The 57671-nt window shown below is 72.7% G+C and carries 51 protein-coding genes (1 of these 51 running past the window's edge); 23 read left to right on the top strand and 28 right to left on the bottom strand.

All coding sequences use genetic code 11. The annotated features are described in order from the left end of the window. The 4 genes from PD653B2_RS16630 to serS form a co-directional block, all read right to left on the bottom strand. A protein-coding gene (locus tag PD653B2_RS16630) for a hypothetical protein (RefSeq protein WP_133058926.1) crosses the window boundary here: on the bottom strand, nt 1-428 show its 5' portion. 163 nt of this gene lie to the left of the window's left edge; only the first 428 of its 591 coding nucleotides appear in the window; its start codon is at nt 426-428; the stop codon falls past the left edge of the window. An 18-nt stretch (nt 429-446) separates the two neighbouring features. Continuing rightward, a complete protein-coding gene (locus PD653B2_RS25715) occupies nt 447-1754 on the bottom strand; it encodes an HAD-IIB family hydrolase (protein ID WP_242665318.1) in 1308 nt (435 codons plus the stop codon). Next, a complete protein-coding gene (locus PD653B2_RS16620) occupies nt 1751-2575 on the bottom strand; it encodes an HAD family hydrolase (RefSeq protein WP_242665317.1) in 825 nt (274 codons plus the stop codon). Before PD653B2_RS16620 ends, PD653B2_RS25715 begins: the two co-directional genes overlap by 4 nt. A 68-nt stretch (nt 2576-2643) precedes the next feature. Continuing rightward, on the bottom strand, nt 2644-3909 hold the full coding sequence (serS, locus tag PD653B2_RS16615) for a serine--tRNA ligase (RefSeq protein ID WP_085873510.1): 1266 nt from the start codon (nt 3907-3909) through the stop codon (nt 2644-2646). A gap of 132 nt (nt 3910-4041) precedes the next feature. Here serS and PD653B2_RS16610 point away from each other — a divergent pair, with 132 nt between their 5' ends. The 6 genes from PD653B2_RS16610 to PD653B2_RS16585 all read left to right on the top strand — a co-directional run bounded on the left by PD653B2_RS16610 (nt 4042) and on the right by PD653B2_RS16585 (nt 13359). Beyond that, nucleotides 4042-5598, top strand: coding sequence for a diacylglycerol kinase family protein (locus PD653B2_RS16610; RefSeq protein ID WP_242665316.1), 1557 nt, complete (start codon nt 4042-4044; stop codon nt 5596-5598). A 185-nt stretch (nt 5599-5783) separates the two neighbouring features. Further along, nucleotides 5784-7448, top strand: a complete 1665-nt coding sequence (gene kdpA / locus PD653B2_RS16605) for a potassium-transporting ATPase subunit KdpA (RefSeq protein ID WP_085873509.1) — start codon at nt 5784-5786, stop codon at nt 7446-7448. Beyond that, a complete protein-coding gene (gene kdpB, locus PD653B2_RS16600) occupies nt 7445-9532 on the top strand; it encodes a potassium-transporting ATPase subunit KdpB (protein ID WP_085873508.1) in 2088 nt (695 codons plus the stop codon). Before kdpA ends, kdpB begins: the two co-directional genes overlap by 4 nt. 16 nt (nt 9533-9548) lie before the next feature. Then, a complete protein-coding gene (gene kdpC, locus PD653B2_RS16595) occupies nt 9549-10172 on the top strand; it encodes a potassium-transporting ATPase subunit KdpC (RefSeq protein ID WP_085873507.1) in 624 nt (207 codons plus the stop codon). Nucleotides 10173-10174: 2 nt separating this feature from the next. Next, nucleotides 10175-12682 carry a DUF4118 domain-containing protein gene (locus tag PD653B2_RS16590; protein WP_085873506.1) on the top strand — a complete coding sequence of 836 codons (2508 nt, stop codon included), beginning with the start codon at nt 10175-10177 and terminating at the stop codon, nt 12680-12682. Further along, nucleotides 12679-13359, top strand: coding sequence for a response regulator (locus PD653B2_RS16585; protein WP_085873505.1), 681 nt, complete (start codon nt 12679-12681; stop codon nt 13357-13359). The genes PD653B2_RS16590 and PD653B2_RS16585 overlap by 4 nt, the downstream gene beginning before the upstream one ends. On the opposite strand, the gene PD653B2_RS16580 is transcribed toward PD653B2_RS16585, so the two are convergent. The 4 genes from PD653B2_RS16580 to PD653B2_RS16565 form a co-directional block, all read right to left on the bottom strand. Beyond that, the gene (locus tag PD653B2_RS16580; protein ID WP_085873530.1) at nt 13341-13823 is read right to left on the bottom strand and encodes a nitroreductase family deazaflavin-dependent oxidoreductase; all 483 of its coding nucleotides are present in this window, start codon (nt 13821-13823) and stop codon (nt 13341-13343) included. The two genes, PD653B2_RS16585 and PD653B2_RS16580, sit on opposite strands and share 19 nt — an antisense overlap. Before the next feature lie 80 nt (nt 13824-13903). Continuing rightward, nucleotides 13904-15382, bottom strand: a complete 1479-nt coding sequence (locus tag PD653B2_RS16575; protein ID WP_085873504.1) for a DUF6297 family protein — start codon at nt 15380-15382, stop codon at nt 13904-13906. Then, complete coding sequence (locus tag PD653B2_RS16570) at nt 15379-16005, bottom strand: ABC transporter ATP-binding protein (protein WP_085873529.1); 627 nt, start codon at nt 16003-16005, stop codon at nt 15379-15381. The genes PD653B2_RS16575 and PD653B2_RS16570 overlap by 4 nt, the downstream gene beginning before the upstream one ends. A 50-nt stretch (nt 16006-16055) precedes the next feature. Further along, nucleotides 16056-16454, bottom strand: a complete 399-nt coding sequence (locus PD653B2_RS16565; protein ID WP_242665315.1) for a DUF4446 family protein — start codon at nt 16452-16454, stop codon at nt 16056-16058. Nucleotides 16455-16607: 153 nt separating this feature from the next. On the opposite strand from PD653B2_RS16565, the gene PD653B2_RS16560 reads away from it, so the two are divergent. From PD653B2_RS16560 to PD653B2_RS16530, 7 genes are all read left to right on the top strand, one after another. Next, complete coding sequence (locus PD653B2_RS16560) at nt 16608-17447, top strand: prephenate dehydratase (protein WP_085873503.1); 840 nt, start codon at nt 16608-16610, stop codon at nt 17445-17447. Nucleotides 17448-17468: 21 nt separating this feature from the next. After that, on the top strand, nt 17469-18158 hold the full coding sequence (larB, locus tag PD653B2_RS16555; RefSeq protein ID WP_085873502.1) for a nickel pincer cofactor biosynthesis protein LarB: 690 nt from the start codon (nt 17469-17471) through the stop codon (nt 18156-18158). Beyond that, nucleotides 18151-19329 (top strand): nickel pincer cofactor biosynthesis protein LarC, encoded by a 1179-nt coding sequence (larC, locus tag PD653B2_RS16550; protein WP_085873501.1) that lies wholly within the window; start codon nt 18151-18153, stop codon nt 19327-19329. Before larB ends, larC begins: the two co-directional genes overlap by 8 nt. Nucleotides 19330-19348: 19 nt before the next feature. After that, a complete protein-coding gene (locus PD653B2_RS16545; RefSeq protein ID WP_085873500.1) occupies nt 19349-19939 on the top strand; it encodes a TMEM165/GDT1 family protein in 591 nt (196 codons plus the stop codon). 9 nt (nt 19940-19948) lie between these two features. Continuing rightward, a complete protein-coding gene (locus PD653B2_RS16540) occupies nt 19949-21172 on the top strand; it encodes an arginine deiminase (protein WP_085873499.1) in 1224 nt (407 codons plus the stop codon). 80 nt (nt 21173-21252) lie between these two features. Continuing rightward, nucleotides 21253-21627: a Crp/Fnr family transcriptional regulator gene (locus PD653B2_RS16535; protein ID WP_085873498.1), complete on the top strand. Its 375-nt coding sequence runs from the start codon at nt 21253-21255 to the stop codon at nt 21625-21627. A gap of 134 nt (nt 21628-21761) precedes the next feature. Beyond that, nucleotides 21762-22670 (top strand): adenylate/guanylate cyclase domain-containing protein, encoded by a 909-nt coding sequence (locus PD653B2_RS16530; RefSeq protein ID WP_242665314.1) that lies wholly within the window; start codon nt 21762-21764, stop codon nt 22668-22670. A 134-nt stretch (nt 22671-22804) separates the two neighbouring features. Here the strand turns inward: PD653B2_RS16530 and PD653B2_RS16525 are convergent, their stop codons facing one another. From PD653B2_RS16525 to PD653B2_RS16505, 5 genes are all read right to left on the bottom strand, one after another. Further along, nucleotides 22805-23752 (bottom strand): DUF5926 family protein, encoded by a 948-nt coding sequence (locus PD653B2_RS16525; RefSeq protein WP_085873496.1) that lies wholly within the window; start codon nt 23750-23752, stop codon nt 22805-22807. Between the two features lie 71 nt (nt 23753-23823). After that, complete coding sequence (locus PD653B2_RS16520) at nt 23824-24618, bottom strand: glycerophosphodiester phosphodiesterase (RefSeq protein WP_089503998.1); 795 nt, start codon at nt 24616-24618, stop codon at nt 23824-23826. 57 nt (nt 24619-24675) lie between these two features. Continuing rightward, nucleotides 24676-26313, bottom strand: coding sequence for an ABC-F family ATP-binding cassette domain-containing protein (locus PD653B2_RS16515; protein WP_085873494.1), 1638 nt, complete (start codon nt 26311-26313; stop codon nt 24676-24678). Nucleotides 26314-26367: 54 nt separating this feature from the next. Next, entirely contained in the window at nt 26368-27573 is a 1206-nt protein-coding gene (locus tag PD653B2_RS16510; RefSeq protein WP_085873493.1) for an ATP-binding protein, read from the bottom strand. 90 nt (nt 27574-27663) lie between these two features. Continuing rightward, the gene (locus PD653B2_RS16505) at nt 27664-27918 is read right to left on the bottom strand and encodes a hypothetical protein (protein ID WP_085873492.1); all 255 of its coding nucleotides are present in this window, start codon (nt 27916-27918) and stop codon (nt 27664-27666) included. A gap of 59 nt (nt 27919-27977) precedes the next feature. Between PD653B2_RS16505 and PD653B2_RS16500 the strand changes: the two genes are divergently transcribed. Continuing rightward, entirely contained in the window at nt 27978-28844 is an 867-nt protein-coding gene (locus PD653B2_RS16500; RefSeq protein WP_085873491.1) for an Fpg/Nei family DNA glycosylase, read from the top strand. Nucleotides 28845-28851: 7 nt separating this feature from the next. Next, entirely contained in the window at nt 28852-29187 is a 336-nt protein-coding gene (locus PD653B2_RS16495; protein ID WP_085873490.1) for a rhodanese-like domain-containing protein, read from the top strand. On the opposite strand, the gene PD653B2_RS25090 is transcribed toward PD653B2_RS16495, so the two are convergent. From PD653B2_RS25090 to aat, 3 genes are all read right to left on the bottom strand, one after another. Next, entirely contained in the window at nt 29188-30018 is an 831-nt protein-coding gene (locus PD653B2_RS25090) for a BclA C-terminal domain-containing protein (protein ID WP_085873489.1), read from the bottom strand. It abuts the gene before it with no gap. 102 nt (nt 30019-30120) lie between these two features. Further along, complete coding sequence (locus tag PD653B2_RS25085; RefSeq protein ID WP_165763508.1) at nt 30121-30681, bottom strand: hypothetical protein; 561 nt, start codon at nt 30679-30681, stop codon at nt 30121-30123. A 66-nt stretch (nt 30682-30747) separates the two neighbouring features. Continuing rightward, the gene (gene aat, locus PD653B2_RS16480; RefSeq protein WP_242665313.1) at nt 30748-31431 is read right to left on the bottom strand and encodes a leucyl/phenylalanyl-tRNA--protein transferase; all 684 of its coding nucleotides are present in this window, start codon (nt 31429-31431) and stop codon (nt 30748-30750) included. Between the two features lie 28 nt (nt 31432-31459). Between aat and PD653B2_RS16475 the strand changes: the two genes are divergently transcribed. After that, the gene (locus tag PD653B2_RS16475) at nt 31460-32152 is read left to right on the top strand and encodes an EcsC family protein (protein WP_085873486.1); all 693 of its coding nucleotides are present in this window, start codon (nt 31460-31462) and stop codon (nt 32150-32152) included. Here PD653B2_RS16475 and PD653B2_RS16470 read toward each other — a convergent pair. The 6 genes from PD653B2_RS16470 to PD653B2_RS16445 are packed head-to-tail and all read right to left on the bottom strand — an operon-like array spanning nt 32113 to nt 39882. Continuing rightward, the gene (locus PD653B2_RS16470; protein ID WP_085873485.1) at nt 32113-33327 is read right to left on the bottom strand and encodes a hypothetical protein; all 1215 of its coding nucleotides are present in this window, start codon (nt 33325-33327) and stop codon (nt 32113-32115) included. The genes PD653B2_RS16475 and PD653B2_RS16470 overlap by 40 nt on opposite strands. After that, entirely contained in the window at nt 33324-34430 is a 1107-nt protein-coding gene (locus tag PD653B2_RS25915) for a hypothetical protein (RefSeq protein ID WP_085873484.1), read from the bottom strand. Before PD653B2_RS25915 ends, PD653B2_RS16470 begins: the two co-directional genes overlap by 4 nt. A gap of 7 nt (nt 34431-34437) precedes the next feature. Next, a complete protein-coding gene (locus PD653B2_RS16460) occupies nt 34438-35535 on the bottom strand; it encodes a hypothetical protein (RefSeq protein ID WP_085873483.1) in 1098 nt (365 codons plus the stop codon). Beyond that, a complete protein-coding gene (locus PD653B2_RS16455) occupies nt 35532-36476 on the bottom strand; it encodes a hydroxymethylglutaryl-CoA lyase (RefSeq protein ID WP_085873482.1) in 945 nt (314 codons plus the stop codon). Before PD653B2_RS16455 ends, PD653B2_RS16460 begins: the two co-directional genes overlap by 4 nt. Beyond that, nucleotides 36476-38371 carry an acetyl/propionyl/methylcrotonyl-CoA carboxylase subunit alpha gene (locus PD653B2_RS16450; RefSeq protein WP_085873481.1) on the bottom strand — a complete coding sequence of 632 codons (1896 nt, stop codon included), beginning with the start codon at nt 38369-38371 and terminating at the stop codon, nt 36476-36478. The genes PD653B2_RS16455 and PD653B2_RS16450 overlap by 1 nt, the downstream gene beginning before the upstream one ends. Further along, nucleotides 38371-39882, bottom strand: coding sequence for a carboxyl transferase domain-containing protein (locus tag PD653B2_RS16445; protein ID WP_089503995.1), 1512 nt, complete (start codon nt 39880-39882; stop codon nt 38371-38373). Before PD653B2_RS16445 ends, PD653B2_RS16450 begins: the two co-directional genes overlap by 1 nt. 92 nt (nt 39883-39974) lie before the next feature. On the opposite strand from PD653B2_RS16445, the gene trxA reads away from it, so the two are divergent. After that, complete coding sequence (gene trxA, locus PD653B2_RS16440; protein WP_085873479.1) at nt 39975-40337, top strand: thioredoxin; 363 nt, start codon at nt 39975-39977, stop codon at nt 40335-40337. A gap of 5 nt (nt 40338-40342) precedes the next feature. On the opposite strand, the gene PD653B2_RS16435 is transcribed toward trxA, so the two are convergent. Next, nucleotides 40343-41749, bottom strand: coding sequence for a PQQ-binding-like beta-propeller repeat protein (locus tag PD653B2_RS16435; protein WP_085873478.1), 1407 nt, complete (start codon nt 41747-41749; stop codon nt 40343-40345). Between the two features lie 65 nt (nt 41750-41814). On the opposite strand from PD653B2_RS16435, the gene PD653B2_RS16430 reads away from it, so the two are divergent. After that, nucleotides 41815-42357, top strand: coding sequence for a TetR/AcrR family transcriptional regulator (locus PD653B2_RS16430; RefSeq protein ID WP_085873477.1), 543 nt, complete (start codon nt 41815-41817; stop codon nt 42355-42357). Between the two features lie 232 nt (nt 42358-42589). On the opposite strand, the gene PD653B2_RS16425 is transcribed toward PD653B2_RS16430, so the two are convergent. Next, the gene (locus PD653B2_RS16425; RefSeq protein ID WP_085873476.1) at nt 42590-43246 is read right to left on the bottom strand and encodes an SWIM zinc finger family protein; all 657 of its coding nucleotides are present in this window, start codon (nt 43244-43246) and stop codon (nt 42590-42592) included. After that, the gene (locus PD653B2_RS16420; protein WP_085873475.1) at nt 43246-45903 is read right to left on the bottom strand and encodes a DEAD/DEAH box helicase; all 2658 of its coding nucleotides are present in this window, start codon (nt 45901-45903) and stop codon (nt 43246-43248) included. The genes PD653B2_RS16425 and PD653B2_RS16420 overlap by 1 nt, the downstream gene beginning before the upstream one ends. A gap of 131 nt (nt 45904-46034) precedes the next feature. Between PD653B2_RS16420 and PD653B2_RS16415 the strand changes: the two genes are divergently transcribed. The 4 genes from PD653B2_RS16415 to PD653B2_RS16400 all read left to right on the top strand — a co-directional run bounded on the left by PD653B2_RS16415 (nt 46035) and on the right by PD653B2_RS16400 (nt 51681). Further along, the gene (locus tag PD653B2_RS16415; protein ID WP_085873474.1) at nt 46035-46523 is read left to right on the top strand and encodes a glutathione peroxidase; all 489 of its coding nucleotides are present in this window, start codon (nt 46035-46037) and stop codon (nt 46521-46523) included. A gap of 87 nt (nt 46524-46610) precedes the next feature. Continuing rightward, nucleotides 46611-48092, top strand: a complete 1482-nt coding sequence (locus PD653B2_RS16410) for a DHA2 family efflux MFS transporter permease subunit (protein ID WP_345775752.1) — start codon at nt 46611-46613, stop codon at nt 48090-48092. 401 nt (nt 48093-48493) lie between these two features. After that, complete coding sequence (locus PD653B2_RS16405; protein ID WP_085873473.1) at nt 48494-50428, top strand: glycosyltransferase; 1935 nt, start codon at nt 48494-48496, stop codon at nt 50426-50428. Beyond that, nucleotides 50425-51681, top strand: coding sequence for an acyltransferase family protein (locus PD653B2_RS16400; protein WP_085873472.1), 1257 nt, complete (start codon nt 50425-50427; stop codon nt 51679-51681). Before PD653B2_RS16405 ends, PD653B2_RS16400 begins: the two co-directional genes overlap by 4 nt. Before the next feature lie 6 nt (nt 51682-51687). On the opposite strand, the gene PD653B2_RS16395 is transcribed toward PD653B2_RS16400, so the two are convergent. Together PD653B2_RS16395 and PD653B2_RS16390 are read right to left on the bottom strand one after the other, a co-directional pair. Beyond that, nucleotides 51688-52776, bottom strand: coding sequence for a hypothetical protein (locus PD653B2_RS16395; protein ID WP_085873471.1), 1089 nt, complete (start codon nt 52774-52776; stop codon nt 51688-51690). A 47-nt stretch (nt 52777-52823) separates the two neighbouring features. Then, nucleotides 52824-54956 (bottom strand): RecQ family ATP-dependent DNA helicase, encoded by a 2133-nt coding sequence (locus PD653B2_RS16390; protein WP_085873470.1) that lies wholly within the window; start codon nt 54954-54956, stop codon nt 52824-52826. Nucleotides 54957-55045: 89 nt separating this feature from the next. Here PD653B2_RS16390 and PD653B2_RS16385 point away from each other — a divergent pair, with 89 nt between their 5' ends. Continuing rightward, nucleotides 55046-55510 carry a hypothetical protein gene (locus PD653B2_RS16385; protein WP_085873469.1) on the top strand — a complete coding sequence of 155 codons (465 nt, stop codon included), beginning with the start codon at nt 55046-55048 and terminating at the stop codon, nt 55508-55510. 27 nt (nt 55511-55537) lie between these two features. Here PD653B2_RS16385 and PD653B2_RS16380 read toward each other — a convergent pair whose 3' ends face one another. Beyond that, nucleotides 55538-57481, bottom strand: a complete 1944-nt coding sequence (locus PD653B2_RS16380; protein ID WP_085873468.1) for a M13 family metallopeptidase — start codon at nt 57479-57481, stop codon at nt 55538-55540. Nucleotides 57482-57671 lie beyond the last annotated feature (190 nt).

Below are 57671 nucleotides of genomic sequence, written 5' to 3'. Positions count from 1 at the left end.
TCACCGAGGAGTCGCACGAGCCGGGCCACCCGGGCCTCGGTGGCCTCGGCGGTGCCGCTGGCGGCCGCCGTGGAGAGGTCCTCGCCGCTCGTGAAGAAGACGTACGGCGAGCCCGTCGCCAGGTCCGGGAGGCCGCACGCCCGGGCCGCACGGTCGGTGGTGACCGAGACCTCCGGGATGTCGACGTCGCCCTTGTAGACCCGGTCGACGGCGACGGTGTAGACGACCTGGTCGCCCTCCCGCGCACGGTCGGTCACCGAGCCGGTGAAGACGTCGTCGGCGTCCATGGTGTGGGTCTGGATCGACGCGCCGTCGTCGGGACAGCGCGGCGCCGCGGCCGTGGCTGCGGGAGTGCCGAGGGCGACGGCACCCGACCCGGCGAGCAGCAGGGCGGCCGTCAGGAGTCGGAGGTGGCGGGTCACGGACACGACACCCATCTCAACAGATCACAGGTTGAAGACACCAGCCAGCACCTGCGCGACGCCGTCCTCGTCGTGCCCGGGCGCGACGTGGTCGGCGGCCTCGACGACGGTGGGGTGGGCGTCGGCCATGGCGTACGACGTGCCGGCCCAGGTGAGCATCGGCAGGTCGTTGGGCATGTCACCGAACGCGATCACGTCGGCCGCGTCGACGCCGACGTCGGCGCACAGCAGCTCGAGGGTCGAGGCCTTGGTGACGCCCGGCGCGCTGATCTCGAGCAGCGAGGTCGCCGACGACCAGGTGATGACCAGGCGTCCGTCGACGGCCGCCTCGGCGAGGTCCCAGAACTCCTGGGGGCCGAGCTCCTCGTGGCGGGCGAGCAGCTTGACCGCCGGCTGGTCGAAGAGCTCCTCCACCGGGCCGCGCCGGGCCCCATCGGGGACCGGGTGCCGCTCGAGGAACTCCGGCTCGAGGCCGATGCCGTCGAGGGTCTCGACCGCGAACGTCGTGCCGGGGACCGCCTCGCGCAGCAGGGCGCAGACGTCCAGGCCGAGCTCGGGCTCGATCGGGCGGAGCAGGTGCACGTCGTGGCGGGCGACGTCCCAGACGAGCGCGCCGTTGGAGACGACGGCGAGGCCGTGCTCGCCGACGTACTCGAAGACCTCCTCGGCCCAGCGCAGCGGCCGGCCCGTGACGAAGACGACGGGGACGCCGAGCCGCTCGACCGCCAGCAGCACGTCGTGGGTGTAGCCCGACACGGTGCCGTCCGAGCGGACCAGGGTGCCGTCGAGGTCGGTGGCGACCAGCCGCGGGCGCGAGGCCCGCCGCGGTCGGGCCTCGATGAACGTGGTGCCCGGCAGGGGGCGGGCCATCACCAGCTCTCCGTCGTCGTTGGCGCCGCGCAGCTCGGTGAAGCCGCACTTCGCGAGCACCCGGATGCTGGCCCTGTTGGTCGGCACGACGCTGGCGCGGACGCGTACGCCGGCCGCGTCGGCCTCGGCGAGCAGCGCCGTGAGCGCCTCGGTCGCGAAGCCCCAGCCGCGGGCCTCCTCGACCAGGCCGTAGCCGACCTCGGCCTCCGGCACGCCGTCGGGCGCCGGCTCGGGCGGGCCGAAGAACCCGATCGAGCCCAGGGCCGTGGCGCCGCGCACGATGTGCCGCGGCGCCCAGGGGTCACCCGGGTGGTAGACCGTCGCGGCGTCGCGGTCGTCCGGGCGCGGGTAGTCGCGGTGCCAGCCCGCGCGGCTGCGGCCGGCCCGGATGTCGGCCGCCTCGTCGGGCGTCCAGAGTGGCAGGGTCAGCCGCTCGGTGGTGACCACCGCGGGGAGGGTCATCCGAAGAACTTGTCGAGCTCGGTCGCCAGGCCGTCCTCGTAGACGCTGCCGGTCACGTCGTCCGCGGCGGCGATGACCTCCTCGATCGCCTGGCCCATGGCCACCCCGCGGTGCGCCCACGCGAACATCTCGAGGTCGTTGCGGCCGTCGCCGACCGCCAGGGCGTCGTCGGCGGTCAGGCCGAGCTGGTCGGCGACGTGCTGGAGGCCGGACGCCTTCGAGACGCCGACCGGGGCCAGGTCGAGCCAGGCGGTCCAGCCGACGACGTAGCTGGTGCCGTGCAGGCCGAGCTCCGCGGCCAGCTTCACGAAGTCGTCGGCGGTCGACGCCGGGTCGCGGATGATCACCCGGCTCACCTCGTTGGCCAGCAGGTCGCCCATCTCGGTCAGGATCATGTCGCCCGACAGCTCACCCTCGGGGAAGTGCGAGTTCACCCGGTAGCCGACCCCGCGCTCCTCGATCGCCACCAGGGCGGTCGGGTGCCGGTCGAGGATCGCCTCGACCGCCGGGCGGGCGTCGAACTTCTCCTCGTGCACGACGTCGAGCGGCGGGTAGCGGAACACGACGGCGCCGTTGGACGCCACGATCCAGAGCCGGTCCCGGCCGGGACCGTGGAGCTCGAGCAGGTCGGCGACCTCGGTCATGCCGTGCGGCGAGCGGCCGCTGGCGAGGACCACGTGGGCGCCGGCGTCGAGCGCCCGGCCCACGGCGGCCTTCACCGCCGGTGAGATCTCCTCACGGGTGGTGCCGCCGCCGTCGATCCACTTGAGGATGGTGCCGTCGATGTCGAGCGCGACCAGTCGTGGTGTCCACTCAGTCACTGGGTCAGTCGCTGGGTCAGTCACGGGGTCCGTCACTGGGTCCGTCACGGGGTCCGTCACGGGGTCCGTCACGGGGCGACCGGCTCCAGGACCTCGCGTCCGCCGAGCCAGGGCTGGAGCGCCTTCGGCACCCGGACCGAGCCGTCGGCCTGCTGGTGCGTCTCGAGGATCGCGACGATCGTGCGGGTCATGGCACACAGCGTGCCGTTGAGGGTGGCCACTGGTTTGATGTCCGATCCGAACCGCCCGCGGGTGTCGAGGCGCCGGGTCTGGAAGTCGGTGCAGTTGGACGTCGAGGTCAGCTCGCGGTACTTGCCCTGCGTCGGGATCCACGCCTCGCAGTCGTACTTGCGGGCGGCAGAGAGTCCCAGGTCTCCGGCAGCGACATCGATGACGCGATAGGCCAGCTCGAGCTTGTCGAGGAACGACTTCTCCCAGTTGAGCAGGCGCAGGTGCTCCGCGCTCGCGTCCTCGAGCGTCGTGTAGACGAACATCTCGACCTTGTCGAACCAGTGCACCCGGATGATGCCCTTGGTGTCCTTGCCGTGCGAGCCGGCCTCCTTGCGGAAGCACGGGCTGAAGGCCGCGTAGCGCAGGGGGAGCTTGGCACCGTCGAGGATCTCGTCGGAGTGGTAGGCCGCCATCGGGACCTCCGAGGTCCCGACGAGGTACATGTCCTGGCCCTCGATGCGGTAGACGTCGTCGGCCGCCTGGCCGAGGAAGCCGGTGCCCTCCATCGCCCGGGGCTTGACCATCGAAGGAGGAATGACCTGGGTGAAGCCGGCCTCGCGCGCTTGTTCCATCGCCAGGTTGATCAGGGCGAACTCGAGCTCAGCACCGACGCCGGTGAGAAAGTAGAAGCGCGAACCGGATACTTTGGCGCCCCGCTCGATGTCGATCGCTCCGAGAAGCTTGCCCAGCTCGATGTGGTCTCTCGGCTCGAAGTCGAACTCGCGAGGCGTTCCGACCGTCTCGATGAGTACGAAGTCGTCCTCGCCCCCTGCAGGGGCATCGTCGGCGACGTTGGGAATCGCCTTGAGAGCTCGATCCCACTCCTGCTCAGCCGAGCTGAGGTCGGCTTGATAGGCCTTGACGTCGTTCGAGATCTCCTTGGTCGTGCTGAGCAGGACCGACTTCTCGGCAGGGGCGGCCTTCTTGATCTTGAGGCCGATCTCTTTTTGCTGAGCACGCTTCTGCTCGAACTTCTGGATCGAGCCCTTGCGCCTTCCGTCGGCGGCAAGTGCGTCGTCGACGACGGTGGTGGGCATCCCACGCTTGTGGAGGGAGCGCCTCACGCGGTCGGGTTCGTCTCGGAGGATGCGGGGGTCGATCATGAGGTCAGGCTATCGGGGCGGCGACACGGGACGCTCCCGAGATGGCGCTGGCTGGGGACGACGGGCGCCCGGGCGGCATACTTCTGGCGACCAGACCTCTCCGAAGGGACCCGTGTGCTCGACCGACCTCGCGTGATCTCTCTCGCCTGGGCCGCGCTGTGCTTCGTGCTCTTCACGCTGATGTCGCTCGCGGTTGTCCACGGCTGGGGCTCGCTGACCTCCCTGGACCACCGCGGTGAGCACGTCGAGACGTGGGCGGTGGACTCCCCCTGGGCGCGCCGGCCGCTGAACGTGATCGAGGACGTCTTCGGGACCCTCGGGATGACGATCCTCACGGCGGTGCTCGCGGTCTTCATGTTCGCGCGCAAGCACCGGCGCGTGGCGTACTTCACCGTCGGCGTCATGGTCGTCACCTCGGTCGCGACCACGCTCCTCAAGGTGGCGATCGACCGGGTCCGGCCGCCGTGGCAGAACCCCGACGAGTTCCTGCACAGCCTCTCCTTCCCGTCCGGCCACGCCTCCTCGGTCGCTGCGCTCGGCGGGGTCGTCATCGTGCTCGTGTCGATGCTGGTGCGGCGCGCCAACGTTCGGCGACCGGCGTACGTCGCGGTGGTGCTGGTCGTCCTCCTGGTCGGTGCCGACCGGATCCTGCTCGGTCGCCACTACCCGAGCGACGTGCTCGGCGGCTACCTGCTCGGCGTCGGGGTCGTGCTGCTGGGCCTCGTCGTCTACACCCCGCTGCCGCGCAGCCACGCCGCCAGCGTCGAGCCGCTGCCGGAGGTCTACGTCTCCGAGCGGCAGCTCGCGGTGATCCTGAACCCGATCAAGGTCGAGGACGTCGGGCAGTTCAAGGCGATCGTCGCGGCGATGGCGCGCGAGGCCGGCTGGTCGACGCCGAGCTGGCACTACACCACCATCGAGGACCCGGGCACCGGCATGGCGGCGGCCGCCTCGGTCGCCGGGGCCGACCTGGTGCTGGTCTGCGGGGGTGACGGCACCGTCCGCGAGGTGTGCGCCGAGCTCGCCGGCACCGGCATCCCGGTGGGCATCGTGCCGGCGGGCACCGGCAACCTGCTCGCCCGCAACCTCGACATCCCCCTCTACATCCGGGCCGCGATCGACGTCGCGCTCACCGGGCAGGACCGCGCCATCGACCTGGTCAAGGTCTCCGGTGACGGCTTCGAGCCCACCCACTTCATGGTGATGGCCGGGATGGGCTTCGACGCCGCGATCATGGAGGGCGTCAACGAGGACATCAAGAAGCGGGTCGGCTGGCTCGCCTACGTGCTCTCCGCGCTGAAGTCGCTGATGTTCCCGGCCGTGAAGGTCGAGGTGTCGATCGACGGAGGAGACTTCACCAGCCACCGGGCCCGCACGGTCGTGGTCGGCAACGTCGGCTTCCTGCAGGCCGGCATGCCGCTGCTGCCCGACGCCGCGATCGACGACGGCGTCCTCGACGTGGTGCTGCTGCACCCCCGCAAGTTCCTGTCCTGGATCCCGCTGGCCTACCGGGTGCTGGCCCGCCGCCCGCGCACCGACGACCTGGTCAACCGGATGACCGGCCACACGATCGTCGTCCGGGCCGCCACCGACACCCCCCGCCAGCTCGACGGCGACTCGATCGGGCCCGGCCGGGAGCTGCGCATGGAGTGCATCCACGGGCGGCTGCTCGTCCGCGTGCCTCGCTGACGCAACGGTCGTTCTCCGTCAAGAACCGGCCCAGGACCGTCAAGGAGCCGTCAAGGGACTCCGCCCCGGGGCCGCGTCACGGCTACCAAGGAGGACGTGGCTGACGTCGTCTTCGTGCTCCTGACCCTCGTGGCCTTCGGCCTGCTCGCCGTGCTGGTGGGCTTCCTGGACCGGAGGTCGTCCCGGTGAGCTCGTTCGCTCCCGCCCTCGGCCAGGTCGCCGTGCTGGTCCTCGCCCTGGCGATCGCCGTCCCGCTGCTCGGCCGCTACCTCGCCCACGTCTACACGTCGCCGAAGCACCTCGCGGTCGAGCGGGCGTCGTACCGGGTGCTGCGCGTCGACCCCGACGCCGACCAGCACTGGCGCACGTACGCGATGTCGGTGCTCGGCTTCTCGCTGATGGGCGTCCTCCTGCTCTTCGGTCTCGGCCGTCTCCAGGACCACCTGCCGCTCTCGCTGGGCTTCCCGGGCCTCCCGTCCGACGGTGCCTGGAACACCGCCGTCTCGTTCGTGACGAACACGAACTGGCAGTGGTACTCCGGCGAGGCGACCACCGGCCACCTGATGCAGATGTCGGGCCTCACCGTCCAGAACTTCGTCTCCGCCGGCGTCGGCATGGCCGTCGCGGCGGCGTTCGCCCGTGCCCTGTCCCGCAACCGCCAGGAGGGGCGGATCGGCAACTTCTGGACCGACCTGGTCCGCACCGTCCTCCGGGTGCTGCTGCCGATCTCGCTGGTCGCCGCCGTCGTGCTGGTGCTCCTCGGCGTCGTGCAGAACTTCCTCGAGCCGGTGGTCGTGCACACGCTCACCGGCGGGGTGCAGGACATCACCGGCGGGCCGGTCGCCAGCCAGGAGGCCATCAAGGAGCTCGGCACCAACGGTGGGGGCTTCTACAACGCCAACTCCGCCCACCCCTTCGAGAACCCCACCCCCGTCAGCGACATCGTCGAGATCTTCCTGCTCCTGGTCATCCCGTTCGCGATGGCCTGGGCCTTCGGCATCATCGTGGGCGACCGCCGCCAGGGCGGCGCGATCCTCGCGGTGATGGCCGTCCTGTGGGGCGCCGCCGTCGGGCTGCTCACCTGGGCGGAGATGGCCGCTCCCGGGACCGCACCCGGTCTCGCCGGCGGGGCGATGGAGGGCAAGGAGGTCCGCTTCGGCGAGGCCGCGTCCGCGCTCTTCGCCTCGTCGACCACCGGCACGTCCACCGGTGCCGTCAACGCGATGCACGACTCCCTGACCGCTCCCGGCGGCGGCGTCGCGCTGTTCAACATGATGCTGGGCGAGGTCGCACCCGGCGGCGTCGGCTCGGGCCTGTACGGGATGCTGATGCTGGCCGTGGTCACGGTCTTCCTCGCCGGCCTGATGGTCGGCCGCACGCCGGAGTACCTCGGCAAGAAGATCGGCCAGCGCGAGATCTCGTTGGTCGCGTTCTACGTGCTCACCACCCCGGTGCTGGTGCTGGTCGGCGGCGCGATCGGGCTCACCGCCGCCGACGGACTCGCCGGCCTGCTGAACAGCGGGCCGCACGGGCTCTCCGAGGGCCTGTACGCCGTCACCTCGGCCTCGAACAACAACGGCTCGGCGTTCGCCGGCATCACCTCGGGCACGCCGTTCTGGAACACGCTGCTCGGCCTGTGCATGCTGTTCGGCCGGTTCCTGCCGATGGTCTTCGTCCTCGCCCTGGCCGGCCTGTTCGCCCGGAGCCAGAAGCTCCCGCCCAGCGCCGGCACCCTGCCCACCCACCGGCCACTCTTCGTGGTCCTCCTCTCGGGCGTCGCCGTCGTCGTGGTCGGCTTGACCTACGTCCCGGTGCTCGTCCTCGGCCCGATCGTGGAGTCCCTGTCGTGAACGTCCACCACCCCGCGCCGGTACGGCGCTCCCTCGGCAGCCAGCTCGTCGAGGCGCTGCCCGCTGCCCTGCGCAAGCTCGACCCGCGCGAGGTCGCGGCCTCCCCCGTGATGCTCGTCGTCGAGATCGGCGCCGCGGCCACCACCGTGATGTCCGTCCTCGACCCGAGCACGATGGCCGTCGGCGTCACGATTTGGCTGTGGCTGACCGTGCTGTTCGGCACCCTGGCCGAGGCCGTGGCCGAGGGCCGCGGCAAGGCCCAGGCCGCCAGCCTGCGCGCACTCCAGCAGGAGACGACCGCACGCCGTGTCCGCGGCAGCAGCGACCAGCTGAGGTACACCGGCAACCTGGCCGCCCTCCAGGTGGACCAGGTCCCCAGCACCTCCCTGCGGGCCGGCGACGTGGTGGTCGTCGAGGCCGGCGAGCGGATCCCCGGTGACGGCGACGTCATCGAGGGGGTCGCGTCGGTCGACGAGTCGGCGGTCACCGGGGAGTCGGCGCCCGTGATCCGCGAGTCGGGGGGTGACCGCTCCGCGGTCACCGGCGGCACGGTCGTGCTGTCCGACCGGATCGTCGTCCGGATCACCTCCGGGCCGGGCCAGTCCTTCGTGGACCGGATGATCGCCCTGGTCGAGGGGTCCGAGCGCCAGCGCACACCCAACGAGATCGCGCTGAACATCCTGCTCACCGCGCTCACCGCGATCTTCGTCGTGGTCGTCGGGACGCTCTACTACTACGCCGACTACAGCGGCACCAACCCGTCGTGGGTCGTCCTCACCGCCCTGCTCGTCTGCCTCGTCCCGACGACGATCGGCGCGCTGCTCTCGGCCATCGGCATCGCCGGGATGGACCGGCTGGTGCGGCGCAACGTGCTGGCGATGTCGGGCCGCGCGGTCGAGGCCGCGGGCGACGTCGACGTGCTGCTGCTCGACAAGACCGGCACCATCACCTACGGCAACCGGCAGGCCACCGAGCTGCTCCGGCTCGACGGGGTGACCCTCGAGGAGCTCGCTCGGGCGGCGCTGCTGTCGTCGATGGCCGACGAGACCCCCGAGGGCCGCAGCATCGTCACCCTCGTGCGCGCTCGGTACGGCGGGATCGACGACTCCGGCTCGGACCGCGGCGCCCTGGTCCCGTTCTCCGCGACCACCCGGATGAGCGGCCTCGACCTCCCCGACCGGGTGATCCGCAAGGGCGCCGCCAGTGCCGTCGCCCACTGGGTGCACAGCACCGGCGTCCCCGCGGCGGAGACCTCCGGCGGTGAGCTCACCGTCCTCGTCGACGGGGTCAGTGCGTCGGGAGGCACCCCGCTCGTCGTCGCCGAGCAGGTCGGGTCGCGGCCCGCCCGGGTGCTCGGCGTGATCCACCTCAAGGACGTGGTCAAGGAGGGCATCCGCGAGCGGTTCGACGAGATGCGCACCATGGGCATCCGCACGGTCATGATCACCGGCGACAACGCCATCACCGCCCGCGCGATCGCCGAGGAGGCGGGCGTCGACGACTTCCTCGCCGAGGCGACGCCCGAGGACAAGATGGCGCTGATCCGCAGGGAGCAGACCGGCGGGCGGCTGGTCGCGATGTGCGGCGACGGCACCAACGACGCACCGGCGCTCGCCCAGGCCGACGTCGGGGTCGCGATGAACACCGGGACCATGGCGGCCAAGGAGGCCGGCAACATGGTCGACCTCGACTCCGACCCGACCAAGCTGATCGACATCGTGGAGATCGGCAAGCAGCTGCTGATCACCCGCGGGGCGCTCACGACCTTCTCGATCGCCAACGACATCGCGAAGTACTTCGCGATCCTGCCGGCGATGTTCGTGGTCGCGTTCCCGGGTCTCGACGTCCTCGACATCATGCAGCTCTCGAGCCCGGAGTCCGCGATCCTCTCGGCCGTGGTGTTCAACGCCCTGGTCATCGTCGCGCTGATCCCGCTGTCCCTGCGCGGGGTCCGCTACCAGCCGTCCTCGGCGGCCGACCTGCTCCGCCGCAACCTGCTCGTCTACGGCGTCGGCGGCCTGATCTCACCCTTCATGGGCATCAAGCTGCTCGACCTCGTCATCTCGCTGATCCCCGGCCTCTAGAAAGCAGTGCACCGACATGTCGGACCTCTTCGCCCTTTTCCGGCACAGCCTCGCCGGGCTCCGCGTGATGATCGCGGCCACGCTGCTCCTCGGCGTCGCCTACCCGCTCGTCGTCACCGGGATCGCCCAGGTGGCCTTCCCGTGGCAGGCCCAGGGCTCCCTGGTGACGGCGACCGGCGGTCACACCACGGACGCCGGCGACGCCGTCGGCTCGGCGCTCCTCGGCCAGCTGGCCGGCGGTGAGGACGCCGACCGACTGTTCCGGAACCGCCCCTCGGCGGCGGGCGACGGCTACGACCCGCTCAGCAGCTACGGCTCGAACCTCGGCCCGGAGAACCCGGACCTGATCGCGGCGATCGAGAAGCGCAAGGCCGAGATCGCCCGGCGCGAGGGCGTCGACCCGTCCGACGTACCTCCGGACGCGGTCACCGCCTCGGGGTCCGGTCTCGACCCCGACATCTCCGTCGCGTACGCCGACCTCCAGGTCGCCCGGGTGGCCGAGGCCACCGGGCTGACCGAGGACGTCGTCCGGCGCCTGGTCGACGAACACACGTCCGGACGCACGTGGGGCGTGCTCGGCGAACCGCGCGTCCACGTGCTCGAGCTCAACATCGCGGTGCGGGTGCTGGCAGGATCGTGAGCATGGAGGCCGATCCTCAGGTCGGACGCCGGGGGCGGCTGACCGTCTACCTCGGCGCCGCGCCCGGCGTCGGGAAGACCTACGCCATGCTCGGCGAGGCTCGTCGGCGTCACGAGCGCGGCACCGACGTGGTCATCGGGTACGTCGAGACGCACGGGCGCGAGCAGACCGTCGCCATGCTCGACGGACTCGAGGTGGTGCCCCGGGTGGAGGTCTCCTACCGCGACGCGACCTTCACGGAGATGGACACCGACGCCGTGATCGCGCGGCAGCCTGCGGTGGTCTGCGTCGACGAGCTGGCCCACACCAACGTGCCGGGCAGCCGGCACGAGAAGCGGGCCGAGGACGTCGAGCAGATCCGCCGGGCCGGGATCGACGTCATCACCACGGTCAACATCCAGCACCTCGAGTCTCTCAACGACGAGGTCGAGCGGATCACCGGCGTGCGGCAGCGCGAGACCGTGCCCGACGAGGTCGTCCGCACCGCCGACCAGATCCAGCTCGTCGACATGTCCCCCGACGCGCTGCGCCGCCGCATGGCGCACGGCAACATCTACCGCGCCGACCAGATCGACGCGTCGCTCACGTCGTACTTCCGGGTCGGCAACCTCACCGCGCTCCGCGAGCTCGCCCTGCTGTGGCTGGCCGACCGGGTCGACGACGCGCTCGACGACTACCGCCGGGCGCACCAGATCGCGCAGCCGTGGCCCGCCAAGGAGCGGATCGTCGTGGCGGTCACCGGCGGTCCCGAGAGCGAGACGCTGCTGCGCCGCGGCGCCCGGCTGGCCCAGCGCGCCGCAGGGTCCGAGCTGCTCGCCGTGCACGTCATCTCCAACGACGGCCTCGCCAACCCGGCCGAGACCCGGATCGCGCGCTCCCAGCAGCTGGTGGCCTCGCTCGGCGGGACCTTCCACTCGGTCGTCGGCGAGGACGTCTCGGCCGCGGTCGTCGACTTCGCGACCGGCGCCAACGCCACCATGGTCGTCGTCGGCGTGTCCCGGCACGGGCGGCTCCGGCGGCTCTTCACGGGGACGACAGGCGACCGGATCGCATCGCTGGCCGGGTCGATCGACGTCCACCTCGTCACGCACGACCAGGTCGCGCGCGCGGCCAGGACCCGGCGGTCCCTCTCCCCGCTCAGCCGCCGGCGCCAGGTCGTCGGGCTGCTGATGTCCGTGCTCCTGCCGGCCCTGCTGACCGTCGTGCTGCACGTCTTCAGCGACCCCGACCAGCTCCCGGTCGACGTGCTGCTCTTCTTGGCGGTCACCGTGCTGGTCGCGCTCGTGGGAGGCCTGGTGCCGGCGCTGGTCGCGGCGCTCGGCAGCTTCCTGCTGATGAACTGGTACTTCACCCCGCCCGTGCGCAGGCTGACGATCTCCGAGCCGACGAACCTCGTGGCACTGCTGGTCTTCGTCGCCGTCGCCGTCGGCGTCGCCACCGTCGTCGACCGCGCCTCGCGACGGGCGACCGACGCCACCCGGGCGCGCACCGAGGCCGCGACGATGGGCTCCCTGTCACGCTCGGTGCTGACCGGCCAGGACACCGCGGAGGCGATCGTCGCCCGGCTCCAGGAGGTGTTCAACCAGACCGCCGTCTCGCTGCTCAAGCGCGGCGCCGCCGGCTGGGAGGTGCTGGCCTCGAGCGGCACGCCGCACGCGTGCACGCCCGACGAGGGCGACACCCAGGTCCGCGTCGACGACGACCACGTCATCGTGCTCTGCGGCTCGCCGCTGCGCGCCACCGACCAACGGGTGCTCGAGGCGTTCGCGGTGCAGACCGGTCTGGTGCTCGAGTACCGCCGGCTGCGCGAGCGGGAGGACCGCGCCGCCGCGCTCGAGCGCGCCGAGGCGACCAGCACGGCCATCCTGCGCGCCGTCTCCCACGACCTGCGCACCCCGCTCGCCACCATGCGTACGGCGGTCGACGGGCTGGCGTCCGGCTCCCTCGACCCCGCGGACCGGACCGAGCTGGTCAGCGCGGTCGAGTCGTCGACCGGTCAGCTGGAGCGGCTGATCGACAACCTGCTCGACCTCTCGCGGATCGAGTCGGGCCTGCTGCACCCGATGCTCGCCGACCGCAGCCTCGAGGAGGTGCTCCCGCTCGCCGTCGCCGGGCACCCGCCCGGGAGCGTCGCCCTCGAGGTCGACGAGACCACCCCCCTGGTGCACACCGACGCCGGGCTGCTCGAGCGGGTCGTGGCCAACCTCGTGGGCAACGCCGTGCGGGTCTCGGACGGTGCGCCGGTGCGCGTGCTCGCGCACGTGCTGCCCGAGTCCGTCGACATCCTGGTCGTGGACCGCGGGCCGGGCGTGCCCGCGGCGCTCCGGGACCGGATGTTCGAGCCGTTCCAACGGCTCGGCGACGCCACCGCGGGTGGGCTCGGCCTCGGCCTCGCCGTCGCCCGGGGCCTCACCGAGGCGCTCGGCGGGACCCTCACCGCCGAGGACACTCCCGGCGGAGGGCTCACCCTGGTGCTGTCCGTCCCCCGCGCGGAGTCGATGTCGCCGTGAGCCCCAAGGTCCTGGTCGTCGACGACGAGCCCGCCCTGGCCCGGGCGCTCGCGATCAACCTGCGCGCCCACGGCTGGGAGGTCGTCACGGCCGCCGACGGCCGCTCGGCGCTCGACGCCGCCGCCACCGAGCACCCCGACGTCGTGCTGCTCGACCTCGGCCTGCCCGACCTGGACGGCACCGAGGTGCTCACCGGCCTGCGCGGCTGGACGAAGGTGCCGATCGTCGTGCTCTCCGCACGTCAGCACGGCGAGGACAAGGTGGAGGCGCTCGACCTCGGCGCCGACGACTACGTCACCAAGCCGTTCGCGATGAACGAGCTCATGGCCCGGCTGCGCGCCGCCGTCCGGCGCGGACAGGAGGCCGGTCCGGAGACGACCGAGGTGGTCGTCGGCGACCTCGTCATCGACCTGGCGCGCAAGCGCGTGGCCCGCAGCGGCGCCGACGTACGGCTGACGCCCACGGAGTGGGCCTTCCTCGAGCTGCTCGCCCGCCACGTCGGCCGGCTCGTGTCGCGCGAGCAGATCCTGCGTGAGGTGTGGGGACCGGCGTACGAGCACGAGTCGCACTACCTGCGGGTCTACGCCGCGCAGCTGCGGCGCAAGCTCGAGGCCGACCCGGCGCACCCCGTGCACCTGGTGACCACGCCCGGGCTGGGCTACACGCTGGAGCCGTAGCGAGGCGTGAGCCAGAAGACCGGCAGCTCGCGATCGGTGCGCTCGGCGTACTTCTGGTAGTTCGGCCACTCCTCGACCAGGACCGCCCAGATCTCCTCGCGCTCGGCGCCCTGCAGCTCGCGCGCCGTGACGGCGACCGTGCGGCCCCGGTACGTGACCAGCGGCTCCTCGGCCGCCCGGAGGTTGGCCGCCCAGGCCGGCGGCGTCGGCGCGCCCCAGTTGGAGCCGACGACCAGCCAGCCGTCGCCGTGCGGGACGCACAGCAGCGGGGTCGTGCGCAGGATGCCCGTCGTGCGACCGGGCACCTGCAGCACCAGCTCCTTGAGGCCGGTCGCCATCATGATCGTCACCCGGCCCCGGGTGAGCCGCTGGATCAGCTTGTCGGAGCCGACGATCAGCCGGGAGTACTTCGACAACCACGGCTGGCCGCCGAGCTTGACCGCCATCCACCGCATCGGGTTCATGGGCGGAGCATAGGGGTCCCCCTCGGGGCGGGTCCGGGTTCCAGCCGCTCGGTGACGGGCGGTCGTCACGGTCGGTGCCGTCAGGGACGGCCGACGAGGAACGACAGCACGAGCGACATCAGTCCCACCGAGACGGCGGCACCGGTGGGTGTCGGCGCGACGAGCAGCGGCACGGTGCCGAGGAGGAGCACGTCGAAGCCGCGGAGCACGCTGAAGTAGAGCGAGGTCGGCACCGCACCCATCGGCGAGGTGATCAACGGGAGCTGGTAGTCGGGCGGATGGCTGGTCATCCAGCGCACGGCCGCCGTCGCGACGGTCACGCCGCACGCCAGCGCCACGATGACGCTCGGGCCCCATGGCCCGCCGATGGCGTCGTGCACCGCGGGCGCAGCGCCCAGCGACCAGATCACCAGCAGGGCACCCGGGACCCCCAGGCAGGCGGCCTTGACGGCCGGTGCGGGCAGGGGGAAGCAGCGCAGCAGGCTCGCCGTACGGCTCAGGACCCGCAGGGAGGTGAACAGGCCGACCCCGGCGCCGAAGCCGGTGAGCGTCACGACCACGACCATCGCGTGGCCGAGGCCGAGGGCGGTGGCGAGGTAGGGCAGCACCAGGGCGCCGGCGAGGCCGACCAGCACCTGCGGGTTGCGGCGCAGCCGCACCACCTCGCGCCACACGAGGGCACGGGCCCCCGAGCCCCGGCCGCGGACCACCCGGACGGTGCTCTTCGAGCGCCAGTGGCGGGACACGAGGATGTCGTAGAAGAGCGTGAGGTCGAGGCTGGCGAGGGCCCCCGACAGACCCGGCAGCAGCGCACCGCCGGAGACCAGTCGCTCCCGGCGGATCAGCCGGAGGCTGCGGTAGGCGAGCACCAGCAGGAGGAGCGCGAGCACGCCGGCGACCCCGATCGCCGGCCGGAGGAGGGCCACGTCCGGCACGTGCAGCCCGGCCGGCACGGTGTCGCGCGCGACCAGCACGAGGCCGACCCACAAGGCGACGCCGAGCAGCCAGACCAGGACCCGGACCGGCAGCTGCCCCCGCGCCTGGGAGACGGTCGCGACGCCGACGAGCAGGACGCACACGACGGCGACCAGCCCGGTGAGCCAGCCGACGACCGCGGGCGGGTAGTCGCTGAGGGTCGCCCCGACCGCGGCCAGGACCGCGCCCACGAGGGCGGCCACGACGGACGAGACGACCAGGCGGCCGCGCACCAGCACCGTGCGGTCGAGCGGTGCGGTGAGCAGCCACGTGCCGACCGCGGGCGAGACCAGCATCGGGCCGAGCAGCCGGGCGCCGGCGAGCACGACCGTGACGGCGGCCAGGCCGAAGAGCCAGCCGAGCGCGTCGCGGGCGTCCAGGCAGGAGACCGACGAGCACGCGCCGGAGGTCACCACCCGGAGGTTGACGATCACGCTGACGGCCATCGCGCCGAGCACCAGGGCGGAGAAGATCACGACGTACGCGTCGCTGACCGCCTCCATCAGGCTGGTGTCGACGCGGCCCCGGCGCCAGACCCGGATCTGGGAGCGCAGCTCCCGGACCTCGGCGGCCCGGGCGGTCACGGGGACAGCTCGTCGAGGTCGAGGACCCGGTCGGCGACGGCCGCGACGAGGTCCGGGTCGTGGCTGGCGAGCAGGATGCCGAGCCCGTCGGCCTTCTCCCGCAGCAGCCGCTCGGTCAGCCACTCGAGCCCGGCCTGGTCGAGCCGGGCCTCGGGCTCGTCGAGCACGAGCAGCCGGCGCGGGCGCACGAACGCGCTCGCGAGCGCGAGCCGCCGCTTCTGTCCTGACGACAAGGTGCCCGGCAGCTGGGCCGCCTGGCCGACCAGGCGCACCTCGTGCAGCACGTCGTCGACCAGGGCCTCCGCATCGGGCACGCCGTGCGCGCGGGCGAAGAGGTCGAGGTGCTCGACGACGCTGAGGTCGGGGAAGAAGTCCATGTCGTCGAGCACGATCGCGAGGTCGCGCCGGATCGTCACCGACCGCTCGTCGACCGGGAGGCCGTCCAGCTCCACCGTGCCTCCCGTCGGGGCGTCGACGCCGGTGATGCAGCGCAGCAGGGTGGACTTGCCGGCGCCGTTGCGCCCGCGCAGCGCCAGCGCCTTCCCGGCCGTCACGGTGAGATCGACCCCGGAGAGCACCTCGACGTCGCCGAACTTCTTGCGCAGGCCGTGCACCCGCAGCAGCGGGGGCGTCTTGGGGGTCTTGGGCTTCTTCGGCTGCTTGCCCGGCGTGGTCACGGGCGGGCGTGCTCGATCGCCTCGAGCTCCTCGGGCGACAGCTGCTGCTCGCAGCTCCACCCGGTGATGCTCTTGGCATAGGTCCGGGCCTCGCTGCGCCCGTGGATCGAGGTGAGGACGACGCCGTGCCCACCGTCGTCGAGCAGCGCGAGCGACCAGGACAGGTGGCCGCCCATGTCGCCGAACGCGTCGTACCGGACCACCGCGAGGTGCCGCAGCGCGTCCTGGGCCTCGGCGCGCAGCGCCGCCACCTCCTGGCGCAGGCCGTGCACGTCCTCGGGCAGTGCCTCCACGCCGGTACGCCGCTTGCCGGCGCTCACCCGCCGCAGCGCGACGACCGACAGCAGCAGCCCGAGCAGGCCGACGACGAGCGCCGACGACGCGATGATCTCCACGCCTCCGAGACTAGGCAGCCATCCCTCACCTTCCCCCGGTGACCCGCCGTTGCACCGGCGCCGACTCGACGTTGCGGCGGTGATGGCCTCCGGTGCTCAACCACCGGGGGAGACGGAAGCCGGTCGGCGGGCCGAGCGTGGAACGATGGGACCGTGACTCGACGCATCGCCTACCAGGGCGAACCCGGCGCCAACTCCCACATCGTGTGCAAGGAGCACTACCCCGAGTGGGAGGCGCTGGCGTGCGCCTCGTTCGAGGACGTCTTCGCTGCCGTCGAGTCGGGCGATGCCGACCTCGCGATGATCCCGATCGACAACTCGATCGCCGGGCGGGTGGCCGACATCCACCACTTCCTGCCCGACTCGGGCCTGCACATCATCGGTGAGCACTTCCTGCGGATCCGGTTCGCGCTCATGGCCCTGCCCGGCACCACGCTCGACACGATCTCGACCGTGCACAGCCACGTGCACGCGCTCGGCCAGTGCCGCAGGTTCATCCGGGAGCACGGGCTCAAGCCGGTCATCGCCGGTGACACCGCCGGCGCGGCGCGCGAGGTGGCGGAGTACGGCGACCCGACGCAGGCCGCGCTCTCCCCGCCACTCGCGGCCGAGATCTACGGGCTGGAGATCCTGGCCGACGACGTCGAGGACGAGGACCACAACACCACCCGGTTCGTGGTCCTCTCCCGCGACTACGTCGAGGCTCCGGCCGGCAACGGCCCGGTGGTCACCAGCTTCATCTTCAACGTGCGCAACCTGCCGGCCGCGCTCTACAAGGCGCTCGGCGGCTTCGCGACGAACGGCGTCAACATGACCAAGCTGGAGAGCTACATGGTCGGCGGTCAGTTCACCGCCACCCAGTTCCTCGCCGAGGTCGACGGGCACCCCGACGACGTCGGCCTGAAGAACGCGCTCGAGGAGCTGGCGTTCTTCACGACCGAGGTGAAGGTGCTCGGGGTCTACCCAGCCGACCCGTTCCGCAGCGAGGCGTAGCCCGCCGAGTAGGTTCACCCCGTGGAGCAGCAGGACCCCCGGACCGCCGACCTCGGTTTCGCGCGCGTGGACGTCGACCGCGCGGCGCGCACCGGCGACCCCGAGGTCGTGTACGGCGCGGGCAAGACCCCCGACCAGATCGTGGCGATCCTCCGGGCCCTCCACGACAAGCACCCCGAGCGCGCGGTCCTCGCCACCCGGCTCGCGCCCGAGGCGCTCGACGTCGTGGCCGACGCCCTGCCGGACGCCGACATCGACCTGGTGGCCCGCGCCGTCACGCTCGGCCCGCTGCCCCCGACGCACGGCACGGTCGCCGTGGTCGCGGCCGGGACGTCGGACGCGCCGGTCGCCGCCGAGGCCGCCCTCACGATCCGGGTGCACGGCGCCGCGGTCGACCGGATCGACGACGTCGGCGTCGCCGGGCTGCACCGCCTGCTCGGTGTCCGCGACCGCCTGGCCGCCGCCGACTGCCTGGTCGTCATCGCCGGCATGGAGGGCGCGCTGCCGTCCGTGGTCGGCGGGCTGACCGGCGTCCCGCTCGTGGCGGTGCCCACCAGCGTCGGGTACGGCGCCTCCCTCGGCGGCGTCGCCGCGCTGCTGGCGATGCTCAACTCCTGCGCGCCCGGGGTCACCGTCGTGAACATCGACAACGGCTACGGCGCCGGCGTGCACGCCGCCCGCGTGGCCCGGCAGAGCCGCGCCCATGACTGACACGGTCTGGATCGACGCGTCCTCCGGCGCGAGCGGCGACATGCTGCTCGGTGCGCTCGTCGGCGCCGGCGTCCCCGTCGAGGTCATGCAGGAGGCGATCGACGCGGTCGCCCCCGAACCCATCACCCTGCGCGTCGAGTCGGTGCGCCGGGGCGGGCTGGCCGCCACCCGCGTCCACGTCGTTGTCGCCGAGTCCCACCACCACCGCACCTGGCACGACGTCCGGGCCCTGCTCGGGGACGACGAGCTGGCGGTGGCGGTGTTCGAGCGGCTGGCGGTCGCCGAGGCCGCCGTCCACGGCACGACCCCCGACGAGGTGCACTTCCACGAGGTCGGCGCGCTCGACGCGATCGCCGACGTGGTCGGCGTGACGGCGGGCTTCGCCCACCTCGGCGCCGCCGCGGTGACGGTCTCCCCCGTCGCGGTGGGCTCCGGCACCGTCCGGGCCGCCCACGGCACCCTCCCGGTCCCGCCACCGGCGGTCGCGGAGCTGCTCCGCGGCGTCCCGTCGTACGCCGGGCCGGCCGGCGCACCCGAGATGGAGCTGTGCACGCCGACCGGCGCCGCGCTGCTCACCACCCTCGCGACCGGCTGGGGACCGCAGCCGGTGATGGCCGTCGACGCGATCGGGGTCGGGGCGGGCGGGCGCGACCCGGAGGGTCACGCCAACGTCGTGAGGTTGTTCCGGGGCTCCGAGACCGGACCGGGTCCTTCCTCCACCGCCGGAACGGCACCGCTGCTGATGGAGTGCAACGTCGACGACCTCGACCCGCGGGTCTGGCCGGCCGTGATCGCGGCGCTGCTCGAGGCGGGCGCGTCGGACGCCTGGCTGACGCCGATCCTGATGAAGAAGGGCCGACCGGCCCACACGCTCAGCGTCCTGGTCGACAGCGCCCGCGCACCCGGGGTCCGGTCGGCGATCTTCCGGCAGACCTCGACCATCGGCCTGCGCGAGCAGCCGCTGACCAAGCACGCCCTGGACCGTGAGATCGTGGTCATCGAGGTCGACGGGCAGCAGGTGGCCGTCAAGCTCGCCCGCCACGAGGGTGTCGTGGTCAACGCACAGCCCGAGTACGACGACGTCGCCCTCGCCGCGGCCGCTCTCGGGCGTCCGGTGAACGACGTGCTCACGGAGGCGCAGGCCCTGAGCCGCGCCTTCATCGAACCCTGACATCAAGTGGGAGAGTCTGATGGACCCGGTCGTCATCGGCCTGAGCTTCCTCGCCATCTTCGTGGTCGAGCTGCCCGACAAGACCTTCCTCGCGACGCTCGTGCTCGCGACGAAGTACCGCCCGATCCTGGTCTGGATCGGCGTCGGGCTGGCGTTCACGGTGCAGACGGTCGTCGCGGTGCTGCTCGGCCACGCCGTCACGTTCCTGCCCGAGGAGGTCGTGCAGGCCGGCGCCGGGCTGATGTTCCTGATCGGCGCGGTGATCCTGATCCGCGAGGGGCGTGGCCACCAGGCCGCCGCCGAGTCCGAGGACGAGCCCGAGGCCACGAACGTGCACGGCTGGCGGGCCGTGCTGGCCAGCTTCCTGGTGCTGTTCGCCGCGGAGTGGGGCGACCTCTCCCAGCTGCTGACGATCTCGTTGGTCGCGAAGTACGAGGCACCGGTCGCCGTCTTCATCGGCGCGCTCGGGGCCCTGCTCCTCGTGAGCGGCCTCGCCGTCGCCGCGGGACGCCAGCTGCAGCGGTTCGTGAAGCTGCACGTGCTCCACTACGTCGGCGCCGGGGTCTGCTTGGTGCTCGCGAGCATTACGGCGTACGAGCTCCTGACCTAGAGTCTGGGCATGGCATTCCCGCACGGCGCCGACAGTGAAGTAGGCACCCTCCAGTCCGTCATGCTCCACCGGCCGGGCAACGAGCTGAAGCGGCTCACGCCGCGCAACAACGACCGACTGCTCTTCGACGGGATCCCGTGGGTCAGCCGCGCCCAGGAGGAGCACGACGACTTCGCGGAGGCGCTGCGCGGCCGCGGCGTCGAGGTGCTCTACCTCACCGACCTGCTGACCGAGACGCTCGCCAGCGAGGCCGCGCGCAACCACGCGATCACGACCACGCTCTCCGGGCTGCACCTCGGCGACACGATGCGCGGCTACCTGGCGCGGGTGATGCGCGACCTCTCCCCCGAGGAGCTCACCGGCTACCTCACGGCCGGGGTGCGCAACGACGAGGTGCGCGGCGGCTTCGGGATCGTCACCTCGCTGCTGGCCAGCGACGACTTCCTCATCGACCCGCTGCCCAACCTGCTCTTCACCCGCGACTCGAGCGTGTGGGTGCGGGACCGGGTCGCGGTCACCTCGCTGGCGATGCCGGCCCGCTCCCGCGAGACGCAGCTGACCGAGCTGATCTACACCGAGCACCCGCGCTTCCAGGGCACCCGCAAGATCCACGGCTGGCACCACGAGCACGTCGAGGGCGGCGACGTGCTGCTGCTCGCGCCCGGTGTGATCGCCGTCGGTGTCGGCGAGCGCACGACACCGGCCGGTGTCGAGCGCTTCGCCCGCCAGGTGTTCCACGCCGATCTCGCCCACACCGTCCTCGCGGTCCCGATCGCGCAGGAGCGCGCGACCATGCACCTCGACACCGTGTGCACCATGGTCGACGTCGACAAGATCGTGATGTACCCCAACGTCGCCGACTCGCTGCGCGCGTACGCCGTCACGCTCGCCGACCGCGCCGAGGACGACCGCGACCTCGAGCTGGACGTCGCCGACGCCGAGCCGTTCCTGGTGGCGGCAGCGAAGGCGATGGAGATCGACACGCTGCACCAGATCGACACCGGGCTCGACCCGGTCACCGCCGAGCGCGAGCAGTGGGACGACGGCAACAACACGCTCGCGCTCGCGCCGCGGGTGGCCGTCGCCTACGAGCGCAACGACGAGACCAACGCGCGCCTCGAGGAGGCCGGCATCGAGGTGGTCCGGATCGCGGGCTCCGAGCTCGGCTCCGGGCGCGGCGGACCGCGGTGCATGAGCTGCCCGATCTCGCGCGAGCCGCTGCCCGTCGGCTGACCGGTCCGGACCACGGTTTACACCCCCGTCACGAGCGGAAGGCTTCGCCGCGGGAGGACCCACCGCGAAAGGCACACGCCATGGCTGACTCGTTCTACGACGCGTTCACACCCGAGGAGATCGCGCGCATCAGCGCGGCCGGCACGCGGGTGCGCGTCCCGGAGGGCTGGTCCCCGATCTGGGAGAAGACCCCCGCCGACAAGGCCTACATCGTGCTCGACGGGTTGGTCTCGGTCCGCCAGCACGGCCAGGAGATCGCCCAGCTCGGCCCGGGCGACATCGTCGGCGAGGCCGCGATCGTCAACCACTCCCTGCGCACCGCGTCGATCGTCGCGCTCACGCCCCTCGACATGATCCACTTCACCGACGAGGCCGTGCGCCGGCTCTGTGACGAGATGCCCTCCTTCAAGGAGGCGATCTCCGCGGTCGCGCTCGAGCGGTTCCCGAAGAGCTGACGACCCTGACGACCCCGGACAGCACTGCCGAGCCCGAGCAGCCCCCCGCCGCCGGCGCGCAGGAGGCCGTCGAGGAGCTGCTGCTCGGCGCGGCGCCCCACCTCACCCGGGTCCAGGTCGCCGAGCGGGCCGGGGTGCCCCTCGAGGTGGCCGAGCAGCTGTGGCGGCTGCTGGGCTTCGCGCGGACCGACGACGCCGACGTGGCGTTCACCGACGCCGACGTCGAGGCGCTCGAGCTCACCAAGGACCTGATGGAGCTCGGGATCCTCGGGCCCGACTCGCAGGCGGCGCTGGTGCGCACCTGGGGCCGCAGCTTCGCGCGCCTCGCCGAGTGGCAGACCTCGCTGCTGGCCGACATCGCGACCGAGAGCGACGACCCCGACCGCCGGCTGACCGAGCTCTCGATGTCGGTGCTCCCCCGCGTCGAGTCGCTGCAGTCCTACATCTGGCGCCGCCACCTCGCGAGCGCCACCGGCCGGTCGCTCTCGGTCGAGTCGGCCGGCTCGACGGCCAGCCCGCTGACCGTCTGCTTCGTCGACATCGTCGGCTACACCTCCCGCAGCAAGAACCTCGACGAGGCCGAGCTGGTCGGCTGGCTCGAGCACTTCGAGGACGAGGCGACCGGCCTGGTCGTCGACCACGGGGGCCGGATCATCAAGACCATCGGCGACGAGGTGCTCTTCGTCGCCGACCGGGTCGCCGACGCGGCGGAGATCGCGCTGCTGATGACCGAGCGGGGCGCCGACGACCGCGACCCGTTCCCGTCGGTGCGGGCCGGGCTCGCCCACGGCAACGTCGTGAGCCGCCTCGGCGACGTCTTCGGCCCGACCGTCAACATCGCGGCCCGGCTGACCTCGGTCGCGCGGCCGGGCACGGTGCTGGCCGACCGGGGCGTCTACGAGGAGCTCTCCGGTCGCCGCGAGGAGGACGAGGAGACACCGGCCGACCCGGGCGCGGCGTACACGTTCCGTCGGACCCGGCGTACGCCGGTGAAGGGCTACGCCCGGCTCCAGCCGTGGGTGCTCCGCCGGACCTCCGGCTAGCCGAAATGCAAGGCGCTCGGCCGTTGCCGACGGGGGACGCGACAACGACCGAGCGTTGCGAATCTACGGGGCGAGGGGTGGCCGAGACAACTCACACGCCGCCTCACGGGCGTGATTCGCGTCGCCCGGCGGATTCACCTGATGGTGACCTGGCGGTTCGCCAGACCCGACCGGGCGGCGCGCTGCTCGGGCGTGAGGTCGGAGGTGTCGGCGAGCGCCGCGGCGAGGTCGGCCGCGAAGCGCTCCGCGGGCTCCTCCAGCGGCTCGGGCCCGGTGCCGACCGGGAGGTCCCAGACCGGCGCCAGGAGCCCGTGGGCGCGGAACATACCCACGAACCGCGAGCCCGCGACGAGCTCGTCCTTGCCGGCCGCGTGCAGGCGGGCGAGCGCGTCGAGGAGCTGGTCCTCGGGCTCGGGCATCACCCAGCGCAGGTGCTCCTTGGGGCCGACGTTGGTCCAGTACGCCGCTTCGACGGACGTGAGCTTGGCGGTCGGCGTCACAGAGTCGTTGGCCTGCTCGAGCGCGGCGGCCATGTCGGCCCGCTCGTCCGCGTCGACGTCCGAGATCCAGTAGTCGAACCCGTCGTGGACGGTGATCGTGAGCGACTCGTCGGTGATCAGGTCCTGGAGCCGCGGTCCCTCGCCGGGAGGGGTCGTCAGGCCGACGATGCCGGGCTCCGACGCGGCGAGCGCGGCGGTGAGCACGGCGCCGAGGTCGCGGGCGGGGTCGCCGAAGTTGTGCTGGACCTGGAGCCCGAGCCAGATCTCACCGCTGTCGCGCACCATCGCCGGTGCGGCCATGGGCAGCATCGAGCAGAGCTTCACGACCTGGTCGGGGTGGTCCGCGAGCGTCAGCATCGCGGTGGCCGCCGGGACCAGCTCGCGCAGCGCCACCACGTCGCACTCGGACGGCATGCCCTCGAAGGGCCGGGCGACGAACACGTCGGGGGCGCCACCGGCGGCACCGTGGCAGGCCTTGTACCGCTTGCCCGAGCCGCAGGGGCAGGGCTGACGCGGTCCGACCGCGCCCTCGACAGGCTCGGTCTGCTGGTCACGGGCCTTGGTGCGGGACTTCTTCGCCATGGCCCTGAACCTATCGGGGTCGCGCCAGCGGTGCCGAGCCGGTGGTTGGGGAGACAGGACGTCGTCCCTCCTCAACCACCGGCCTCGCGCTGCTCCAGCAGGTCGAGCATGTAGGCCGGGCGGTCGGAGATGACCGCCTTCACGCCGAGCTCGAGGCAGAGCTCGAGCTCGGTCTGGGTGTTCACCGTCCACACGTGCATGTCGTGCCCGCTGCGGGTGATCCGCGGCCCCAGGCGCGGGTGGTCGGTGAGGACCTGGACGCCCGGACCGACGATCCAGTCCGGCCCGATCATGCGGCGCATCATCGGCCACTGCCGGGCGGTGTCGAGGAGCATCACCAGCGGCACCGCAGGGGCGAGCCGCTCGACCCGCTGCAGGGCCGTCCAGGAGAAGCTCATCACCCGGGCCGGCGAGCCGATCCGGTCCCAGCCCAGGTGCCGCAGCTGCTCGACGAGGCGGCGCTCGACCAGGCCGCTGTAGCGCGTGGGGTGCTTGGTCTCGATCGCGATCTCGACCCGGCGGTCGTAGTCGGCGACGACCTCGAGGAGGGTGCGCAGCGTGAGCACCTTGTCGAGCCGCTCGTCGCGCACCGGCGCCTCGTCGTCGAGGTCGTTCCACGGGTTCTTCCAGGAGGAGAAGTCCAGCTGGTCGAGGTCGGCGAGCTCCATCGTCGAGACCAGCCCGCGGATGCTCGCCGTACGGCGCAGGTCGCGGTCGTGGACGCAGACGAGGTGTCCGTCGGCGGTCAGGCGGACGTCGCACTCGAGCCCGTCGGCGCCGTCGTCGAGCGCCGCGACGTACGCCCGCAGGGTGTGCTCGGCGTTGTCGTGGCTCGCGCCGCGGTGAGCGACGACCTGCGGCCTCATGCTCCCCATTGTGGCCGCCCCGGCACCCGTTCGGGTGGAAGATCCACGTGGCGTGCGCTACTCCTGGGTGACCACGCCCGCCTCGACCCGCCACCGTCGGTCGAGGCTGACGTTGTCGAGGAGCCGCCGGTCGTGCGACACCAGGAGGAGCGCGCCGTCATAGCTCGCCAGCGCGTCCTCGAGCTGCTCGATCGCCGGCAGGTCGAGGTGGTTGGTCGGTTCGTCGAGCACGAGCAGGTTGACGCCGCGGCCCTGGAGCAACGCCAGCGCGGCGCGGGTCCGCTCCCCGGGCGAGAGCCGGCCGACGGTGCTCGCGACCTGGTCGGCCTTCAGACCGAACTTCGCCAGCAGGGTGCGTACGTCGCCCGGCGCGAGCTCCGGCAGCTGGGCCTCGACCGCGTCGCCGAGCGGCAGGTCCTCGGCGAGGCCGGTGCGCGCCTGGTCGATCTCGCCGATGGCGACCGACGCGCCCAGTCCGGTGGTGCCGGTGTCGGGCGCGATCCGCCCCAGGAGCAGCCCGATCAGCGTGGTCTTGCCGGCCCCGTTGGGTCCGACGATGCCGATCCGCTCACGCGCGTCGACCTGCAGCGACGCGGGCCCGAACCGGAAGTCGCCGCGCTGGACCGTCGCCTCGTTGAGGGTCGCGACCACGGAGCTCGACCGGGGCGCGGCACCGATGCTGAACTGCAGCACCCACTCCTTGCGCGGCTCCTCGACCTCCTCGAGCCGGGCGATGCGCGACTCCATCTGGCGCACCTTCTGGGCCTGCTTCTCCGACGACTCGGTGGCCGCCTTGCGCCGGATCTTGTCGTTGTCGGGGCTCTTCTTCATCGCGTTGCGGACGCCCTGGGAGCTCCACTCGCGCTGGGTCCGGGCGCGGGACACGAGGTCCGCCTTCTTGTCGGCGTACTCGTCGTAGGCCTCCCGGGCGTGCCTCCTCGCCACCGCACGCTCCTCGAGGAACGCGTCGTAGCCGCCGTCGTAGACGCTCACCTGCTGCTGCGCGAGGTCGAGCTCGACGATCCGGGTGACGCAACGGGCGAGGAACTCGCGGTCGTGCGAGACGAGCACGACGCCGGCGCGCAGCCCGCGCACGAACGCCTCCAGCCGCTCGAGGCCGGCGAGGTCGAGGTCGTTGGTGGGCTCGTCGAGGAGGACGACGTCGAAGCGGCTCAGCAGCAGCGCCGCCAGCGCGGCCCGGGCCGCCTGACCTCCGGACAGCGACGTCATCAAGGCGTCGGGGCCGACGTCGAGCCCGAGGTCGGCCAGCATCGGGGCGATCCGCTCGTCGAGGTCGGCGGCACCGCTGGCCATCCAGCGGTCGAAGGCCGCGGCGTACGCGTCGTCGGCCCCGGGCTCGCCCGACCCGAGCGCCTCGGCCGTCGCCTCCATCGCGGTCGTGGCGCCGGTCGCGCCGGTGCGGCGGGCGACGTACGCCGCGACGGTCTCGCCGACGATCCGCTCGTGCTCCTGGGGCAGCCAGCCGACGAACGCGTCGGACGGCGCGGTCGACACGGTGCCGTCGAGGGCCTCGAGGTCGCCGGCCAGGATCCGCAGCAGCGTGGACTTGCCGGCTCCGTTGGCGCCGACGACACCGACCACGTCGCCGGGCGCGACCGTCAGGTCGAGGCCCTCGAAGAGGGTGCGGTGGCCGTGGCCGCCGGCCAGGTTCTTGGCGACCAGGGTTGCGCTCACCGGCCGATCGTAGGGGGTGCGCCGCGCGATCCCCGCGTCGGCGGTGGTGGACCGTCAGACTGCTCGCGACCTCAGGAACTTGCCGAAGTGGGGCACCGTGAAGGCGACGCTCCCCCGCTCGGCGGAGAAGACGAGGCCCTTCTTGATCAGCCCGTCGCGCGCGGGGCTCAGCGACTGCGGCTTGCGGTCGAGGTGCTTCGCGACGTCGGCGGTCGAGATCGGGCCGTCCACCTCGCCCGTCCCCCGGTCGGCGCCGAGGTCGGCCATCGCGGTCATGTAGTCGCGCTCGGCCGGGGTCGCCCGGTCGTAGCGGGCGCCGAAGAAGCCGACCGCCAGCTCGGCCTCCGCCTCGGGTGCGGCCTCGAGCACGTCGGCGACGCGGATCGGCGAGCCGACCGCGGCGTCCCAGGTGACCTTGCCGTAGGCCTGCACGAAGTAGGGGTAGCCGTCGGTCAGCCGGTAGAGCTCGTCGAGCGCCGCGTCCTCGAAGGCGACGTCCTCGGTCCCGGCCGGCACCCGCCAGGCGCGGTCGGCCATCTCGCGCGGCAGCCGGTCCACGGAGACGTAGCGGAAGAGGCGCTCGGCGTACGACTTGGACGCGGCGAGCGCGACCGGGAGGTGCGGGAGGCCGGCGCCGACCACCAGGAGCGGCGCGCTCTGCTGGCTGATCTCGTGGCAGGCGCCGCACAGCGCGGCGAGCTCGGGGATCGCGATGTCCTGCATCTCGTCGACGAACAGTGCGACGCCGACACCCAGGTCGCCGGCGAGGGTGGCGACGTCGGTGAAGAGCTCGACCAGGTCGAGCTCGAGGTCACCGGAGTCGGCCCGGCCCTTGGTGGCGGGCACGTCGACGGGCGGCGTCCAGCGCATGCCCTTGCGGTCCTCGACGTCGGTGCGCAGCGCGAAGCTCTTCAGCACCCCGGCGACCTCGTCGACCCGGTCCGGGTCGCGGTGCCGGTGGGACACCTCACGGACCGCCGCGTGCACCGCCTGGGCCACCGGGATCCGGATGCTCTGGTCGGGCCGGGCTTCGATCTTGCCGGTGCCCCACGCCCGCCGGACGGCCTGGCCGCGCAGCGCGTTGAGCAGCACCGTCTTGCCGACGCCGCGCAGGCCGCTGAGGACCATGCTGCGCTCGGGCCGGCCCGCCGCCACCCGCTCGAGGGTGACCTCGAACTGCTCCAGCTCGCGGTCGCGGCCGGCCAGCTCGGGCGGGCGCTGGCCCGCGCCCGGGGCGTACGGGTTCCGGATCGGGTCCACGTCAGGACGGTATCCGGGTGTCTAGCGTTTCCCGTAGATGCGGGGCGGCACGCCGGGCGGGTTTCCCCGGTCAGCTGGGGACGTCCACGATCAAGCGGACTCGACGATGCCCATCCGGTCGCGGGCGGCCTCGTAGGAGCGGACCAGCCCCGCCCGGAGCAGGTCGATCAGGTCGGGCACCTCGTCGATGGCGAGCCGGAACGACCCGGCGCAGACGTTCTCGCGCCACAGGGACAGCACCACGAGCCCGGACTCCTGGTGCCACGACACCCGCAGGGCACGGTCGCCACCGCGGGCGTCGAGGAAGATCGACCCCGTCTCCGGCAACGGACGTACGGCGGGCACCCCTCCATGATGCGCCTGAGAGGCAAGCCCTGTCACCGGTTCTGCCTAGACTCGGGAGCGTGCCTGAGCTGCCCGAGGTGGAAGCCCTGGCCCTCGACCTGAGGGGCCGGCTCGACGGGCATGCCATCGCGAAGATCCACATCGCGGCGTTCAGCGCCCTGAAGACCTTCGACCCGCCGCTCTCCGCCCTCGAGGGGACGATGGTCGACGGCGTGAGCCGGCACGGCAAGTTCCTCGACATCGAGGCGTCCGGCATCCATCTCTGCCTCCACCTGGCCCGCGCGGGCTGGGTGCGCTGGCGCGACGAGGTGCCGACCATCCCGCCGAAGCCGAGCACCAAGTCGACGCTCGCGCTGCGCGTGGTCCTCGACGACCAGTCCGGGCTCGACATCACCGAGGCCGGCACCCGCAAGAGCCTGGCGGCCTACGTCGTGCGCGACCCGCAGGACGTACCCGGCATCGCCCGCCTCGGCCCGGACCCGCTCGGCGACGACTTCACCGTGGAGCGGTTCCGCGAGATCCTCGAGCGCGAGGGCCGCAAGCAGCTCAAGGGCGTGCTCCGCTACCAGAGCACGATCGCCGGCATCGGCAACGCCTACTCCGACGAGATCCTGCACGCCGCGCGGATGTCGCCGTTCAAGCCGGCCAACAGCCTGACCGACGACGAGCTCCAGACCCTGTACGACGCCCTGCGCACGACCCTCGGCGACGCGGTCGAGCGCTCGCGCGGCCTGCACGCCAGCGAGCTCAAGGGCGAGAAGAAGTCCCACCTCGCCGTGCACGGCAGGACCGGCCAGCCGTGCCCGGTCTGCGGTGACACCGTGCGCGAGGTGTCGTTCGCCGACTCCAGCCTCCAGTACTGCCCCACCTGCCAGACCGGCGGCAAGCCCCTGGCCGACCGCCGGATGAGCAGACTCCTGAAATGAGATACCGATGAGCCAGATCCCGACCGTGTCGATCGACGCCGTGCCCGACCCGCTGCCCGAGGAGCTCTCGGTGCTCGACGTGCGCGAGCCGGTCGAGTGGGCGCACGGCCACATCGAGGGGGCCGTGCACATCCCGATGAACGAGCTGCCCCACCGGCTCGACGAGGTCGGCGGTGGCCAGACCCTGGTGGTGTGCAAGGTCGGCGGCCGCTCCAGCCAGGTCGTCGCCTGGCTGGCCGAGCAGGGCTACGACGTCGTCAACCTCGACGGCGGGATGCTCGACTGGGAGGCTGCCGGGCGCCCGATGGTGAGCGACTCCGGGCAGCCTCCCCAGGTCTTCTGACTACCGCAGCTGCTGGATGATCAAGGTGGCGCCGACCGGTCGCGTGCCGCCCGCCAACGGGGTGACGGTGAGCGCGGTCGGGTTGCCCGCCGGGTTGCGGACGGTCAGCACCGCGTCGGGGGCCACGGTCGTCACCAGCGCCTCCCCGGTGAGCTGGGAGGTGCCGGTGGCCCGCCCGACGACCGTGTAGGCCAGGTCGGCGCCGTTGAGGGTCAACATGAGCTGCCCCGCCTCGCTGACCGACACCGAGAACGACACCCGGTAGGTCCCGGTGGCCGGCAGCGTGAACGAGTCGTCGCCGGCCCTGGTGATGGAACCGCTGGTCGGGCCGTCCTGCGGGAAGTCGACGTCCGTGCCGGGCGCCACCGTGGCCGCGTTGTCCGGCGGCATCAGCGCGAAGAACTCGGCGAACTCGGAGACCGCGTCGGCGCCGTCGGTGCCGTTCGTGCCGTTCGAGCCGTTCGTGCCGTTCGTGCCGTTGGTGCCCGCCGCGCCGGCCGGGCCCACCGGTCCGGCAGGTCCGGCAGGTCCGGCAGGCCCGGCCTCGCCGACGGCACCCGCAGGTCCGACCGGACCCCGGGCGCCGGTCTTGCCCGTGACGTTCCAGGAGATCTTCTTCGCGCCGGGAGGACAGGGGTCGCCGACCTGGGTCCGGCTCAGGACCCGGGTGTCGGGGTCGACACAGGCGTAGATGTGCCGGGCGCTCGCCCACGGCCGGTCACCGCCCTGGTGACCGGCGACGCCGTACGCGACTCCTCCGCCACCCAGGAGCAGGGTGATCGCGAGGATGGCGGCGACGTGCCGCCGCAGGAAGATGCGTGCTCGGGACATGGTGGTTCCCCTCCGACTCGGTGGCTCTCGGCAAGCCGCCGAGTCAGCGAGGGAACGCTAGCGCCACCGGCCGGTACGCGGACAATGTGTGCACTCACCGGTCTAGCTCCCGGTGCTGGCGGTCAGCTCGCTCAGCATCGACGCGAGCTCGCTCGGGTCGGTCGGCAGGTCCGACGGGAGGTCGGAGAGATCGCTGGGCAGGTCGCTGGGCAGGTCGCTGGGCAGATCCGAGGCGTCCGGCAGCCCGGGGAGGTCGAGCGGGCAGTGCTCGGTCGTCCAGTCGCTGAACGCCTGGCCGTCCTCCTGGTCCGCGTCGCTGAGGTCGTCCCCGATGTTCTGGAGGTCCGCGAGGGTGGCGTCGTCGTCGATGTCGTCGGCGGCCGCGACGAAGAGCTCGAAGCCGTGGCGGGCGTCGTCCGGCATCTCGCTCGGGGTGCCCACGTCCTCGATGTCGGCGGCCCACTCCTTGAGCGCGGTGATCATGGCGGCGGAGTCGGCGTCGGTGGCCTGCGCGACGACCTTGTCGTAGAAGCCGTTGAAGGCCGCGCAGAAGTCCTTCGTCGACGCGTCGTCGGGAGCGCTCGACCCGCCGCTGTCGCCGCTGCATCCGGTCAGCCCGCCGATCACCAGCGCCGTCGCGGCGATCATCACTCCAGCTCTCATGGTCCGCTCCCTCGGTCGTGGCCCGTCCGCCTCACCCTGCCACCGGCGCCGGCGCCGGGTCCATGCTCACCCGTCGAGGGTGAACAGCGCGGGTGTCTGCACGCGCAGCGCGCGCGTCAGGCGACGCAGGTACGTCGCGCGCGGGATCTCGACCGCGCCGAGCGTCGCGAGGTGCGGCGTCAGCCACTGCACGTCGACGAGGCGGTCGGCCGCGTGCTCGTCGCGGAGGCCCTCGACGAGGCCGACCAGCGCCACCTTCGAGGCGTCCCGGACCCGGTGGAACATCGACTCCCCGGCGAACAGCCCGCCGATCGCGACGCCGTACAGCCCCCCGACCAGCCGGCCGTCGCGCCAGGCCTCGACCGAGTGCGCCCAGCCGAGCTCGTGGAGGCGCAGGTACGCCGCCCGCACGTCGGCGTCGATCCAGCCCGACTCCCGCCGTGGGTCCGCGCAGGCGTCGACGACCTCCGCGAACGCCGTGTCGACCCGGATCTCGAAGTCCCGCACCGACCGGCGCAGCGACTTCGACACCACCAGACCGTCCAGCGGGATCACGCCGCGACGGACCGGGCAGAACCAGTACATCGGGTCGCCCGGCGACCCGGACGGCATCGGGAAGAGCCCGCGCCGGTAGGCCTCCAGCAGCGTCCCGGGCTCCAGGTCGGCGCCGATCGCGACCAGGTCGTCGAGCGCGTCGTACCTCGTGGGGTCGCCGAACGACCAGGGTGACGGCGGCGGCTCGACGGGCACGTCACGACGGTATCCGTACGATCGACGCATGAGCGCGAAGGGCATCGGCAGCCAGATCGTGGGCAAGCAGGTAGCGACCCGCGCCCCGCACCTCGCCCCCCAGCTGACCCACTCGTTCGTGCGCGAGGCGCTGCACCGCGCGATCCACGGCATCGGCCCGCTGCCGCCGGCGGCCGAGGCGGCCGACAAGCAGCTGCGCGAGCAGCAGGGTGACGTCGAGCGCGGCGTCCACGAGGTGATCGAGAACCACGTCCGCTACGCCGGCGCGCAGGGTCTGGTCAACGGGCTCGGCGGCGTGCTGACCTCGGTCGTCACGATCCCCGCGAACATCACCGGGCTGGCGCTGATCCAGGCGCGGATGGTCGCCGGAATCGCGCATTTGCGCGGTTACGACCTGGAGGACCCCCGGGTCCGCAACGCGATCCTGGCCTGCATGCTCGGCGGCGACCAGGTCGACTCGCTGATCAAGCGCAAGCTGCTCCCGGCGCCGCCGATGGCGATCGCCACCGCGCCGGTCCACGACCCCCAGCTCGACCAGGTGCTGTCCGCGGAGGTCGCGTCCGACCTGATCACCCAGGCCGGCGGCAAGCGCCTCGCGATCACCATCGGCCGGCGGGTGCCCATCGTCGGCGGCGCGTTCGGGATGGGCATCGACGGCTTCGACACCTGGCGCGTCGGTCGCTACGCGGGTCGCGAGCTGCGGCCGCGGGCGCGGCGGTAGGCCTTCAGCAGGCCTCGTCCGGCCCCGCTGGCCGTGAGCCTGCGGACGGCCTTCTCGCGCCAGCGGTACGTCGGGCGCAGGTAGGAGCGCTCGAGCGCGACCTGGGTCTCGTGCAGCTCGTGACGCAGCCGGTCCTCCGACTGGCGCAGGCGCGCGCTCTCGAGGAGCAGCGCCTTGATCGCGTCGACGGCCGCGGCCGACACCTGCCGCTCGACCGGGTGGTCGGGGTCGGCGTACTTCTCGACGGGCGGCTGCCCGAGCAGGTCGTGGAGGTCGCCGACGACGTCGTAGCCGCGCTGCTCGATCTCGGCGATCCAGGAGCCGGTGACCTGCTGGGTCCACGGGTGCACGTCGGGCGGCAGCGCCAGCCGGGGCGAGCGCGACCGTCGGGAGAGGGTCTGGTGGGCGAGCAGCTCGCGGACCAGTGGGCGGTAGTCGGCGGGCGCCAGCTCGCGGTTGGCGGCGCGGTTGATCCGCCGCAGCAGCGCCGTCTCGGGTGCCCCGAGCGACGGGTTGGCGCGCTCCGCCTCGAGGTCGAGGTCGAGGCCGTCGAGCCCGAAGGCGACGCTGAACCGCTTCCACAGCAACTGTCGCGGGCCGCCCGCGGGCGGCACGGTGACGATGTGGATGTGCCCGGGAGGCAGGTCGTGGCCCCAGCGGTTGAGGATGTCGGGCAGCTCCTGCACACCCCAGAACCAGGTCGCGATCCGGCTCTTGCGCTCGGGGTCCTGGATCTGGTCGAGGAACGCGCCGTACGTCAGTGCCTGGCGGTGCTTGACGTTCTCCTGCCACTCCGCGGGGATCTGCCGCACCAGGTCGCGCGCCGACACGACGACGTGGATCTCGGTGCCCGAGCCGTGGCCGAGCGACTCGAGCGCCCGGCCGGCCTGGGAGCGCGACGCGGTCGCGAGGATCTCGTGGCTGATGACGGCCGTGCCGTGGTGGTCGCGGACCTTCGCCGCGAGGCTGTCCCATGCGCCGACGGCCTCGGTCTCGAGGCCGCCCCACGGCAGCTTCATCAGGTCGAGCGCGGCGAGGAAGTGTGCGTCGAAGCGGTCCGCGGCGTAGAGGATGTCGGCGGAGGCGAGCAGCCGGCGGTTGCGGTAGAGCACGTCCTGCAGGTACGACGTGCCGGTCTTGGGGGTGCCGACGTGCAGGAGGACCCGCTTGCTCACGACCGACCCTCCTCCAGCACGAGGCGCATCGCCAGCGCCAGGGCCCCGGCGTCCGACGGCTCGGACGCGCCGCTGCGACCGACGGGCAGCAGGCTGTCCGGGTCGCCGTGCACAGGGTATCCAGCGCGCAGCAGCGCGTCGCGCATCCGCACCGCCCGGGTGTGCACCCAGTCGGCGTGCTCGTCGGGGACGACGAGCTGCGGACCGCCGGCGGCGACCAGCCGCGGGAGCAGCGTCTCGTGGAGCAGCGCGCGCCGACGCGGCGGCACGGCCAGCAGGCCGAGCACCTGCCCGACCCGGCGGGCCAGGTCGACCGCGTCCGCCGAGATCTCGGGCGGCCCGGGGAGCGGCCGGCGCACGCCGACCAGGCGCGGGATCTCGGTGGGGTCGAGCACGATCCGGACCCGCTCGGGCCCGACCCGGTCGCTCCAGGCCCGGGCCGCGCGCACCAGGTCGATGCGCGGCGGCAGCGTGCGGTGGCGGGCCAGCGGGTCGAGCCAGTCGCGCCAGCCGGGGCCGCCCTCGGCCAGGCTGCGCGCGGTCCACGCGTGGGCGAGCATCTGGCCGAGGTCGGTGCCGAGCACCAGGATCACCGACCCGCGCCCGCCGGGCGGGCGGCCGCGGGCGACCAGCTCGGCGCGGACCGGGTCGGCGAGCAGCGCGTCGCCGACCAGGCGGTAGCGGCGCGCCCACGGCCGCCGGGTGGCGGCCCGCGGCGGGTCGGGGAGCCCGGCCGCGACGACGTCGTCGGCGAGGATGCCCGCGGCCACCCGGAGCAGCTCGTCGTCGGGCAGGTCGGCGGGGTCGACGGGCGGCGGCCCGAACGCGAGCGGGTCGACCGCCCCGGCGAGCTCGAGGTCGGGGCGACCCCGCCCCGGGGCGCTGGCCTCGACCACCCGGGTCGCCAGGGCCGGCGAGGGCGGTCCGGCCAGGTTGAGGCGGCGGAGCAGCTCCAGCTGCTGGGCGCCGGGCAGCACCCGGCCGCGCGAGGGCCCCTCCCCCTTCCAGTCGCGCCACGGCGTCGTACCCCCGTCGAGGAGGTGGGCGACCCAGCCCCAGGCCCGGCGTACGCCGGGCGTGTCCTCCTCGGACCGGGGCGTCACCGGCCGGTCACCGGTCGCGCAGGCGCTGCGCCTGGGCGCGCACCCGGGTGCTCAGCTGCCGCTCGGGGTCGGGCCGTCGGGCGGCCTCCCGTGTCATCGCGGCCAGGGCGTCGAGCGAGGTCTTGAGCTGGCGCTTGGCCGTCACCCGGTCGGGGTCGCGGTAGCTCTCGCCCTCGGCCGGGCGGACCGGCCGGAGCTCCTCGAGGTCGCCGACCACGTGCACGCCGCTCCCCTCGATCCACTCGATCCACCGCTCCGTCTGCTCCTCGGCCCAGTCGAAGCGGTCCGGGGGGAGCTTCACGGCGGCGGACTCGCGCTTGACCAGCTCACCCTGCGCGAGCATGTCGCGGATCAGGGCGTCGTACGACGACTCGCGCCGGGCCGCGCGGTCCATCCGCCGGTTCAGCTGGCGGATCACCTGCGTCTCGGCGACGCCGAGCGAGCGGTTGGAGCGGTCGCTGTCGAGCGGGGCCCAGTCGGGGTCGATGCCGAGCACCTCGCACATCCGCAGCCAGAGCAGGTCGCCGTGCCGGTCCCGGCCCGTGGTGTGCGGGACGGTCACGACGTGCACGTTCTCGGGGGGGAGCCCGGCACCCCAGGTGCCGAGGACCCGCGGGACGTCGAACGCGCGGTAGAACCAGGTGCGGTGCTTCTCGACGCGGTCCAGGAAGCGCGCGTAGGACCAGCGCCGGCCCTGCTTGATGCTCTCCTGCCAGGCGGCCGGGAGCTGGCGGCCGAGGTCGCGGGCCGAGTAGACGACGTGGATCTCGCTGCCGGCGAGGTCGCGCATCGCGCGGGCCACCTGGCCGGGCGCCGCGGGCGCGAGGATCTCGTGGCTGACCACCACCGTGCCGGAGCGGCGTCGCACCTTGCGGACCAGGCCCTCCCAGCTGCCCTCCGCGTGGCCCGGGGCGCCGCCCCAGTCCTGGCCGAGCAGGTCGAGCGCCGCGCGGAACTGGAAGAGCCCGGGGCTGACCAGCGGCGAGCCGGTCGGGAAGTGCACGTCGTGGGCGGCCAGGGACTTCGCGTTCACCGCGAGGCGGTCCTGGAGGTAGGTCGTCCCCGTCTTCGGCGCACCGATGTGCAGGTAGACCTGGCGACTCATGGGCTCGATTCTGCCGTACTCCCACTGAGCGCTCGCACGACGGCCGAGGGACTGGGCCGGCCGAGGTGGCCGGCCATCCAGGCGCTGGTCGCGACGACCTGGTCGAGGTCGACCCCGGTGTCGATCCCGAGGCCGCGCAGCATCCACACCAGGTCCTCGGTGGCGAGGTTGCCGGTGGCGCTCTTCGCGTACGGGCAGCCACCCAGGCCGCCGGCGCTGGCGTCGTACGTCGTGATGCCGGCCTGGAGCCCGGCGTACGTGTTGGCGAGCGCCTGCCCGTAGGTGTCGTGGAAGTGCATGGCCAGCTGGTCGAGGCCCATCCCGGCCTCGACGAAGGCGCTCACGAGCGCGGTCACGTGCCCGGCGGTGCCGACGCCGATGGTGTCGCCGAGGCTGAGCTGGCTGGCCCCGAGGTCGAAGAGCCGCTTGCCGACGCTGACGACCTGGTCGACCGGCACGCTGCCTTCCCACGGGTCGCCGAAGCACATCGAGACGTAGGCGCGGACGTCGAGGCCGGCGTCGCGGGCGCGGCGCACGGTCGGCTCGAACATCGCGAACTGCTCGTCGAGGCTGCGGTTGAGGTTCTTCTGCGCGAAGGTCTCGGTGGCCGAGCCGAAGATCGCGATGTGGCGGGCGCCGAGCTCGAGGGCGCGGTCGAGGCCGCGCTCGTTGGGCACGAGCACCGGGCAGTCGCGACCGGCCTCGCCGAGGAGCTCCATCAGCTCGGCGGCGTCGGCGAGCTGGGGGACCCACCTCGGGTGCACGAAGCTGGTGGCCTCGACGATCGGGAGCCCCGCGGCGACCAGGCGCTGGACGAACTCCGCCTTCACCCCGGTCGGCACGAGCGCCTTCTCGTTCTGGAGGCCGTCGCGCGGGCCGACCTCGTAGATCGTCACCCGCTCGGGCAGGCCCTCGGCCCGGACCACGGTCGGCGTACGCATCAGTCCTCCTCTCCTTCCACCAGGAAGAGCCGGGCGCCGAGCGCCACCTGACTGCCGGCGACGGCGTGCACCTCGGTGACGGTGCCGGCGAACGGCGCCTTGAGGCTCAGCTCCATCTTCATCGCCTCGACGACGCCGAGCACGTCGCCGGCAGCGACCGCCTGGCCGGCCTCGACGCGGACGTCGAGGACGGTGCCGGGCATCGGCGAGGCGATCGCGCCGTCGCCGACCTCGGCGGCGTGGTCGCCGAAGACGTCGGGGCGCTCGAAGACGAAGCGCTGGCCGCGGAAGGAGACCTCGGCGACGTGCGGCTGCACGTTGACGACGGCCTGGTGGCGGTGGCCGTCGACGGTCAGGACGAGCACGTGGTCTGCCGCGGAGTGCTGGCGGACGGCGACGCCGTCGACGGTGCTGCGGGCGCGGTCGACGACGACCGGCCGGTCGAGCTCGACGATGGTCGGCGCGGGGTCGCCGGCCGAGCGCCAGCCGTCGGACTGGAACGGGTGACCCGAGTCCTGCACCGCGGTGAGCATCGCGCTGACCCAGGCCGCGAAGATCCGGGGCAGCTCGTCGTCGGGCTTCTCGACCGTGGCGGTGTCGAGCCAGGCGGTGTCGATGGTCGCGTCGCGGAACTCGTCGCTCGCGGCGAGTGCGCGCAGGAAGCCGACGTTGGTGGTCAGCCCGAGGATCGCGGTGTCGTCCAGCGCGGCGACCAGCGCGCGACGGGCCGCCTCGCGATCGGGTCCGTGCACGACGATCTTGCCGAGCATCGGGTCGTACGACGTGCTGACGACCTGCCCGGGCTCCAGTGCGTGGTCCACCCTGGTGCCGTCGGTGGTCGAGTAGCGAGCGCCAGCGAGCGTATCGAGACCCGGCCACCGCACGATCGAGGTCGTGCCGGCCTGCGGCAGGAAGCCGCCGAACGAGTCCTCGGCGTACACGCGGGCCTCGATGGCGTGGCCGCGGACGGTGACGTCGGCCTGGCTGATCGGCAGCGGCTCGCCGGCGGCGACGCGGAGCTGGAGCTCGACGAGGTCGAGGCCGGTGATCATCTCCGTGACCGGGTGCTCGACCTGGAGCCGGGTGTTCATCTCCAGGAAGTAGACCTCGTCGGTGTCGGTGTCGAGGAGGAACTCGACGGTGCCTGCGTTGACGTACTCGACCTCGCGGGCCAGGTCGACGGCGGCCTTGGTCACCCTCCGACGCACGCCCAGGTCGATCGTGGGGGCGGGCGCCTCCTCGAGCACCTTCTGGTGGCGGCGCTGGGTGGAGCAGTCACGCTCGTAGAGGTGGATGACGTTGCCGTGGCTGTCGGCGAGGACCTGCACCTCGATGTGGCGGCCGTGCTCGACGTACTTCTCGACCAGGATGGTGTCGTCGCCGAAGGCGGACAGCGCCTCGCGCTTCGCCGCGGCGACGGCGTCGTCGTACTCCTCGGCCGAGCGGACGATCCGCATCCCCTTGCCGCCGCCCCCGGCGGCCGCCTTGACCAGCACCGGGAAGCCGGCATCCTCGCCACGCGGCACGACCGGCACGCCCGCCGCCACGGCGATCTCGCGGGCGGCGTCCTTGCGGCCCATCTTGTCCATGACGTCGGCGGACGGGCCGACGAAGACGATCCCGGCGGCCACGACGGCGCGCGCGAACTCGGCCCGCTCGGAGAGGAAGCCGTAGCCGGGGTGGATCGCGTCGGCGCCCACGCCGACCGCGGCGGCGACCACCGCGTCGATGTCGAGGTAGCTCTCGACCCGGACCGCGTCGTCGGCCGCGCGCACGTGCGGGGCGTCGGCGTCGAGGTCGGAGAAGATCGCGACGGTGCGGATGCCCATGGCCCGGGCCGTGCGCATCACGCGCAGGGCGATCTCGCCGCGGTTGGCGATCAGCAGGGTCCGCATCACATCCTCCAGACGCCGTACGACGGCGCCGCGATCGGGGCGTTCGCGGCCGCCGCGAGGCCCATGCCGAGGACGCGGCGGGTGTCGGCGGGGTCGATGACGCCGTCGTCCCAGAGGCGGGCGGTGGCGTAGTACGGCGAGCCCTGGGTCTCGTACTGCTCGCGGATCGGCGCCTTGAACTCCTCGTCGTCGGGCTTGCCGGCGACGGTGGCCAGCACCGACGCGGCCTGCTCGCCGCCCATCACGGAGATCCGGGCGTTCGGCCACATCCACAAGAAGCGCGGGTCGTAGGCCCGGCCGCACATGCCGTAGTTGCCGGCGCCGAACGACCCGCCGATGACGACGGTGAACTTCGGGACCACCGAGCACGCGACCGCGGTGACGAGCTTGGCGCCGTCGCGGGCGATGCCCTTGTTCTCGTACTCCTTGCCGACCATGAAGCCGGAGATGTTCTGCAGGAAGACCAGCGGGATGCCGCGCTGGTTGCACAGCTCGATGAAGTGCGCGCCCTTGAGCGCCGACTCGCTGAAGAGGATGCCGTTGTTGGCGACGATCCCGACCGGGTGTCCCCAGACGTGCGCGAAGCCGCAGACCAGCGTTTCGGCGTACAGCTTCTTGAACTCGTGGAATCGGCTGCCGTCGACGACCCGGCGGATCACCTCGCGCACGTCGTAGGGCGTGCGGGTGTCGGTGGGCACCACGTCGTACAGCGTGGACGGGTCCTCGTGGGGCTCCTCGACGGGCCGCACCTCCCACGGAGTGGGCGACCGGGGGCCGACGGTCTCGACGATGCTGCGCACGATCGCCAGCGCGTGGGCGTCGTCCTCGGCGAGGTGGTCGACGACGCCGGAGGTGCGGGCGTGCACGTCGCCGCCGCCGAGCTCCTCGGCGGTCACGACCTCGCCGGTCGCAGCCTTCACCAGCGGCGGGCCGCCCAGGAAGATCGTGCCCTGGTTGCGCACGATCACGGTCTCGTCGGACATCGCGGGGACGTAGGCGCCGCCGGCGGTGCACGAGCCCATCACGCTGGCGATCTGCGGGATGCCGCGGGCCGAGAGGTTGGCCTGGTTGAAGAAGATCCGGCCGAAGTGCTCGCGGTCGGGGAAGACCTCGTCCTGCATCGGCAGGAACGCGCCGCCGGAGTCGACGAGGTAGACGCACGGCAGCCGGTTCTCGGCCGCGACGGTCTGGGCGCGCAGGTGCTTCTTGACGGTGATCGGGTAGTAGGTGCCGCCCTTGACGGTCGCGTCGTTGGCCACCACGACGACCTCGCGGCCGCTCACCCGGCCGATGCCGGTGACGATGCCGGCCGCGGGCACGGCGTCGCCGTACATGCCCGTCGCGGCGAGCGGGCTCAGCTCGAGGAACGGGCTGCCCGGGTCGAGCAGCCGGTCGACGCGGTCGCGGACCAGCAGCTTGCCGCGGTCGGTGTGCTTGGTGCGGGCGGCCTCGCTGCCGCCGACGCGGGCGACCGCGAGGCGGGCGCGCAGGTCGTCCACCAGCTCCTTCATGTGGCTCACCCGGTCAGGTTAGCGATCATTAACCTCGAGGTCCACCGTCGAGGCGACTGGAATAGGGGGGTCGGGCGAGTCGTTGGAACGGTATGACTGCCGTATCCGTCACCGCCGACACCTTCGAACAGACCGTCGTGGAGAACGACGTCGTCCTCGTCGACTTCTGGGCCTCGTGGTGCGGGCCGTGCCGCCAGTTCGCGCCGGTCTTCGAAGCCGCGTCCGAGCAGCACACCGACGTGGTCTTCGCCAAGGTCGACACCGAGGCCGAGCAGTCGCTGGCCGCCGCCGCGCAGATCACCTCGATCCCGACGCTCATGGCGTTCCGCGACGGCATCCTGGTCTTCAGCCAGCCGGGCGCGCTTCCGGCGCCCGCGCTCGAGCAGGTCATCACCGCCGTCAAGGGCCTCGACATGGACGACGTCCGCGCCCAGATCGCGGCCCAGGAGGGCTGACCGGGTCAGCCGGGCTCGCGGTCGAGGACGAAGACGCCGCTCTCGGTCGAGAGCACCAGGTGGTCGCCCACCAGGTCGATGCCGGCCACGAAGGTACCCAGCCCCTCCTCGGTGATCGCCGGGGTGATCTCGCCGGTCGCCGTGTCCACGCTCAGCAGGCCGTCGGACGCCATCACGAGGCGGGTGCCGTCACCGAGGTCCGCCGATCGGCCGGAGCCGAAGCGGATCACGTCGCCGGGCAGGTCCTTGCTCTGCTTCGTCTCCCAGCGCTGCTCGCCGGTCGCGGCGTCGAGAGACACGAGCGGGACGCCCGGGCACGACGTGATGACCGCGTCGTCCCAGAGCGTGCCCTCGCAGTACTTGCTGCGCAGCGCGCTGCGCCACACCTCCTGACCGTCGCTGTCGAGCGCGACGACCGCCGTGGCGTGCTTCGTGCTGTCCTCCGTGATGCTGTCCTCGAGCACGTAGACCCGGCCCGCGTCCGGGTCCGTGGCGATCACCTTCACCGCCGTCGCCTGGTCGGCCGCCCCGGCGTCGGGCCAGCTCCAGGCGACCGTGCCGCGGTCGGCGTCGAGCGCCGTGATGCCGCGGAGGTCGCCGTACCCCGAGATGCCCTCACCGACCGGGTCGCTCGAGGCGACCTGGCTGACGACCACGAGCTGGCCGGCGTCGTCGACCTCGACGTGGACCGACGAGTGGTCGATGTCGTCGTTCTCCCACACCTCGTCGCCGGAGACGGGGTCGAGGCGGCGTACGACGAGGCCGCCCTCGCCCGCCGCCCAGGCGACAGCGATGTCGCCGTCGCCCACCGTCGAGCTGCCGAGGGTCGGGTCGGACTCGGTGTCGTCGCCGAGCTTGGTGCAGCCCTGACGGTCCCCCGACTCCAGGTCGTACGACGCCACCTGTGGCGCCTCGTCCTCGGGGACCCCGATCGTCACGAACTCGTCGCCGACCACACCGCCGCCGGCGCCGTACCCCTTCACCCCGACGCCCCAGCGGGCGTTACCGCTGGTGACGTCGGCGGCGACCACCGACCCGGTGTACTCCGAGCCGATCAGCCCGCCGCCCGAGGCGAGGTAGATCGTGTCGTCGTCGATGTCGCCGACCGAGGGCCGATCGGTCCAGTCGTCCCAGACCCGGCCCGCGACCAGGTCGCCGAAGGGTGCGGGCAGCGCGTCGAGGGTGTCGAGGAGCTCCGGGCCCACGGGGAAGAGCACGTCGTCCTGGCCGTCGGCGAGGTCGCCGGCCAGCTCGTCCGGGGTGCGGAGCACGGTGCTGATGTCGTCGGGGGCCAGCTGGTCGGCGGCCGCGCCGCATCGGTCCCGCCAGCGGTCCTGGCCGACGTACACCCCGGCCCCCAGGAGGACCACCGCGACCGCGAGCAGCGGCTTCCAGTTCTCGCGTAGGCGCATGGGAGGCAGCGTGCCTTCTCCGGACGCACCACAAACCCGGGGTTAACGCCCACTAACCTGGGGTCATGAGCAGGCGCGAGCAGATCCTCGCCACCGCGGCGGAACTCTTCGCGTCGCGCGGCTACCACGGCGTCTCGGTCGCCGACCTCGGCGCGGCGTGCGGCATCTCCGGCCCCGCGCTCTACAAGCACTTCGCCTCCAAGCAGGCCGTGCTCGCCGAGATGCTCGTCTCGATCAGCGAGGAGCTGCTCCGGGTCGGCCGCGCGCGGGTCGACGACGCCGCCGACCCCCGCGCGGCGGTCGTCGCCCTCATCGACTGGCACGTCGACTTCGCGCTGCGGCACCGGCCCCTGATCGTGGTCCAGGACCGGGACTGGGAGTCGCTGCCGGCGGAGGCCCGCGAGCGGGTGCGCAGCCTCCAGCGGGAGTACGTCGACCTCTGGGCCGCCGAGCTGCGGCTGCTCGACGACGGCCTCGACCTGCCGACGGCGCGGGCGATGGCGCACGCGGCGTTCGGCCTGATCAACTCCACGCCCCACAGTGGGCTGCTCCCCGACAACCAGATGCACGCCCTCCTCAGCCGGATGGCCCTCGGCGCTCTCCTCTGACCGGCTCGGGCCGACCCGCCCAACCAGAACGGCGCAATTGCGCTGTTGCGGACCTCCATGCCGCCCGATCCGCGTCAGAACAGCGCAATTGCGCCATTGCGGACCCCCACGCCCCCCGATCCGCGTCAGAACAACGCAATTGCGCCGTTGCGGACCTCCACGCCCCCCGATCCGCGTCAGAACAACGCAATTGCGCTGTTGCGGTAGCCCGGAGACCACTGGCCACCAGGCCTCAGCAGGCCGGACCCGACTCCTCCAGCAACAGCGCCGCGTAGAGCGCGGCCTCGAGGGCGGCGTCGAGGTCGCGGTCGTCGTCGGTCGGGGCCACCACCTCGGTGCGCTCGTGCAGCCGGGCGAGCAGGTCGTCGCGGGCCAGCCCGCGCAGCTGGAGCAGCACGAACGGGTCGGCCTCCATCAGCCAGGCGAGCTGGTGGAGCACGGCCAGGGCGTGCCCGCAGGGGTCGGCCCAGAAGTCACAGGTGCACTCCGAGCCGAGCTCGGCGCCGTACGGCAGCAGCTCGGCACCGGCCTCCTCGGCGTGCTCGACCAGGCCGTGCGGCAGGTCCCCGGCGAGCAGGTCGGCGATCCGGCCCGACTCCGCCGCCACGGTCTCGACGAGCGCCGCCCGGGCCGCGTCGTCGAGCACCGGCACGGCCCCGGCGACCGTCCACAGCCCGCGCTGGTCCTCGACCGACGCGACCCACCGGCCCGGCTCCGTCGAGATCTGGCCGACCCGGCCGCTGCGGGCGAGGGTCCGGGCGGCGGCCAGCTCGGTGTCGGAGTAGGCCGACTCCTCGACCGCCCGCACCCAGGCCTTGCCCCACCAGGTCGTGGCGCGCACGGTCGAGCGGCGCGGCGCGACCCGCGGGTGGATCACGGCGCCGGCCATCAGTGGTCCCGCAGGGAGACGAAGTCGCGCAGCTCGTCGTTGCTGAGCTCGGTCAGCGCACCCTCGCCGTTCGCGAGGACGGCGTCGGCCAGCGCGCGCTTGCGGGTCAGGAGCTCGGCGATCTTCTCCTCGATCGTGCCGCGGGTGATCATCCGGTGCACCTGCACCGGGCGGGTCTGCCCGATCCGGTAGGCGCGGTCGGTGGCCTGCTCCTCGACGGCGGGGTTCCACCAGCGGTCGACGTGGACGACGTGGTCGGCGCGGGTCAGGTTGAGCCCGGTGCCGCCGGCCTTGAGCGACAGCAGGAAGACCGGGACCTCGCCGGCCTGGAAGCGCTTGACCATCGCCTCGCGCTCGCGCACCGGGGTGCCGCCGTGCAGGAAGAGGTGGGGTACGCCGGCCCGCGTCAGGTGGCTCTCCAGGAGCCGGGCCATCGCGACGTACTGCGTGAACACCAGCGCCGCGCCGTCCTCGGCCAGCACGGTGCCGAGCAGCTCGTCGAGCAGGTCGACCTTCTCGGACCGCCCCGGGAGACGCACCGCGGCCTGCTTGAGGAAGTGGGCCGGGTGGTTGCAGATCTGCTTGAGCCCGGTGAGGAGCATCAGCACCAGCCCGCGCCGGGCATCCTCGTCGGCACGCTCGATCCGCTCCATCGTGTCGCGCACGAACGACTCGTAGAGCACGACCTGCTCCCGGGTCAGCCGGAGCGGGTGGTCGGTCTCGGTCTTGGCCGGCAGCTCGGGGGCGATGCCGGGGTCGGACTTGCGGCGGCGCAGCAGGAACGGGCCGATCAGGTCGGCGAACTGGCGCGCCTTGGTCGGCTCGAGACCCGACTCGATCGGCGCGGCCCACACCTTGCGGAAGGCGTTGCGGCTGCCGAGCAGGCCGGGCGTCGCCCAGTCGAGGATCGCCCAGAGCTCGGTGAGGTCGTTCTCGACCGGGGTGCCGGTGAGCGCGACCCGGGCCGTGCTCGGGATGGACCGGAGCGCGCGGGCGGTCGACGTACGGGGGTTCTTCACGTGCTGGGCCTCGTCGGCGACGACCGTGTCCCAGGGCACCGCGGCCAGTGTCTCGGCGTCGCGCCGCATCGTGCCGTACGTCGTGAGCACGAACCCGTCGCCGGCGGCCGACAGGTCGCGGGCGCCCCCGTGGAAGCGGACGACCGGCACACCGGGGGCGAAGCGGTGCACCTCGTCCTCCCAGTTGCCGAGCAGGCTGGCCGGACACACGACCAGGGTCGGTCCGACGGCGCCCTGCTCGCGGCGGTGGAGGTGAAGCGCGATCAGGGTGACCGTCTTGCCGAGGCCCATGTCGTCGGCGAGGCAGGCGCCGAGGCCGAGGGAGGTCATGTCGGCCAGCCAGGTCAGGCCGTGCCGCTGGTAGTCGCGCAGCGTGGCCCGGAGCGCGGCGGGCGGCTCGACCGGCTCCCGGGTGGCCGCGGTGAGCAGCTGCTCGCGCACCGTGAGCAGGCTGGCGCCGACGATCACCTGTTCGGCGACGTCGGCGACCTGGACCGTGCCGGTCAGCGCGGCCGCGACCGCCTCGGCCGGCTTGACCGTCCGCACCAGCCGCTTGCGGGCCTTGCGCGCCATCGCCGGGTCGACGACCGTCCAGCTGCCGCGCAGCCGCAGGATCGGCGCCGCCGACCGGGCCAGCTGGTCCATCTCCTCGACCGTGAGCGGGTCGCCGTGGATCGCGATCTGCCAGTTGAAGGAGAAGAGCGCCTCCTGGTTGAGCAGCCCCGTCACCAGCGGCTCCTCGCGCGGGCCGCCGGGCGTCCGGTCGAGCACGGTGGTGGCGGTCAGGTCGCGCCCGAGGCTGCGCGGCCAGAGCACGTCGACCCCGCGGTCCTTCAGCGCACCGACGCCGTCCTCGAGCAGGCTCACCAGCTCGTCGGTGTCGAGCGTGATCTCGTCGGGCACCCGCAGGTCGAGCAGCCGGTCGAGCACCGGCCACGCGTCGGCGGCCGCCCGCAGCGCGATGGTGGCGTGGGTGCGCGCCCGCTCGCCGAAGCCGTGCTCGGCCGGGTCACCGAGCCAGAGCATCGCCGCGTCGCAGACGTGCAGCGGGTTCTGCTCGTCGTGGACCTGCGGCACCAGACGCACGGCGCCCGCGACCAGCTCCTCCTCGTCGGCCTCCACGCGCAGCGAGACCGTCACCAGCTGCGGCAGGTCACCCGCGCCGTGCCGCTGGTGGCGCGCCAGCCGCTCCTGCAGGCGCTGCTCGAACGACGGACGGGTGGGCCGTCGTACGGCGGGCTCCGTGGCGGTGGGCGCCGCCCGCGGCATCGCGTCGGCCACCGCGTCGAGCAGGTCGCGGACGAGCACCTCGTCCTCGGTGCTGGAGCGCGCCAGCAGGGCGATCCGCTCCTCGTCGTCGGCGTCGAGCCCCGCGACCCGCCAGCTCGGCGAGCTCGTGTCGGGGGACGGTGCGAACTTGCCGGCGGCGACGAAGCGCATGGCCAGCAGCGCGGCCCCGGCGAGCATGCCGACGCTCGGGTGGAGGTCGTCGCGCGAGCGGGCACGAGTCAGCACCGGCAGCGCGGCCCGGATCGGCAGGCTGATGGTGCGCCGGTCGTCGGTGAACTCGACGACGCCCTCGCGCGGCGGCTCGGCGGCGCGGAAGGTCGCCGGTCCGGTCACGGGGACGAAGCTCATCCGGGTTCCTTGCGGAACCGGGGGGTGGAGGAGCGCAGCGGGGGAACCACGCGATTCCGGGGGGTGGTCACGGTGAGACCGTAGCCAGGGACGCCGACATGCGTTTCGGACGACCTCCTAGGCTGGGTCGCATGAGCATCCTCGACGCCCCGATCGCCCGTCTCGACGGCACGCCGACCACGCTGGGCGAGATCACCGGCGGCACGCCCGCCCTGCTGGTCAACGTGGCGAGCAAGTGCGGGCTCACCCCCCAGTACGCCGGGCTCGAGCAGCTCCAGGAGGAGTACGCCGGGCGCGGCTTCACCGTGATCGGCCTGCCGTGCAACCAGTTCCTGGGACAGGAGCCCGGCAGCTCCGAGGAGATCGCGGAGTTCTGCTCGGCGACGTACGGCGTCACCTTCCCGATGACCGAGAAGATCGAGGTCAACGGCGACGACCGCCACGAGATCTACCGGGCGCTGGTCGACACGCCGAACGAGAAGGGCGAGGACGGCGACGTGACCTGGAACTTCGAGAAGTTCCTCATCGACGGGCAGGGCAACGTCGTGGCCCGGTTCAGCCCGCGCGTCGAGCCGGAGGACCCGGCGCTGGTCGCGGCGGTCCAGGCCCAGCTCGCCTGAACCGTGCACTCCGCCGGTGACGAACCCCACGCCGGCGGCGACGAAAGTGGGATGCATCCTGTCGGTGGCCCCGCCTAGCCTCGACGGGTGAGCACCGAGACCGACCCCCAGTCCCAGCCCGCCCCGTCCGCCTCCGACAAGCTCGACAAGCGGGTGCTGATGGTCGCCGGCGTGGTCGTGCTCGGCGCGATCATGTCGATCCTCGACATCACGGTGGTCTCGGTCGCCCTGCAGACCTTCCAGCGGGACTTCGACGCGACGTCGGCGCAGGTCGCCTGGACGATGACCGGCTACACGCTGGCCCTGGCCAGCGTGATCCCGCTGACCGGCTGGGCCGCCGACCGGTTCGGCACCAAGCGGCTCTACCTGATCGCCGTGGGTCTCTTCACCGCGGGCTCGGTGCTGTGCGCCACCGCGTCGTCGCTGGAGATGCTGGTCGGCTTCCGCGTGCTCCAGGGCCTCGGCGGCGGCATGCTGATGCCGCTCGGCATGACGATCCTGACCCGCGCCGCCGGGCCCGAGCGGGTCGGCCGGGTGATGGCCGTGCTCGGCATCCCGATGCTGCTCGGCCCGATCTTCGGCCCGATCCTCGGCGGCGCGCTGATCGACTCCGCGTCGTGGCACTGGATCTTCCTGATCAACCTGCCGATCGGCATCGCGGCGTTCGTCTACGCGTTCCTCGTGCTGCCGAAGGACCACGTCGAGCCGTCGGAGACCTTCGACTGGGTCGGCATGCTGCTGCTGTCGCCCGGGCTCGCGCTCTTCCTCTACGGCGTCTCCTCGATCCCGGAGGCCAAGCAGGAGGACGGCACCATCTGGACCGCGCAGGTCGTGGCGCCCGCGGTGGTCGGCGCCCTGCTGATCATCGCCTTCGTGCCGTGGGCGCTGAACCGCTCCAACGTCCACCCGCTGGTCGACCTGCGGCTGTTCAAGAACCGCACGATGACGGTCGCCGTGCTGGCCATGTCGCTGTTCGCGATCGCGTTCTTCGGCGCCAGCCTGCTCTTCCCGCTCTACTTCCAGTCGGTCCGCGGTGAGGACGCGCTCCACGCTGGGTTGCTGCTCGCGCCCCAGGGGATCGGCGCGATGATCACCATGCCGATCGCCGGGATCCTCGCCGACCGGATCGGCCCCGGCAAGATCGTCCTGGTCGGCATCTCCGTGATCGCGATCGGCATGGGCATGTTCACCCAGCTCGAGGCCGACACGTCCTACACCTACCTGATGTCGGCGCTCTTCGTCATGGGCCTCGGCATGGGCGGCACGATGATGCCGATCATGTCCGCGGCGCTCGCGACCCTCAAGGCCGAGACCATCGCCCGCGGCTCGACGCTGATGAACATCATCCAGCAGGTCGCCGCCTCGATCGGTACGGCGCTCTTCTCGGTGCTGCTCACCAACGGGATGATCGGCCTCGCCCCGACCGATGTCCTGGGCCGAGCCGACGCGTTCGCCACGGTCTTCGTGGTGGCCACGATCCTGGTGGCCTGTGTGCTCATCCCGGCGGCGTTCCTCCCCCGCACGAAGGTCGCCCACCCGGTCGACCCGGCGGTCCTGGTCGGGCACTAGGCCCCGCTGGTTCTCGACCCGGTCGCAGCGCGACCTGCTCGCTCAACGCGACCGATCAGGTGCGAGCCGTCCACCGGAGCAGCCGGTGACCTCGGGCCAGAACCTGTTCTGCTTTCGGCCCGGCGACCCTGAGAGCCCCGTAAATGCTGGGTGAACCGGTCCCGATCCCCGCCTGACCGGCCCGTGACGACCGTCTCGTGACCGGAAGCACGTCCTCGTGGCTTGCGTCCGCGCAAGCGTTCTCGACACGGTGGAGGGACCAGCGCGACTCACGCAGCGCGCCTTTCCGCTGAACCCGACGGATCTATGACCACCCGTACGTCGGTCCGCCGCTCTCAGCGTCGTCCGCCCGTGTCCGCCCCATCCGGCAGGCGCGTCCGTCGAACCGAAAGGTCACGCCCGTGTCCCTCACTCTCGACCGTCACTCCCCCGCCCACCCGCCCGCGGCCGGCCGCGTCGGCTCCCGCGCCGAGGTGGTGTCCCCGCCGTCCCCCAACCGGCTCACCGTCGCCACCCCGCGCCGGCGCCGCGAGATCGTCGCCGTCATCGACCCCGTCTGGGCCCCGCCCGACCCCGACGTGACCGCCGGCGTCCGCCCGCCGGTCGCGGTCGTCCACGCCGTCGCCGAGCGGCTCACCCGCTTCCTCCAGCCCGGTGAGCTCGTCGCCTCGACGGCCGAGGGCCGGCTGACCCTCCGGCTGCGTCACGAGGACCGTGCGGCCCGCCCGGTGCGGCTCCAGGAGATGGCCTACCACGCGGTCGAGGCGTTCGACGCCCTCACCGACCACGGCGGGGTCTTCGACCTCGGCGTCGGCTGGGCGCGCATCTCGCGCAAGCAGGACCCACGAGCGGCCGAGATGCACGCCGCCGCGGCCGCGGCCGAGTCCGTCAACGAGCGCGACCTGCAGCCCCGCTCGAACGGCGCGCACGTGCGCCGCCGGCACCCGGCCGTGAACCTGTGGACGGCGAGCCGGCAGGTGCTGCTCGCCACCGTCGGGAGCGTCGTGCTGCCGTTCGTCGCGCTCGTCGGCCTGTACGCCGTGGGCCTCGACGTCTCGAGCGTCGTCTACTGGGCCCTGGTGGCCGCGTTGGGCCTGACCGCCGCGACGATCTGGGCCGAGTGCTCGCACGCGGTCGACCCGGAGCTGCCACCGTCGGAGCCGTCCAGCCCGGCGCCCCGGGCGACGGCCGTGATCGCGGCGTACCTCCCCAACGAGGCCGACACCATCCTCGAGACCGTCGACTCGTTCCTCGCCCAGGACTACTCGGGCGGCCTCCAGGTCGTGCTCGCCTACAACACGCCCGTCCCCCTCGATGTCGAGGACGACCTGGCCGCGCTGGCCCACGAGCACGCCGACCTCACCGTCTTGAAGGTCCCGGACAGCACCTCGAAGGCGCAGAACGTCAACGCCGCCCTGCGGGTGGCCGAGGGCGAGTTCGTCGGCATCTTCGACGCCGACCACCACCCGATGGCCGGGGCCTTCGACCGCGCCTGGTGCTGGATCGCCGACGGCGCGGACGTCGTCCAGGGCCACTGCGTGATCCGCAACGGTGCCGACTCGGCGATGGGCAAGCTCGTCGCGGTCGAGTTCGAGCAGATCTACGCGGTGTCGCACCCCGGCCGGACGCGGCTCTTCGGCTTCGGCATCTTCGGCGGCTCGAACGGCTACTGGCGGGCCTCCGCGCTCGAGCGGATCCGCCTGCGCGGCTCGTTCCTCACCGAGGACATCGAGGCGTCCATGCGGGTGCTCGACGCGGGCGGCCGGATCGTCAACGACCCGGGCCTGGTGAGCCGCGAGCTCGCGCCGGAGACGCCGAAGGCGCTCTGGAACCAGCGGATGCGGTGGGCCCAGGGCTGGTTCCAGGTCTCCTGCCGCCACCTGTGGCCGATCCTGAGGTCGCCGGCGCTCACGCTGCGCCAGCGGATCGGCATCGTCTACCTGCTCGGCTGGCGCGAGGCGTACCCGTGGATCGCCCTGACGGCCTGGCCGTTGATCGGCTTCTACGTCTGGCGCGACGGCGGTCTCGACCTCAGCTCGCCGATCTTCCTGCTCCTCACGCTCTTCACGACGGTCTCGGGGCCGCTGCAGACCGTCGCCGCGTGGCGGCTCGCCGCTCCCGAGCTTCGCCGGCACCCCAGCTGGTTCGTCGGGTCGGCGGTCGCGAACGTCCTCTTCTACACCGAGCTCAAGAACATCGTGAACCGCGTCGCCCAGCTCAAGCAGCTGCGCGGCGAGCACCGCTGGGTCGTCACCCCCCGGAGCGCCAACAGCTCCGGGGCCGTGGCTGACGACCCCACCGCGACCGAGCCCGTCCACGAGGAGGTGGCCGCATGACCGTCTCCACCGTCCACCGTCGGTCGACCCCCCAGATCGACACCGTCGCCGCGCCCACGTCGCCGGACGCCCCCCGCGGAAGCTCTCCGCAGTACCCGCTCGGCTGGCTGCGCGGGATCGCGGCCCTGGCCGTCGTGTTCTTCCACGGCTACCAGAACAACCGCACCGGCGCGGAGTGGGAGTGGCCGTGGTCCGGCACCGCCCATCAGCTGATGATCGGCACCGACCTGTTCGTCGACATGTTCTTCGTGCTGTCGGGGCTGGTGCTCTGGCTGCCGGTCGCACGCTCCTGCGCCGACGGCACCACCGGCCGGCCCGGCCGGGTGCTGCTGCTGCGCCGGATGGCCCGGCTGCTGCCGCTCTACTACGCGATCGTGCTCGTCGTCTGGGTCACCACCAACCCGTCGTTGCCCGGGCAGTGGCAGGACCTGCTGATGCACCTGACCTTCACCCAGGTCTACAGCGACCAGTACATCTTCTGGACCGACGGACCGGCCTGGTCGCTCGCGGTCGAGTTCCACTTCTACGTGCTCATGGCGCTGGCAGTGCCGTTCGTGAACCGCGCGGTCCAGGGCCGGGAGAGCCGCCGGGCGCGGCTCGCGGTCGCCGCCGTGCTGCCCGTCCTCAGCGCGCTCGCGGGCGTCGCCTACCTGCTGTGGTCGACGGTCCTCACCACCCAGGACTCCGAGAACTGGTCCGTCTGGTTCTCCCCGATGTCCAAGGGCGTCGACTTCGGCATCGGCATGGGACTCGCCGTCCTGGTGGCCGCCGGGGTCCGTCTCCGCGGCCGCGCCCGGGCCGCCCTCGGCGCGCTCGGCATCGGCGCGCTCGTCGCGCTCGTGCTCACGCGCCCGCCGCTCGCGCACGGCGTCAGCGAGTGGTGGCACCCGATGTACGCCGCGGCCGTCGCGGCCGCGCTCGCGGGCGTGGTGCTCCACGAGGGCCCCTGGTCGAAGGCCCTCGACTGGAAGCCGCTCGTGTGGGTCGGCACCCTCGGGTACGGGATCTACCTCATCCACGAGCCGGTGATGCGCTTCCTCGGGCACGTCGGGGTCCTCCCCGACGCCCGCCCTGGCTCGTTCTTCATCCTCACCGCGGCGCTGGTGGCCGTGCCGAGCATCGCGCTGGCCTGGGTCAGCTCGAGGACGCTCGAGCCGGCCGGCCTGCGGTTGCTCGCGATGATGGACACGACGGGCCGGCCGCGTGACTACTACGACCACCTGGTCGACGACGAGATGGCCGAGAAGGTCTGAGCCGGGTCAGGGCAGCGGCGGGCTCGTGGGGGGCGGGCTCGTCGGCGGCGGCCCGGCGGGCGGCGGGCTCGTCGGCGGCACGTACGGCGGCGGGCCGCCTGCCCCCGGAAGAGTCGCCTGCTGCCGCCGGAAGCTCCGACCGGAGGAACGCACCAGGACGTAGACCAGGAGCGCGCCACCCACCGCGCCGAGGACGACACCCCACCAGGTGGGGTGCTCGGCGCGCAGCACCACGGTGGCGAGCGGCGTGACCGAGACCGCCATGGCGACGACGAGGAGCCGGAAGCCCACGTGGCCGGTGCGGGCCGCGCACGCACCCCACCCGACCATGAGCAGCAGCGCCAGGGCCAGGATCACCCAGGTGTCGTTGTCGTAGGACCCGAGCCCGCTCCCGCCGCCGGCCGCGTAGTCGCGCTGCGCCATCATCGGCGCGAGCGCGGCCTGGAAGGAGCTGGCGACCGCGAGCACCCCGGACAGGCTCGCGAAGCCGACCACGGTCACGGCGCCGGCGACCACGCCGCTCAGCGCGCGCGTGGGCAGCAGCCAGCCCGCGCCGGTGACCAGCACCGCGAAGACGGTGAGCGCCACCGCGATCCGGATGGCGCCGATGTCGTCGTCGTCCCCGAACCCGACGACGTCGTCGAGCAGCTGGGCGTAGACGACGAAGAACCCGACGATGGCGGTGACCACGAACGGCGCCCGCTGCACCAGCAGGTAGCCCGCGATCGAGACGAGCAGCACGGCCGCTCCGGCGACGTACTCCGTCGCCGCGGCGTCGTCGAGGCCGACGCCGATCATCAGGCCGACGCCGAGGGCTCCGAACGCCCCGGGCCAGGCGACCAGGTCGGTGGTCGCGTCGGCGTCCCGGGGGACGACGACCCCGACGAGCGCCGCCGCTGCGATGCCGAGCAGACCCGCCGTCGCGACCAGGCCGACGACGTAGTTGGACCGGTCGAGGTGGTCCTCGAGGCGGGTGTAGTACGTCGAGAGCACCACGGCCGTCGACAGCAGGGCGACGCCGAGGGCGACCGTCGGACGGTCGACATCGAGGCCTCGCGGGGCGGGTGCCGCGGTGGGCGGGTACACCTGGGTCATGGGCCGACCCTAGGCACGTCCGGCCCGGTTTGTCGGGAGGCACAGCCTCACGAGGTCGCGGCCAGCACCAGCGGTCGCACCTCGGAGGCGCCGGCGCGACGTACGGCGCGGGCCGCGAGCGTGAGGGTCCAGCCGGTGCCGACGCGGTCGTCGACCAGCAGCACCCGCTGTCCGTCGAGCGGCCCGTCGGTCTCGAGGGAGTAGCGCCGCCCGACGGCGGCGACCCGCTGCGCCGAGTTGGCGGCACCCTGGCCGGGGACCACGTCGGGGTTGACGATCGCGTAGCGCCCGACGACGGGGACCTTCAGGTAGCGCGACAGCCCGTCGGCGAGGTCGGCGGTGAGGGTGGGCCGGGTCCGGGACTCGACGACGACGATCGCGTCCACCGGCGGGCGCCACTCGCCGAGGACCTCCACGACGGCGCGGACCAACGGCACCGGGACGGGGCCGTCCTCGACGCCCGGGGCGAAGAGCTCGCGCAGCGCCTGGCCGTAGCCGAGGTCGGTGAGCCGGGCGACGGCGCGGCCCTCCTCGGCGCCCTCGCCGATCTTGCCCTTGAGCTCGATGCCGAGGTTGGCCAGCGCGGTCGGCCACATCTTCCGGGGCTCGACGACGACGCCGGGCCGCGACAGGCGGGCGTCGGCCTCCTCGACCGCCGCCGCGGAGACGTCGGTCGACAGGGTCAGGCCGCCGCAGTTGTCGCAGCGCCCGCAGTCGACGGCCTCGGGGTCGTCGAGCTGGTCGCGCAGGAAGTGCATCCGGCAGCGGTCGGTCGAGATGTAGTCGAGCATCGCCTGCTGCTCGCGCTCGCGGGCCTCGGTGACGCGGCGGTAGCGCTCCTCGTCGTAGGTCCAGTCCTGGCCGGTGGACTCCCACCCGCCGCGGACGCGTCGTACGGCGCCGTCGACGTCGAGGACCTTGAGCATCGTCTCGAGACGGTTGCGGTTGAGGTCGACGTAGGTCTCGAGGGTGGCGGTGCTCATCGTGCGGCCCTCGTCGGCCAGCACGGCGAGCGTCTGGCGGACCTGCTCCTCGCGCGGGAAGGCGAGCGAGGCGAAGTAGGCCCAGATGTCGCGGTCCTCGATCGCGGGCAGCAGCACCACGGTCGCCTCGTCCGTGCCGCGACCCGCACGGCCGACCTGCTGGTAGTAGGCGACCGGGGACGCGGGCGCGCCCATGTTGACGACGAAGCCGAGGGTCGCGTCGAAGCCCATGCCGAGCGCACTCGTGGCGATCAGCGCCTTGACCCGGCCGGACAGCAGATCCTGCTCGAGGGCCTGGCGCTCGGTGGTCTCGGTCTGGCCGGAGTAGGCCGCGACCTCGTGGCCGCGCGAGCGCAGGTAGTCGGCGATCTCCTGGGTGGCGGCGACCGTGAGGCAGTAGACGATGCCGGAGCCGGGCTGCTCGGCGAGGTGGTCGGCGAGCCACGCGAGCCGCTGCTGCGCGGTCTTCAGCCGGACCACGCCCAGCCGGAGCGACTCGCGGTCGAGCGAGCCGCGGAGGACCAGGACGTCTCCCAGAGATCCGGCACTGCCGAGCTGCTCGGCGACGTCCTGGGTGACCCGGGCGTTGGCGGTCGCGGTCGTGGCGAGCACCGGGATCCCGTCGGGGAGGTCGCCGAGCAGGGTGCGGATCCGGCGGTAGTCGGGCCGGAAGTCGTGGCCCCAGTCGGAGATGCAGTGCGCCTCGTCGACGACGAGCAGGCCGGCCGTGGCCGCGAGCCGCGGCAGCACCTCGTCGCGGAAGCCCGGGTTGTTGAGCCGCTCGGGGCTGACCAGCAGCACGTCGACCTCGCCGGCCAGGATCGACTCCTGGATCGGCTCCCAGTCCTCGATGTTGGTCGAGTTGATCGTCACCGCACGGATGCCGGCGCGCTCGGCGGCCTCGATCTGGTTGCGCATCAGCGCCAGCAGCGGCGACACGATCACCGTCGGGCCGGCGCCCTGCTCGCGCAGCAGCAGGGTGGCGATGAAGTAGACGGCGGACTTGCCCCAGCCGGTGCGCTGCACGACGAGCGCGCGGCGCCGGTGCACGGCGAGCGCCTCGATCGCCGCCCACTGGTCCTCGCGCAGGACCGCGTCACCCTGCCCGTCGCGGGGCCCCACCAGCGCCCGGAGGTGGGCCTCGGCGCTCGCCCGGACGTCGGAGGGGCGTACGTCGGTCGCGGGTGCGGCGGTCATGCGCCCTGTCTACCAGTGGCGTACGACAGGGAGGCCGCGGGCCGGGACGCATGGGACACCCCCGACCCTCGGGCACGGATACTGGCCGCGTGGAGCACCCGATGAAGTACGCCGTGGTCGAGTCCGAGCGCCGCTTCCTGGTGGGCTCGATGCCCAGCGTGGTGGAGCGGACCACGGAGATCACCGACCACTACGTCACCGGGACCCGGCTCCGGTTGCGGGAGGTGGTCGAGCCCGACGGCACCGTGGTGCGCAAGCTCGGCCAGAAGGTCCGGCTCGGCGACGGGCCGCACCGGATCGCGTGCACCTCGGTGTACCTCGACGACGACGAGTGGGCCGCGCTGTCGGTGCTTCCGGCGACCGTGCTGCGCAAGCGTCGCCATCACGCCTACCTGGCCGGACGGCACGTCGCGGTCGACGAGCTCCCGGACGGCACGCTGCTCGCCGAGGTCGACGGCGGCGACCAACCGGCCGCAGAGGTGCCGCCCGGACTCGACGTCCTCCGCGAGGTGACCAGCGACGAGGAGTGGACCGGCCGGGGACTCAGCTCCTGACGAGCCCGCCCGCCGGCGCGGGCGCGATCACCAGATCCGCACCCGGTCGGCCGGGTCGAGCCACAGCCCGTCGCCCTCGGCGGTCTCGAAGACCTCGTGGAACTCGTCGAGGTTGCGCACGATGTTGGCCCGGAACTCCGGCGGCGAGTGCGGGTCGATGGTGAGGTACTGGAGGTCCTGCTCCTTGCGCCGCTTCGTGCGCCAGATGTTGGCGTAGTTGAGGAAGACCTTCTTGCGCTCCTCGACCGGTGCGTCGCCGCCCTGAGCGAGGAGGTACGCCGTGTGGGCGATGGTGAGCCCGCCGAGGTCGCCGATGTTCTCGCCGACCGTCAGCGCGCCGTTGACGTGCTCGCCGGGCAGGTTGCGCGGCTCGAAGCCGTCGTACTGCTCGATCAGCGCCTTCGACTTCAGCTCGAAGGCCGCCTTGTCGTCGGGGGTCCACCAGTCGTTGAGGTTGCCCGTGCCGTCGTACTGGGCGCCCTGGTCGTCGAAGCCGTGCCCGATCTCGTGCCCGATGACCGACCCGATGCCGCCGTAGTTCTCGGCCTCCTCGGCGTCCGGGGAGAAGAACGGCGGCTGCAGCACCGCGGCCGGGAAGCAGATCTCGTTGTTGCCCGGGTTGTAGTAGGCGTTCACGGTCTGCGGCAGCATGAACCACTCGTCGCGGTCGACCGGCGACCCGATCTTGCGGAGCTCGCGGTCGGTCTCGAACGCCGACGCGGCCGCGACGTTGCCGAGCAGGTCGTCCGCCCTCAGCTGCAGGGCCGAGTAGTCGCGGAACTCGTCGGGGTAGCCGATCTTCGGGCGGAAGAGCGCGAGCTTGTCGTAGGCGCGCTGCTTGGTCTCCTCGCTCATCCAGTCGAGCTGGGAGATGGACTGGCGGTAGGCGGCGAGCAGGTTGGCGACCAGCTCCTCCATCTGCGTCTTCGAGGTCGGCGGGAAGTGCCGGCTGACGTACTCCCGGCCGACCGCCTCACCGATCGCGCCCTCGACGAGGGCGACGCCCCGCTTCCAGCGGGCCCGCAGCTCGGGGGTGCCGTTGAGGGTGCGGCCGTAGAAGTCGAAGTTCGTCTCGACGAAGTCGTCGGTGAGGTAGGGCGCCGCCGACCGGAGCACGTGGGAGAGCAGCCACTGCCTCCAGTCCTCGATCGGGACCTCGTCGAGGACCGTCGAGAGGTGGGCGAAGAACGACGGCTGCCGCACGCACACCTCGGCGATCGTCTGGTCGTTGCCGCCGAGGTTGGTGATGTAGGCGTCCCAGTCGAACGACGGGCAGAGCTCGACGAGGTCGTCGTGGGTCAGCAGGTTGTAGGTCTTCTGGACGTCGCGGGTCTCGGCCCGCTCCCAGTGGCCCGTGGCCAGCAGCGTGTCGATCGCGAGCACGGTCGCCGCGGCACCGGAGGGGTCGTCGTGGCCGCCGAGCGTCAGCAGCGAGGTCAGGTAGCCGACGTACTTGTCGCGGATCTCGGCGAACTTGTCGTCGCTGTAGTACGACTTGTCCGGCAGCCCGAGCCCGCCCTGCACGAGCTGGAAGAGGTAGCGGTCGGAGTTGCGGCTGTCGGTGCTGACGTAGGAGCCGAAGAGGCCGTGGCCGCCGATCCGCTCGAACTCGCCGAGGAACGCCGCCAGGTCGCGGACGTCGCGCAGCGAGGCGACCGCGTCGATGAGCGGCTGCACCGGCCGCAGGCCGCGCCGGTCGATGGTGTCGGTGTCCATGTACGACGCGTAGAGGTTGCCGATCTTGCGGCCGTCCGGGTGCTGGACGGCGTCGTCGCCCGCGGCGAGGTCCTCGATGATCGCCCGGACCTGCTCCTCGGCGACGTCGGCGAGGTGCACGAACGAGCCCCAGCTGGAACGGTCGGCCGGGATCTCCGCCTCGGCGAGCCAGCGTCCGTTGACGTGGCCGAAGAGGTCGTCCTGGGGACGGATGTCAGGGTCCATGCCCGGACGGGCATCATCGAGAATGGTCACGCCGTCGACAGTAACGGCCGGGTGCGCGCCGGACCACGGGACTTCGCTGAGGGCGAACCGGCTGCTGCGCCCACGACCTCTCGAGTCGACCACCGCTCCCGGCACGTTCGTCACCGTCGAGGCTGGCGCTGCCCATCGCGGTCCACCCGCTCGAGCCGGTCTGACCCGGCGCCCCGGTGGTTGAGGTGCG

The sequence above is a fragment of the Nocardioides sp. PD653-B2 genome (genome assembly GCF_002117935.1).
Taxonomy (GTDB): Bacteria; Actinomycetota; Actinomycetes; order Propionibacteriales; family Nocardioidaceae; genus Nocardioides.
This window is presented reverse-complemented; position numbering and strand designations above follow the sequence as displayed.

What these genes read in the sequence shown, in the direction of transcription:
- trxA (WP_085873479.1), top strand. Translation starts at nt 39,975, where the DNA reads ATGACTGCCGTATCCGTCACCGCCGACACCTTCGAACAGACCGTCGTG.
- PD653B2_RS16435 (WP_085873478.1), bottom strand. Translation starts at nt 41,749, where the DNA reads ATGCGCCTACGCGAGAACTGGAAGCCGCTGCTCGCGGTCGCGGTGGTC.
- PD653B2_RS16590 (WP_085873506.1), top strand. Translation starts at nt 10,175, where the DNA reads ATGGAGGCCGATCCTCAGGTCGGACGCCGGGGGCGGCTGACCGTCTAC.
- PD653B2_RS25090 (WP_085873489.1), bottom strand. Translation starts at nt 30,018, where the DNA reads ATGTCCCGAGCACGCATCTTCCTGCGGCGGCACGTCGCCGCCATCCTC.
- PD653B2_RS16520 (WP_089503998.1), bottom strand. Translation starts at nt 24,618, where the DNA reads ATGAGGCCGCAGGTCGTCGCTCACCGCGGCGCGAGCCACGACAACGCC.
- PD653B2_RS16535 (WP_085873498.1), top strand. Translation starts at nt 21,253, where the DNA reads ATGGCTGACTCGTTCTACGACGCGTTCACACCCGAGGAGATCGCGCGC.
- kdpC (WP_085873507.1), top strand. Translation starts at nt 9,549, where the DNA reads ATGTCGGACCTCTTCGCCCTTTTCCGGCACAGCCTCGCCGGGCTCCGC.
- PD653B2_RS16545 (WP_085873500.1), top strand. Translation starts at nt 19,349, where the DNA reads ATGGACCCGGTCGTCATCGGCCTGAGCTTCCTCGCCATCTTCGTGGTC.
- larC (WP_085873501.1), top strand. Translation starts at nt 18,151, where the DNA reads ATGACTGACACGGTCTGGATCGACGCGTCCTCCGGCGCGAGCGGCGAC.
- PD653B2_RS16580 (WP_085873530.1), bottom strand. Translation starts at nt 13,823, where the DNA reads ATGAACCCGATGCGGTGGATGGCGGTCAAGCTCGGCGGCCAGCCGTGG.
- PD653B2_RS16455 (WP_085873482.1), bottom strand. Translation starts at nt 36,476, where the DNA reads ATGCGTACGCCGACCGTGGTCCGGGCCGAGGGCCTGCCCGAGCGGGTG.
- PD653B2_RS16495 (WP_085873490.1), top strand. Translation starts at nt 28,852, where the DNA reads ATGAGCCAGATCCCGACCGTGTCGATCGACGCCGTGCCCGACCCGCTG.
- PD653B2_RS16420 (WP_085873475.1), bottom strand. Translation starts at nt 45,903, where the DNA reads ATGAGCTTCGTCCCCGTGACCGGACCGGCGACCTTCCGCGCCGCCGAG.
- PD653B2_RS16460 (WP_085873483.1), bottom strand. Translation starts at nt 35,535, where the DNA reads ATGAGTCGCCAGGTCTACCTGCACATCGGTGCGCCGAAGACGGGGACG.
- PD653B2_RS16415 (WP_085873474.1), top strand. Translation starts at nt 46,035, where the DNA reads ATGAGCATCCTCGACGCCCCGATCGCCCGTCTCGACGGCACGCCGACC.
- PD653B2_RS16445 (WP_089503995.1), bottom strand. Translation starts at nt 39,882, where the DNA reads ATGAAGGAGCTGGTGGACGACCTGCGCGCCCGCCTCGCGGTCGCCCGC.
- PD653B2_RS25085 (WP_165763508.1), bottom strand. Translation starts at nt 30,681, where the DNA reads ATGAGAGCTGGAGTGATGATCGCCGCGACGGCGCTGGTGATCGGCGGG.
- PD653B2_RS16430 (WP_085873477.1), top strand. Translation starts at nt 41,815, where the DNA reads ATGAGCAGGCGCGAGCAGATCCTCGCCACCGCGGCGGAACTCTTCGCG.
- PD653B2_RS16425 (WP_085873476.1), bottom strand. Translation starts at nt 43,246, where the DNA reads ATGGCCGGCGCCGTGATCCACCCGCGGGTCGCGCCGCGCCGCTCGACC.
- PD653B2_RS16475 (WP_085873486.1), top strand. Translation starts at nt 31,460, where the DNA reads ATGAGCGCGAAGGGCATCGGCAGCCAGATCGTGGGCAAGCAGGTAGCG.
- PD653B2_RS16390 (WP_085873470.1), bottom strand. Translation starts at nt 54,956, where the DNA reads ATGACCGCCGCACCCGCGACCGACGTACGCCCCTCCGACGTCCGGGCG.
- PD653B2_RS16395 (WP_085873471.1), bottom strand. Translation starts at nt 52,776, where the DNA reads ATGACCCAGGTGTACCCGCCCACCGCGGCACCCGCCCCGCGAGGCCTC.
- PD653B2_RS16450 (WP_085873481.1), bottom strand. Translation starts at nt 38,371, where the DNA reads ATGCGGACCCTGCTGATCGCCAACCGCGGCGAGATCGCCCTGCGCGTG.
- PD653B2_RS16540 (WP_085873499.1), top strand. Translation starts at nt 19,949, where the DNA reads ATGGCATTCCCGCACGGCGCCGACAGTGAAGTAGGCACCCTCCAGTCC.
- PD653B2_RS16400 (WP_085873472.1), top strand. Translation starts at nt 50,425, where the DNA reads ATGACCGTCTCCACCGTCCACCGTCGGTCGACCCCCCAGATCGACACC.
- PD653B2_RS16525 (WP_085873496.1), bottom strand. Translation starts at nt 23,752, where the DNA reads ATGGCGAAGAAGTCCCGCACCAAGGCCCGTGACCAGCAGACCGAGCCT.
- serS (WP_085873510.1), bottom strand. Translation starts at nt 3,909, where the DNA reads ATGATCGACCCCCGCATCCTCCGAGACGAACCCGACCGCGTGAGGCGC.
- PD653B2_RS25715 (WP_242665318.1), bottom strand. Translation starts at nt 1,754, where the DNA reads ATGACCCTCCCCGCGGTGGTCACCACCGAGCGGCTGACCCTGCCACTC.